The sequence below is a fragment of the Ruegeria sp. AF8 genome (assembly GCF_056541825.1).
In genome coordinates this window covers 170779-225151 of record NZ_JBQFYW010000003.1, presented here as the reverse complement: position 1 = coordinate 225151, position 54373 = coordinate 170779, and the positions used below count along the sequence as shown (strand labels likewise).

General features: G+C 60.2%; 56 protein-coding genes (2 of these 56 running past the window's edge). 35 read left to right on the top strand and 21 right to left on the bottom strand.

Features of this window, described 5'->3' with window-relative positions; all coding sequences use genetic code 11:
- Positions 1-796 carry the 5' portion of an aromatic ring-hydroxylating oxygenase subunit alpha gene (locus ACR0AO_RS08365; protein WP_480602364.1) on the bottom strand. Its footprint begins 311 nt before the window's first position, so the window shows 796 of its 1107 coding nt (coding positions 1-796); its start codon is at positions 794-796; its stop codon lies beyond the left edge, outside the window.
- Between the two features lie 798 nt (positions 797-1594).
- On the opposite strand from ACR0AO_RS08365, the gene ACR0AO_RS08360 reads away from it, so the two are divergent.
- The 3 genes from ACR0AO_RS08360 (at position 1595) to ACR0AO_RS08350 (ending at position 4497) form a co-directional block, all read left to right on the top strand.
- Entirely contained in the window at positions 1595-2464 is an 870-nt protein-coding gene (locus tag ACR0AO_RS08360) for an ABC transporter permease (RefSeq protein WP_480602362.1), read from the top strand.
- Positions 2465-2565: 101 nt separating this feature from the next.
- Positions 2566-3612, top strand: coding sequence for an ABC transporter substrate-binding protein (locus ACR0AO_RS08355; protein WP_480602360.1), 1047 nt, complete (start codon positions 2566-2568; stop codon positions 3610-3612).
- A gap of 81 nt (positions 3613-3693) precedes the next feature.
- Positions 3694-4497: an ABC transporter ATP-binding protein gene (locus ACR0AO_RS08350; protein ID WP_480602358.1), complete on the top strand. Its 804-nt coding sequence runs from the start codon at positions 3694-3696 to the stop codon at positions 4495-4497.
- Positions 4498-4578: 81 nt separating this feature from the next.
- On the opposite strand, the gene ACR0AO_RS08345 is transcribed toward ACR0AO_RS08350, so the two are convergent.
- Positions 4579-5109 carry an Lrp/AsnC family transcriptional regulator gene (locus ACR0AO_RS08345; RefSeq protein WP_480602356.1) on the bottom strand — a complete coding sequence of 177 codons (531 nt, stop codon included), beginning with the start codon at positions 5107-5109 and terminating at the stop codon, positions 4579-4581.
- Between the two features lie 484 nt (positions 5110-5593).
- Here ACR0AO_RS08345 and ACR0AO_RS08340 point away from each other — a divergent pair, with 484 nt between their 5' ends.
- Genes ACR0AO_RS08340 through ACR0AO_RS08330 form a run of 3 tightly spaced genes read left to right on the top strand, consistent with a single transcriptional unit; the run spans position 5594 to position 6976 of the window.
- Entirely contained in the window at positions 5594-5917 is a 324-nt protein-coding gene (locus ACR0AO_RS08340; RefSeq protein WP_480602353.1) for a 2Fe-2S iron-sulfur cluster-binding protein, read from the top strand.
- Between the two features lie 28 nt (positions 5918-5945).
- Positions 5946-6764 (top strand): nitronate monooxygenase, encoded by an 819-nt coding sequence (locus ACR0AO_RS08335; RefSeq protein WP_480602351.1) that lies wholly within the window; start codon positions 5946-5948, stop codon positions 6762-6764.
- A complete protein-coding gene (locus ACR0AO_RS08330; protein WP_480602348.1) occupies positions 6761-6976 on the top strand; it encodes a hypothetical protein in 216 nt (71 codons plus the stop codon). The genes ACR0AO_RS08335 and ACR0AO_RS08330 overlap by 4 nt, the downstream gene beginning before the upstream one ends.
- On the opposite strand, the gene ACR0AO_RS08325 is transcribed toward ACR0AO_RS08330, so the two are convergent.
- Genes ACR0AO_RS08325 through ACR0AO_RS08315 form a run of 3 tightly spaced genes read right to left on the bottom strand, consistent with a single transcriptional unit; the run spans position 6960 to position 10486 of the window.
- Positions 6960-8459: a heme biosynthesis HemY N-terminal domain-containing protein gene (locus tag ACR0AO_RS08325; protein WP_480602345.1), complete on the bottom strand. Its 1500-nt coding sequence runs from the start codon at positions 8457-8459 to the stop codon at positions 6960-6962. The genes ACR0AO_RS08330 and ACR0AO_RS08325 overlap by 17 nt on opposite strands.
- A gap of 10 nt (positions 8460-8469) precedes the next feature.
- On the bottom strand, positions 8470-9720 hold the full coding sequence (locus ACR0AO_RS08320) for a COG4223 family protein (RefSeq protein ID WP_480602342.1): 1251 nt from the start codon (positions 9718-9720) through the stop codon (positions 8470-8472).
- A gap of 52 nt (positions 9721-9772) precedes the next feature.
- Positions 9773-10486, bottom strand: coding sequence for a uroporphyrinogen-III synthase (locus ACR0AO_RS08315; RefSeq protein ID WP_480602339.1), 714 nt, complete (start codon positions 10484-10486; stop codon positions 9773-9775).
- Positions 10487-10582: 96 nt separating this feature from the next.
- Here ACR0AO_RS08315 and tsaD point away from each other — a divergent pair, with 96 nt between their 5' ends.
- From tsaD to ACR0AO_RS08290, 5 genes are all read left to right on the top strand, one after another.
- Positions 10583-11680: a tRNA (adenosine(37)-N6)-threonylcarbamoyltransferase complex transferase subunit TsaD gene (gene tsaD / locus ACR0AO_RS08310; RefSeq protein WP_480602628.1), complete on the top strand. Its 1098-nt coding sequence runs from the start codon at positions 10583-10585 to the stop codon at positions 11678-11680.
- Positions 11677-12639, top strand: a complete 963-nt coding sequence (locus tag ACR0AO_RS08305; protein ID WP_480602337.1) for an NAD(P)H-dependent glycerol-3-phosphate dehydrogenase — start codon at positions 11677-11679, stop codon at positions 12637-12639. The genes tsaD and ACR0AO_RS08305 overlap by 4 nt, the downstream gene beginning before the upstream one ends.
- Before the next feature lies 1 nt (position 12640).
- Positions 12641-12910 (top strand): YciI family protein, encoded by a 270-nt coding sequence (locus ACR0AO_RS08300; RefSeq protein ID WP_480602335.1) that lies wholly within the window; start codon positions 12641-12643, stop codon positions 12908-12910.
- Complete coding sequence (locus ACR0AO_RS08295) at positions 12910-13332, top strand: EVE domain-containing protein (protein ID WP_480602331.1); 423 nt, start codon at positions 12910-12912, stop codon at positions 13330-13332. The genes ACR0AO_RS08300 and ACR0AO_RS08295 overlap by 1 nt, the downstream gene beginning before the upstream one ends.
- A gap of 355 nt (positions 13333-13687) precedes the next feature.
- On the top strand, positions 13688-14335 hold the full coding sequence (locus tag ACR0AO_RS08290) for a DUF899 family protein (protein ID WP_480602329.1): 648 nt from the start codon (positions 13688-13690) through the stop codon (positions 14333-14335).
- Between the two features lie 83 nt (positions 14336-14418).
- Here the strand turns inward: ACR0AO_RS08290 and ahcY are convergent, their stop codons facing one another.
- Together ahcY and ACR0AO_RS08280 are read right to left on the bottom strand one after the other, a co-directional pair.
- Entirely contained in the window at positions 14419-15813 is a 1395-nt protein-coding gene (gene ahcY / locus ACR0AO_RS08285) for an adenosylhomocysteinase (RefSeq protein ID WP_480602326.1), read from the bottom strand.
- Positions 15814-15925: 112 nt separating this feature from the next.
- The gene (locus ACR0AO_RS08280) at positions 15926-16240 is read right to left on the bottom strand and encodes a hypothetical protein (RefSeq protein WP_480602324.1); all 315 of its coding nucleotides are present in this window, start codon (positions 16238-16240) and stop codon (positions 15926-15928) included.
- Between the two features lie 208 nt (positions 16241-16448).
- Here ACR0AO_RS08280 and ACR0AO_RS08275 point away from each other — a divergent pair, with 208 nt between their 5' ends.
- Positions 16449-17042: an HD domain-containing protein gene (locus tag ACR0AO_RS08275; protein WP_480602321.1), complete on the top strand. Its 594-nt coding sequence runs from the start codon at positions 16449-16451 to the stop codon at positions 17040-17042.
- Between the two features lie 87 nt (positions 17043-17129).
- Here ACR0AO_RS08275 and ACR0AO_RS08270 read toward each other — a convergent pair whose 3' ends face one another.
- The 3 genes from ACR0AO_RS08270 to ACR0AO_RS08260 form a co-directional block, all read right to left on the bottom strand.
- On the bottom strand, positions 17130-17627 hold the full coding sequence (locus ACR0AO_RS08270; protein WP_480602317.1) for a GNAT family N-acetyltransferase: 498 nt from the start codon (positions 17625-17627) through the stop codon (positions 17130-17132).
- Positions 17628-17754: 127 nt separating this feature from the next.
- Entirely contained in the window at positions 17755-18309 is a 555-nt protein-coding gene (locus tag ACR0AO_RS08265) for an ActR/PrrA/RegA family redox response regulator transcription factor (RefSeq protein WP_480602315.1), read from the bottom strand.
- A gap of 85 nt (positions 18310-18394) precedes the next feature.
- Entirely contained in the window at positions 18395-19015 is a 621-nt protein-coding gene (locus ACR0AO_RS08260) for an SCO family protein (RefSeq protein WP_480602312.1), read from the bottom strand.
- Between the two features lie 89 nt (positions 19016-19104).
- On the opposite strand from ACR0AO_RS08260, the gene regB reads away from it, so the two are divergent.
- The 12 genes from regB (at position 19105) to ACR0AO_RS08200 (ending at position 34222) form a co-directional block, all read left to right on the top strand.
- Entirely contained in the window at positions 19105-20502 is a 1398-nt protein-coding gene (gene regB, locus ACR0AO_RS08255; protein ID WP_480602310.1) for a sensor histidine kinase RegB, read from the top strand.
- A gap of 71 nt (positions 20503-20573) precedes the next feature.
- Positions 20574-22082, top strand: a complete 1509-nt coding sequence (locus tag ACR0AO_RS08250) for a PAS-domain containing protein (protein WP_480602307.1) — start codon at positions 20574-20576, stop codon at positions 22080-22082.
- Positions 22083-22129: 47 nt separating this feature from the next.
- Entirely contained in the window at positions 22130-22603 is a 474-nt protein-coding gene (gene tsaE / locus ACR0AO_RS08245; RefSeq protein ID WP_480602304.1) for a tRNA (adenosine(37)-N6)-threonylcarbamoyltransferase complex ATPase subunit type 1 TsaE, read from the top strand.
- Positions 22600-23604 (top strand): aminoglycoside phosphotransferase family protein, encoded by a 1005-nt coding sequence (locus ACR0AO_RS08240; protein WP_480602301.1) that lies wholly within the window; start codon positions 22600-22602, stop codon positions 23602-23604. The genes tsaE and ACR0AO_RS08240 overlap by 4 nt, the downstream gene beginning before the upstream one ends.
- Positions 23601-24287 (top strand): nucleotidyltransferase family protein, encoded by a 687-nt coding sequence (locus ACR0AO_RS08235; protein WP_480602298.1) that lies wholly within the window; start codon positions 23601-23603, stop codon positions 24285-24287. The genes ACR0AO_RS08240 and ACR0AO_RS08235 overlap by 4 nt, the downstream gene beginning before the upstream one ends.
- On the top strand, positions 24280-27207 hold the full coding sequence (addB, locus tag ACR0AO_RS08230; RefSeq protein ID WP_480602296.1) for a double-strand break repair protein AddB: 2928 nt from the start codon (positions 24280-24282) through the stop codon (positions 27205-27207). Before ACR0AO_RS08235 ends, addB begins: the two co-directional genes overlap by 8 nt.
- The gene (addA, locus tag ACR0AO_RS08225) at positions 27204-30569 is read left to right on the top strand and encodes a double-strand break repair helicase AddA (protein WP_480602293.1); all 3366 of its coding nucleotides are present in this window, start codon (positions 27204-27206) and stop codon (positions 30567-30569) included. Before addB ends, addA begins: the two co-directional genes overlap by 4 nt.
- Before the next feature lie 60 nt (positions 30570-30629).
- Positions 30630-30950 carry a thioredoxin gene (gene trxA / locus ACR0AO_RS08220; RefSeq protein WP_480602291.1) on the top strand — a complete coding sequence of 107 codons (321 nt, stop codon included), beginning with the start codon at positions 30630-30632 and terminating at the stop codon, positions 30948-30950.
- A gap of 163 nt (positions 30951-31113) precedes the next feature.
- A complete protein-coding gene (locus tag ACR0AO_RS08215) occupies positions 31114-32481 on the top strand; it encodes an MFS transporter (protein ID WP_480602289.1) in 1368 nt (455 codons plus the stop codon).
- Positions 32482-32578: 97 nt separating this feature from the next.
- Positions 32579-32929 carry a Lin0512 family protein gene (locus ACR0AO_RS08210; RefSeq protein ID WP_480602287.1) on the top strand — a complete coding sequence of 117 codons (351 nt, stop codon included), beginning with the start codon at positions 32579-32581 and terminating at the stop codon, positions 32927-32929.
- Entirely contained in the window at positions 32926-33288 is a 363-nt protein-coding gene (locus ACR0AO_RS08205; protein WP_480602282.1) for a Lin0512 family protein, read from the top strand. Before ACR0AO_RS08210 ends, ACR0AO_RS08205 begins: the two co-directional genes overlap by 4 nt.
- A 112-nt stretch (positions 33289-33400) precedes the next feature.
- Complete coding sequence (locus ACR0AO_RS08200) at positions 33401-34222, top strand: class I SAM-dependent methyltransferase (RefSeq protein WP_480602279.1); 822 nt, start codon at positions 33401-33403, stop codon at positions 34220-34222.
- A gap of 103 nt (positions 34223-34325) precedes the next feature.
- On the opposite strand, the gene ACR0AO_RS08195 is transcribed toward ACR0AO_RS08200, so the two are convergent.
- Positions 34326-34520: a DUF1127 domain-containing protein gene (locus ACR0AO_RS08195; protein WP_480602277.1), complete on the bottom strand. Its 195-nt coding sequence runs from the start codon at positions 34518-34520 to the stop codon at positions 34326-34328.
- A gap of 200 nt (positions 34521-34720) precedes the next feature.
- Between ACR0AO_RS08195 and hslV the strand changes: the two genes are divergently transcribed.
- Positions 34721-35278 carry an ATP-dependent protease subunit HslV gene (gene hslV, locus ACR0AO_RS08190; protein WP_480602274.1) on the top strand — a complete coding sequence of 186 codons (558 nt, stop codon included), beginning with the start codon at positions 34721-34723 and terminating at the stop codon, positions 35276-35278.
- A 4-nt stretch (positions 35279-35282) separates the two neighbouring features.
- On the opposite strand, the gene ACR0AO_RS08185 is transcribed toward hslV, so the two are convergent.
- From ACR0AO_RS08185 to ACR0AO_RS08175, 3 genes are all read right to left on the bottom strand, one after another.
- Entirely contained in the window at positions 35283-36524 is a 1242-nt protein-coding gene (locus ACR0AO_RS08185) for an MFS transporter (RefSeq protein ID WP_480602272.1), read from the bottom strand.
- A gap of 190 nt (positions 36525-36714) precedes the next feature.
- Entirely contained in the window at positions 36715-37560 is an 846-nt protein-coding gene (locus ACR0AO_RS08180; RefSeq protein WP_480602270.1) for a fumarylacetoacetate hydrolase family protein, read from the bottom strand.
- Positions 37561-37946: 386 nt separating this feature from the next.
- On the bottom strand, positions 37947-38342 hold the full coding sequence (locus tag ACR0AO_RS08175) for a DM13 domain-containing protein (protein WP_480602268.1): 396 nt from the start codon (positions 38340-38342) through the stop codon (positions 37947-37949).
- A 189-nt stretch (positions 38343-38531) separates the two neighbouring features.
- Here ACR0AO_RS08175 and hslU point away from each other — a divergent pair, with 189 nt between their 5' ends.
- The 3 genes from hslU (at position 38532) to ACR0AO_RS08160 (ending at position 42303) form a co-directional block, all read left to right on the top strand.
- A complete protein-coding gene (gene hslU, locus ACR0AO_RS08170; RefSeq protein WP_480602266.1) occupies positions 38532-39839 on the top strand; it encodes an ATP-dependent protease ATPase subunit HslU in 1308 nt (435 codons plus the stop codon).
- Between the two features lie 149 nt (positions 39840-39988).
- A complete protein-coding gene (locus ACR0AO_RS08165) occupies positions 39989-41086 on the top strand; it encodes an alpha/beta hydrolase (protein WP_480602264.1) in 1098 nt (365 codons plus the stop codon).
- Complete coding sequence (locus tag ACR0AO_RS08160; protein WP_480602261.1) at positions 41083-42303, top strand: MFS transporter; 1221 nt, start codon at positions 41083-41085, stop codon at positions 42301-42303. Before ACR0AO_RS08165 ends, ACR0AO_RS08160 begins: the two co-directional genes overlap by 4 nt.
- Here the strand turns inward: ACR0AO_RS08160 and ACR0AO_RS08155 are convergent.
- The 3 genes from ACR0AO_RS08155 to ACR0AO_RS08145 are packed head-to-tail and all read right to left on the bottom strand — an operon-like array spanning position 42300 to position 44583.
- A complete protein-coding gene (locus ACR0AO_RS08155; RefSeq protein ID WP_480602258.1) occupies positions 42300-42887 on the bottom strand; it encodes a Smr/MutS family protein in 588 nt (195 codons plus the stop codon). The genes ACR0AO_RS08160 and ACR0AO_RS08155 overlap by 4 nt on opposite strands.
- A complete protein-coding gene (gene mltA, locus ACR0AO_RS08150) occupies positions 42887-43930 on the bottom strand; it encodes a murein transglycosylase A (RefSeq protein ID WP_480602256.1) in 1044 nt (347 codons plus the stop codon). The genes ACR0AO_RS08155 and mltA overlap by 1 nt, the downstream gene beginning before the upstream one ends.
- On the bottom strand, positions 43927-44583 hold the full coding sequence (locus ACR0AO_RS08145; RefSeq protein ID WP_480602254.1) for a Tim44/TimA family putative adaptor protein: 657 nt from the start codon (positions 44581-44583) through the stop codon (positions 43927-43929). The genes mltA and ACR0AO_RS08145 overlap by 4 nt, the downstream gene beginning before the upstream one ends.
- Positions 44584-44691: 108 nt before the next feature.
- On the opposite strand from ACR0AO_RS08145, the gene ACR0AO_RS08140 reads away from it, so the two are divergent.
- Positions 44692-45192 carry an FxsA family protein gene (locus ACR0AO_RS08140; RefSeq protein WP_480602252.1) on the top strand — a complete coding sequence of 167 codons (501 nt, stop codon included), beginning with the start codon at positions 44692-44694 and terminating at the stop codon, positions 45190-45192.
- A 54-nt stretch (positions 45193-45246) separates the two neighbouring features.
- On the top strand, positions 45247-45744 hold the full coding sequence (secB, locus tag ACR0AO_RS08135) for a protein-export chaperone SecB (protein ID WP_480602249.1): 498 nt from the start codon (positions 45247-45249) through the stop codon (positions 45742-45744).
- A 27-nt stretch (positions 45745-45771) separates the two neighbouring features.
- Here secB and dnaQ read toward each other — a convergent pair whose 3' ends face one another.
- The 4 genes from dnaQ to ACR0AO_RS08115 are packed head-to-tail and all read right to left on the bottom strand — an operon-like array spanning position 45772 to position 48509.
- On the bottom strand, positions 45772-46497 hold the full coding sequence (gene dnaQ, locus ACR0AO_RS08130; RefSeq protein WP_480602247.1) for a DNA polymerase III subunit epsilon: 726 nt from the start codon (positions 46495-46497) through the stop codon (positions 45772-45774).
- Positions 46490-47083, bottom strand: coding sequence for a dephospho-CoA kinase (coaE, locus tag ACR0AO_RS08125; RefSeq protein WP_480602243.1), 594 nt, complete (start codon positions 47081-47083; stop codon positions 46490-46492). The genes dnaQ and coaE overlap by 8 nt, the downstream gene beginning before the upstream one ends.
- Positions 47080-47913 (bottom strand): shikimate dehydrogenase, encoded by an 834-nt coding sequence (locus ACR0AO_RS08120; protein WP_480602240.1) that lies wholly within the window; start codon positions 47911-47913, stop codon positions 47080-47082. The genes coaE and ACR0AO_RS08120 overlap by 4 nt, the downstream gene beginning before the upstream one ends.
- Positions 47910-48509, bottom strand: coding sequence for a Maf family protein (locus tag ACR0AO_RS08115; protein ID WP_480602238.1), 600 nt, complete (start codon positions 48507-48509; stop codon positions 47910-47912). The genes ACR0AO_RS08120 and ACR0AO_RS08115 overlap by 4 nt, the downstream gene beginning before the upstream one ends.
- A gap of 407 nt (positions 48510-48916) precedes the next feature.
- On the opposite strand from ACR0AO_RS08115, the gene hemJ reads away from it, so the two are divergent.
- The 5 genes from hemJ to rsmG form a co-directional block, all read left to right on the top strand.
- The gene (gene hemJ, locus ACR0AO_RS08110) at positions 48917-49366 is read left to right on the top strand and encodes a protoporphyrinogen oxidase HemJ (protein WP_480602236.1); all 450 of its coding nucleotides are present in this window, start codon (positions 48917-48919) and stop codon (positions 49364-49366) included.
- A gap of 123 nt (positions 49367-49489) precedes the next feature.
- Complete coding sequence (rho, locus tag ACR0AO_RS08105) at positions 49490-50761, top strand: transcription termination factor Rho (RefSeq protein WP_480602233.1); 1272 nt, start codon at positions 49490-49492, stop codon at positions 50759-50761.
- A 31-nt stretch (positions 50762-50792) separates the two neighbouring features.
- Positions 50793-52079 carry a tRNA uridine-5-carboxymethylaminomethyl(34) synthesis GTPase MnmE gene (gene mnmE, locus ACR0AO_RS08100; protein ID WP_480602231.1) on the top strand — a complete coding sequence of 429 codons (1287 nt, stop codon included), beginning with the start codon at positions 50793-50795 and terminating at the stop codon, positions 52077-52079.
- Positions 52080-52091: 12 nt separating this feature from the next.
- Entirely contained in the window at positions 52092-53960 is a 1869-nt protein-coding gene (gene mnmG / locus ACR0AO_RS08095) for a tRNA uridine-5-carboxymethylaminomethyl(34) synthesis enzyme MnmG (protein WP_480602229.1), read from the top strand.
- Positions 53957-54373 carry the 5' portion of a 16S rRNA (guanine(527)-N(7))-methyltransferase RsmG gene (gene rsmG / locus ACR0AO_RS08090; RefSeq protein ID WP_480602227.1) on the top strand. 207 nt of this gene lie beyond the right edge of the window, so only the first 417 of its 624 coding nucleotides appear in the window; it begins with the start codon at positions 53957-53959; its stop codon lies beyond the right edge, outside the window. The genes mnmG and rsmG overlap by 4 nt, the downstream gene beginning before the upstream one ends.

Sequence of the window (54373 nt, the reverse complement as noted above, 5' to 3'; positions counted from 1 at the left end):
AGTTTGGATAAAGCGCCAGATAGCGCGAGCTGACGCCCAGGCTACCTGAGGTACCGATCTCTTCTTCCAGATCCACGGCGCTGCCCATGCAATTGCCATCGATGATCGTATAGTGGTCCTCAAGCGGCTGGTCGGTGGTGGTTGGGTGGACAAACTGAACGTGATAGGGTTCGATGAAGTTCTCCATGATGAACTTCCAGTTGCAGGCCACTTCGCCGAAATCCAGCTTTGCGACGCAGTCAACCTTGTCCCACTCCATCCCTTCTAGACGCGCCTGGAGCGTGGCGGAATAATCCTCGAAGGGTTCGGCCTTGCCGTCGAAATTCACGAAAATCCAATCGTTCCAGACATGGGTTCGAACCGGGATCAGACTATTGGCCTTCTTGTCGAAATCCTCGTGATCGTGCTGGTTTGGACCACCGAAATGAGGCGCGGCGCGCAGCTGGCCATCAAGATCATAGGCCCAGGCATGATAAGGGCAACGGATCAGCTTGCCGACATTTTTCGGTTCGTCCACCAGAGTCAGACAGCGGTGCCGACAGATATTGTGGAACGCCTTGATCTCGCCTCTGGTGTTGCGAACGATCAAAAGCGGCTTGTTCGCGATGGTGATCGGAACCGCATCACCGGTTTCCTTCAATTCGTGGGCAAACCCAACGCAGACCCAGTTGCGGCAAAACACGGTTTCGCATTCCGCTTCCCAGAAGTCCTGCCCTGTATAGGCCGCTGCGGGCAGTCCTCTTTTCAGAGCACGATCTTCGAAAAACGGAGACAGAATCTTCTGCATGTCACCCATAGTATTTCCTCCCCAAAAGCTGGACGACTGAGATTTCGATATGTGCTGGCACATGATTGCGCCGATCTGTCATAGCGACGCTGATGAAACTGCGCTTTCCGTATTTTGTCTAGCATTTTTTTGGGGTTTTCGTATTTTTTGATCTTCGCTACGCAGAGAAAGTAGAAATTGTTGAAAAAATCGCCTCATTCGGCACAAGCCCGGCTATGCAATATTGCGGGAATTCGTCGTATACGGGTCATCGTGGCACGAAAATTGTGGCAAATCCGTCGCCGGAATGAGGTTCGAGCCGAGTCGGGGCTCTACCAGAATTTTCTGGCCTCGAGGCGGGTTACGGCGCAGTCAGTTTTGGTTGCGCAGGTCAGGTTGAGAATTTCCGCACAAATTCCGCGCGCGTGATTCGCCCGTATCCGCAACACAACGACAAAACCCAAGCGTCACGGTCGCCAGGCCTTGACCCGGCTTGCCAGCCCTCAGGGTATGTTTCAAGCCATTATCCTTGCCCGGTTTTTCCAATCCCTGCCCGGAAATTGCCCCCAAAATTCGCGCGATAGGCACCGCGTTAGAAGCGCAGATCACTCAGTATCTGCCAAACTGCTGATTCAGCCCATTTCTTCACTCACAACAACGCCAAAAATCAGGTTTCCCTAGCTCATTTTACGTATACAGTAAGAAATTTGTTGCAATATTGCCGATCCATCATACGATGATTCCGTATTCGCAAGCTGACGCCTACAACCCGCAACTGCCCGTTTCCGGCGGAATCGCGGGGGGCGGCAGCCCAACTGGAGGGATTCTGTGACAGGAACCGTCAGCAATTCCACCGCCCCGGCCAATGCGCCGGACACGAACCGGCAGGAGACAAGCCCCGCGCCCCGGCGGCGGTTCTTCGAGTTCAAGAAAGATATTCCCGCCAGTTGGAGCATCTCTCTGGGATTCGCGGTCTGGATTCTGTTTTTCGGACTGTGGGAATTTGCGGTCTGGCAACAGTGGACCAACGAAATCCTGTTGCCCGGGCCGGTCAAGGTTCTGACCGCGCTTTACACCATGTTCGCCGAAAACGGCTTTCTGAACGATGTCCTGATCAGCGTCTGGCGTGTGATGTTCAGTTTTGGCCTGGCTTGCATCGTGGCCATTCCTCTGGGCATTCTGATGGGTACGTTTCGCACGGTCGAAGCGTTTTTCAGCCCTTTCGTTTCTGCCTGGCGCTATCTGCCCGCCCCCTCGTTCATCCCGCTTTTGCTGATGTGGTTCGGCGCGGGCGACACGCAAAAGCTCGCATTGCTGTTCATTGGCGTGATCTGGTTTCTGATCACGCTGATCACGGACCACGTCAAGGCGGTGCCAGCGGATCTGATCCGCACCTCGGTCACGCTTGGCGGCAATCGCTGGCAGGTGTTGCGGACCGTGGTCGTGCCCGCCTCGCTGCCCAATATCACCATCGCCATGCGCCAGATGCTGGCTGTCAGCTGGACCTATCTGGTTATCGCCGAGATCACCGCAGCAGATGCCGGAATAGGCGCCGTGATGATGCGCGCAAAACGGTTCCTTCATGTGGATGAGATCATGGCAGGAATTCTGGTCATCGGCATACTGGGTCTTCTGTTCGATTTCCTGCTGCGCCAGTTCTACCGCATTGCATTCCCCTATCTGGAGGGCCGGCACTGACCAGACCCTAATCCGACCGAATCCCGTCCCGGCACTCATGCGTAGACCCGCAAAAAATCAGAACAACCGGGACGCCCATCCAACAGGAAGAGGAGTAGACCATGAACTGGACATGTTTGCGCAACATGAGCGCGGCACTGCTGATTGCCAGCGCCCCGATGGCGGCGAGCGCCGCTGAAGAGGTCAGGATCTCGGGTTTCACCTGGCCGGGATACGGGTTCTGGCACATTGCAATCGCAAAGGGCCTGGCCCCGGATCTGGACCTGCAATACCAGACCATCGAAGACCCGTATGAAAGTTTCAATCTGGTTGCCGCAGGTCAGATGGATGTGGTCAGCTCTACCGCCGAGTTCACGCCTGTCGGTGTCGAAAGCGGGCTGCCGATCAAACTGGTTGCATTTGGCAACCTTTCCTATGGGACGGACAAGATCGTTGCTGCCCCCGGTATCAGTTCCGCGCAGGATCTGGTGGGTAAAGAAGTGGCCGTGCTCGAAGGCGGGCTGTCGCAGATCTTTGTCGCCATGTGGCTCGAGCAGAACGGTGTTTCCTACGATTCCGTGACCTATCGCAACATCATCGCCGACGATGCTTTTGCCGCCATGATCGGTGGCGGCGTCGCGGCGTCGGAATTCTGGGAGCCTTATGGCGCAAACACGCTGAAGGCGTTGGACGGGTCAAGCGTTCTGGCCCAGTCCCGTGAACCGTTCTGGCTGGAGCATGGGGTCATCGCGGACGGGCACTATATGTCCGACTCCTTTGTCACCGAACGCCGCGACACTGCCCGCAAGACGCTCAAGGCCATGTATGACGCCATCGCCTGGTGGCAGGAAAACCCGACCGAAGGCAATCAGATCATCGCCGACGGCATGAAAATGAGCGTGGAAGATGTCGAACTGGTGCTGGGCAAGGATGGCAGCCGTACCGATGGCGGACTGTATGTCTATGACTTTATGGAGGCCGCGCAGTTTTGCGGTTCAGCCCCCGGCAATCCGCCTTTCGATCAGAGCAACGGGCAAATTGGCGACCATTGGAACCTTGTCAGTGAATGGTGGGTCAAGTTCAATCTGATCAAAGCCATCCAGTCACCTGAAAAAGGCATCGAATGTGAACTGCACAAAGAGCTTTACGATGCAGGCTATCGCGGTTGATCCGACCTGATCCAATTGGCCGGGCGCGCCAGCCCCGCCCGGCCTCTTCCGTCATCCCCCCATCCTCGCAAAGGGACTGTCATGCCTTTGGACGACGCCATCCTGACCGCCACCAATGTCTCGAAAACCTTTGGCACCAAGACAAAGAGCGTGGAAGCCCTGCGCGAGGTTTCGTTTTCCGTCGCCCGCAATGAATTGTGCATTCTGCTGGGCCCCTCGGGATGCGGCAAATCCACATTGCTCAACATCGTGGCCGGCCTTGAGGACCCAACCAGCGGGTCGGTCAGCCTTGAAGGCAAACGCATCCACGGCCCGTCACGAGAGCGCGGCATGGTGTTTCAGAGCTACACCTCGTTTCCCTGGCTCACCGTGTTCGAAAATGTCGAATACGGGATGAAACTCAATGGTGTATCCAAGGCGGAACGCCGGGAACGCGCCGAGAAATTCATTGAGCTGGTGCACCTGACCCGGTTCCGCGACGCATATCCCAAGACCCTGTCGGGCGGAATGAAGCAGCGCGTCGCCATCGCCCGCACGCTCGCCAATGAGCCGGACATCCTGCTGATGGACGAACCATTCGGCGCGCTCGACGCGGAAACACGCTGGCACATGCAGGAGATGCTGCTGGAAATCGTCGAAACCACCCACACGACAATCTTGCTGGTGACCCATGACATTCAGGAGGCGATTTTCCTGGCGGATAAGATCGTGTTCCTGTCTGCCAATCCCGGACGGCTGAAAACCGTGCTGGATCTGGAGTTCAAGAAGGGAGCCGAGCTGAGAAGCAAGGAAGATCTGATCGCCCTGCCCGGCTATCTGGAATGTGAACGCGAAATCACCGCATTGATGCGTGCGGAGGCGGGGCATTCGGACGAGGAATACTGAACGCACTCACCTGATGCCCGTCCGACGATCCATTGTCCGCAACGAAATCCACGACCGGGAGTTGCGGAAGGAATCAGCCGGTCAATTGTCGGTCTGTTCCCAGTCGCGCTTCAGCAGGAACTGATTCTTGAAGTTTTTCAATCCAAGCATGACTTCGGCATCCACGATGTCCTTGCAGCTGTGAATATGATCCTCGAGAAAAGTCGCCATCTTGCCCGGCTCGTCACAAACGATCTCGATCAACAGATCGAACCGGCCGGTGACCCAGAGGATATAGACCACGCTCGATACTGAATTCAGCCGGTCCGCCACCTCTTTGGGCGTAACGCCCGGCGCCACCTTGACGCAGATCATCGCGTCGGCCTTGTATTCCGAGGCACGCGGATCGGCGATGGCAACGATGCGCAGCATGCCGCTTTCCTTCATGCCATTCACGCGGTTGCGGATTGTGCCTTCCGAGACCTTCAGGCGCTGAGCGATCTCGGAAAAAGCCATACGCCCGTCGATCTCCAGCATCTTGATGATCTCGCTGTTCAGGCGCTCCTCGACCGAATGGGTGCCACGCTGACGGGTTGGTTTATCCTGGCCATTATGTCGTGTTGTCGTATCCATATGATCGAGTCGTCTCACTTTCCGGCCTGAAATTGTCGTGCTGGGCTTATCGAGTTCAATATATGAAGACGTGCAAATGCAATGCAAACCCTTTCAACGTGCAAATTGGGCAATTGCGGCATCTGAGGCAGGGTTTCCTGCGAAACCTACACTGAAAACCCGGAGTTTTTATCGATTTCGGTAAAAATCTTCAGCTTTGCGCCAGTCAGGCCACCCGGAGCCCGCATCCGGCAACGGGGCAGAAGGCTTTTTTACAGAAATTGCGTATTACGTAGCAAACTCGACACTCTTATGTCGTTTCCGGATATTTTTTGCATTGTACATGACTATATCATCAACTTGACGCCAGCATGCCCAAGGTAATGCAAAAAATTCGACTGACCTTTTGTTTGCCGGATATGCGCCACATGCGCGACAGGGTCGGCACGAAGGGCACAACCGCAAACACGGGGAAACACCCGCCCACGCACAAGGACGGTTTCTGATGGTTCAGATCACCTATATCGAACATGACGGCACAAAACACGATGTTCAGGTCGCCAACGGTCAGACCGTCATGGAAGGCGCACGCAACAACAACCTGCCGGGAATCGAGGCCGATTGCGGTGGGGCCTGCGCCTGTTCGACCTGCCACGTATATGTGGACGCGACCTGGGTTGAAAAGCTTCCTTCGAAAGATGTGATGGAGGTGGACATGCTCGATTTCGCCTTTGAGCCCGATCCCGAGCGATCACGCCTGACCTGTCAGATCAAGGTCACCGATGCGCTTGACGGGCTGGTGGTGCACCTGCCCGAACGGCAGATCTGAGCGCCTCTGATCAAAAGGAGGCCCCGCAATGATCGACACGCATTTTACCCGCCAGTTCGGTCTGTTGCACCCATTTGCCCTTGCGCCCTCCAGCCCTTTGTCAGACGGGCGTCTGGCGGCGGCGGTCAGCCGGGCCGGCGGGCTGGGGTTGATCCACGTGGGTGCGCAAAGCGCCCCGGCGCTGGCCGACCAGTTCCGCGCCACTGGCGAGGATGCGGTGGGCTGGGGCATCGACATGGCGCGGCTGGATGCCGATCCCGCCGTGCTCGACCAGCTTCTGGGGTACAGACCGCGCGCGATCCTGCTATCGGGCGGCGGCGCCACGGCGGATTACGATCCCCGCCCTTATGCCGCACGCATCAAACAGGCCGGGGTGCGGATGATCACGGTGGTGCAATCGGCCGGAATGGCCCGCGCCGCGATTGCCGCCGGAACGGATGTGCTGGTGGCGCGGGGGACGGGCGCGACCGGGCCCGATCACAGCACCCGCAGCACCATTGCCCTGTTGCCCGAAGTGGCCGATGCGATTTATGCCGCCCGTGCCGAGACGCTGCTTCTGGCTGCAGGCGGCATCGCCGACCCGCGCGGTATCGCGGCCAGCCTGATCATGGGCGCGGACGGGGTGATGCTGGGCACACGTTTCTGGGCCAGCCAGGACAGCGCGCTGGACGCAGATCAGATTGCCGAAATTCTGGACCTTTCCGGCGACTCACCCGCCTTACAGCCGGAATTGGGCGAAGCGGTGGGCCTGATTCATGACGCGCCCGGTATTGATTCGCTTCTGCCCGCCCTCACCACCAAGACGTCACGGCTGATGACCCATATCCGGCGCAAGGTTGTCGAATGATATCAGCAATGGCCGCCCGCAGCGGCTATAAGACGCCGGCTGACATCGACCGATCCATTGCCGGCAACTATGACGTCACTGGAAACATCGAAGCGCTGGCCGACCCGATCCGGCCGTCATTCGTACGGCTCGAGCCCGGCACGGCATCATGCCACCCTGTCGGCAGGCGGGCATCGCCCATGGCCGGTCTCGCCTTCACTTCTTGCCGTTGACATCCATAAGTTCGACATCCGCGTCGATAATCCGGGGCGGGGTCACTTCTTCCGCCCCGCTGTCCTCGATTTCCTCTTCCTCGACATCCGGCTCGGCCTTGTCCTCCAAGGCTCCGATGATCAGCGGCAGCATATGTACACCGGTCGCCGATGCGATTTCAGGCGTTTCGGGGGTTTGCCAGCTCAGCGTATCGAAGCTGTTGCAGTTCTTGCATACAGGTCCCCATTCCGCATGTATGTCATGGCAGTTCTCGCAAACCCATTGCGGACCGCGCGGTGCATTCAACGCCTTGGCCAGCCAGCCCTGAACCACCGCATCGGATGCGCCTTCGCCCCGTTCGATCGCCGCCATCAAAGTATAGGCGCGGGCATCGGCCTGTTTTTCCACGACATCGCCCAGCGCACGACGCGCTTCGGGGAAATCCTCGGCCACGATGTTGAGTTCGGCAAGGATCAGGCGGGTTTCGGGGTTTTCAGGATGAGTGCGGGTCAGGGCGGTGAAACGACTGACCCGATCCGCCGGCGATTCGTCCGGCTCGATTTCGGCAAAGGCATGCGCAAGATCGGGATGCGGTTGAGCCTCCCACGCCTTTTTCAGAATCTTGGTGGCATTTCTCGGCTTGCCTTTGGCGATATGCGCCCGCGCCGCCATCGCTGCGGCAGGCACCAGATCGGGGGACAGGCGATTTGCTTCAATGGCGCGTTCCTGTTGCTCGACCGTGGTGGAGTCATCCAGCACATCTTTGGCTTCGGACAAGGCCAGCACCGCATCGCGCCGTTTATAGACGTCGCGCGGCAAAGATCCCGATTTCAGCTTGGCCGTCAGGGTGGTACGCGCACCGGCCCAATCCTGCGCCTTGGTCTGAAGCGTCAACAGAACGTCCTGTGTTTCTTCGTGCCTCGGTTTCAGGGCCAGCGCCTTTTCCGCCAGCTTGCGCGCGGTCTCGTCATCCCCCTCGGCCAGTTTCTGTTTCATGATCCCGCGCACACCCACAAACCGCGTCGATGGCTCGGTCACCAGCTTTTTGTAGGTTTCGGAGGCTTTCCTGGTATCTCCGGTCATCTCGGCGGCCTGGGCCACCAGCAGATTGGTCAGTTCCGGTTTGTTCAACAGCTTTTCAGCCTTTGTCGCCCTGGACATCGCAATGCGGCCTTCGCCCGAGGCCAGCGCCATCAGCCCGTCGGACAGGGCCTGGTACCCGCGCCGTTCCCGGCCACGGTCGAAATAGCGGGACAAGGCGGTTTCATCCCCGTTGAGGAATTTGAGTGTCGCAATCAGCAAGCTCAACAGCTTGAAAAACAGCCACACCGCAAAGACCAGAACCCCGAACCCTATGACCGACTGCAGCGGTCCAAGCGTGTATTCGGTTCCGGCAATGGTGATCTGAACCCCGCCGCTCGCCTCCATGAGAAAGGCAGCGCCCAGCGCCAGAAGGCCGATGATCGCAACAAAAACCAGTATTTTAAGCAATGACCAAAACATGGCGAGCCCTTCAGTTCGAGTTCACACTTTGCACAAGCGCATCAGCGGCGGAAACGGCGTCTTGCCGGGCGCGCGCCTGTTCAACCCACGTCGTCATGGCGGATTGAGCGACATCCGGCAGCGTGCCGATCTCTTCCAGCGCCTTTGCCAGATTTCCGGCGGTCAGAGCGGCCTCGGCGCGCGACAGGACCGCATCCGGATCCGAGCCATCACGTGGAGCAACCGACCTAGCCCCGGTCTGACGTTCCAGGAACGCAAGGATGCCGGTACCTTTTTCAGTTTCGCGAGCATCGGCCAAAGCAGCCCGGGCGGCGGGTGGGAAACTGCTACGCAGGCTTGCCATTGTCGCGACCCCATCCGCTTCGACGGCGGTCAGTTCCGGTGGAACATCCACGCCACCGGCTTTGAGTTCCGCCATCTGTTCGGAAAACGCTGCGCCAATATCCAGTTGGCTGCGCAACGTCGATGCCGCAGCCCGGTTTGCCGCGGCCTGGGCATCGGCGGCGGCCTTGACCTCCAGCTTTTGCGCCTCGGTCACCATTTTCTCGATCTCGGCTCGCTGAGCGGCAAAAGACTCCTGAAGTTTCTTGAGTTCCGCCTCGTAGACGGGCGACGCAGAGGCCGACGCGCCGTCTCCGGGCGCGCGGTTTTCAAGATCGCTCAGACGGGTTTCAAGCGGCCCTAGTGACGAGGTCAGAGCCTGAATTTGCTGTTTCACCCCGTCCAGTTCGGATGTCACCGGCGCAAGCTGGCCGGTTAGAGCGGCAACCTGCTCGGACAATTCCGACGTCCCCGCCGCATCGCCGTTTTCATTCAGCCTGACCAAATCTCCAATCGATTTGGCATGGTCTTCGATTTTCCTTTCCAGCGAGGAAATCGCTGTCTCAACATCGCTTCCGGTGGAATTGAGAATCCCGCTTTGACCCAGGGCAAACCCGGCCGCAGCGGCAATCGCCCCGCCCAGCAATGCCGGAAAAAACCCGCCTCGCCTCCTGTCCGACGGTTCCGGAGCACTGTCGGAGGCAACCGGCAACGCTTCGGCTTCGGCTTCGGCTTCGGCTTCGGCTTCGGCTTCGGCTTCGGCTTCGGCTTCGGCTTCGGCTTCGGCTTCGGCTTCGGCTTCGGCTTCGGAAGTCAGATCCCTTGCATCCGCCACATCGTCAACGGGGCTTTCAACTTCGACGGCCTCGGATTGCTGATCCTGATCTTCGGTTACGGGAATCGCGTCAGGGTCTTGATCTGTCTTCTTTTTGCCAGCCACCGTCCGCTCCCCTTTGATTCCAAAATTCCTAAAACCCTAAGACTAACGCAAGTTAATCCGCGTCCCCGATGCTCTCAACCCGCATCCGATAGTTCACCAGATTTTTGATCGCGGCGCACATCCCGTCGGCATTGGGTTGGTCGCTGACAATCAATCTTTGGAAATTCAACGATTTCATGGGTTTCGCCGCCGCCTCGCTGATCGCGGCAATCCATAATGGGGCGGAACCTTCCCATTGGTCGGCAAATTGTCGCGCGGTTCGTGGGGAAAAAATCGGCGCCAAAACCGGGCGATCATCCGCCATTGCAGCGCGCGCGGCATCGGAAAAGCCAATCAACTCCTGTCGGTAAATCACCTGTTCGTCCGTCGGCAATCCCGATCTGGTGAGGTTTTCCGCTACATCACCGCGGCCATGCTCGCCCCTCAGATGCAACAACCGGACCTTCGGTCGGCGGGACAACAAAGCTGAAATCAGATCTTCCGCCGTCTCTCCGACCATGACCGCCGACCATCCGTCCCGACGCGCAGCTTCGGTGGTCGCCGGACCGACACAAAAGGCGGGGCATGTCCGCTCGGTGGTCAGCCCTGCGACGACGCCAACCCCGTTGGAAGACGTAAAGATGACACCGCCAAATCCCTTCAGGTCGAGCGTGCCACCCAGGGGCCGGATCTCAAGAAGCGGGGAAACGATGGCCTCCACATCGACGGGCAGATGTGGAAGCAGCTGCGCCAGGAACCTCTCCGAGGCGGCGGGGGGGCGGGTCATCAACAGGCGCAAGGTTATTGCTTTCGGCCACGGGATTGTTTGATTGTGCGCGGGGTGATACCCCGGCTTTCGATCATGATGCAACGGTTCGGGTCGATGGCGCAAACTCTTACGATACTTGGGCTGGAAAGCAGCTGCGACGATACCGCGGCGGCCGTCGTGCGCCAGACCGGGGACGAACCCGCGCAGGTGTTGTCGTCAATTGTCCATGGCCAGACCGAATTACACAGCGCCTATGGCGGCGTCGTGCCCGAAATCGCCGCCAGAGCGCATGCCGAAAAGCTGGATGTCTGCGTTCGGCAAGCCCTTAACGAGGCGGGTCTGCGCCTTGCGGGCATGGACGCCATCGCTGTGACTGCCGGGCCGGGACTGATCGGCGGGGTCATGTCCGGCGTGATGTGCGCCAAGGGTCTGAGTGCGGCCACCGGTCTGCCCCTGATCGGCGTGAATCACCTGGCCGGCCATGCCCTGACCCCGCGCCTAACCGACGGGATCGCATTTCCCTATCTGATGCTTTTGGTATCCGGCGGACATTGTCAATTCCTGATCACCCACGATCCGGATCGGTTCACGCGCCTGGGCGGCACGATCGATGACGCGCCGGGCGAAGCCTTTGACAAGACCGCGCGCCTGCTGGGACTACCGCAACCGGGCGGCCCCTCGGTCGAGGCCGAAGCCCGCAACGGCGACCCGAAACGATACCGTTTCCCCCGCCCCCTTCTTGATCGGCCGGACTGCAACCTGTCTTTCTCCGGCCTCAAAACCGCGCTGATGCGGATGCGCGATCAGATCGTTGCGGAAAAGGGTGGCTTGACGCGGCAGGACCGGGCCGACCTGTGTGCCGGATTTCAGGCCGCGATCACTGACACGCTGGCCGAGAAAACCCGCCGGGCGCTCAAGCTATATCTGGAAGAAAATCCGGCTGAGCCAGTCGTTGCCGTTGCGGGCGGTGTGGCCGCAAATGTGTCGATTCGGACCGTGTTAGAGACTGTTTGCGCCGACCGGGGCGCTCGGTTCATCGCTCCGCCTTTGCGGCTTTGCACGGATAACGCCGCCATGATCGCCTATGCAGGTATCGAACGCTTTCGAATGGGGGCACGAGACGACCTGAGCCTGATGGCCCGCCCGCGCTGGCCGCTGGACCGGTCCGGCCCCGCCTTGCTGGGCAGCGGCAAAAAGGGGGCAAAGGCATGAGCGTTGCGGTTCTGGGTTCGGGTGCTTTCGGTACAGCACTAGCCATTTCGCTGTCGGGCAAAGGACCGGTTACATTGTGGTCGCGCTCACCCGAGCAGGCCGAGTTGATGCGACATACACGCGTAAACGCTCTCCGGCTTCCCGGCATTGCGCTACCCGCAACGGTGAGCATAACCTCGGACCTGTCAGAAGCGGCCGCACACAGGACTCTGTTGCTGGCGATTCCCATGCAGAAACTGCGGCAGGCGCTGGCGGAACATTCCAGGCATCTTGAAAACCACCTGTTGGTGGCATGCTGCAAGGGGATTGAACTGAATACGGGCCTGGGTCCGCTCGCGGTCATTACCGAGACTCTGCCGCACGCGCGCCCTGCCCTGCTGACCGGTCCGAGCTTTGCGCATGACATTGCCAAGGGATTGCCGACGGCGCTGACGCTGGCCTGCGCCGATGCGGACCTAGGCGCGACGCTGCAATCCGAACTCACGACCTCGAATCTGCGGCTTTATCGCACGACGGATACGGTTGGGGCGGAACTTGGCGGGGCGCTGAAGAATGTCATGGCCATCGGGTGTGGCGCCTGTATCGGTGAAGGCATGGGAGACAGCGCCCGGGCGGCGCTGATGACACGCGGATTTGCCGAGATGCAACGGTTCGCAGCCCTGAAAAACGCCCGCCCAGAAACCCTGATTGGGCTGTCCGGGCTGGGCGATCTGGTGCTGACTTGTTCGTCGGAGCAGTCCCGCAACTATCGGTTCGGTCTGGCGCTGGGCCGGCATGAGCCATTCGATGGCGCCACCACCGTCGAAGGTGTCGCCACTGCCCGGGCGGTGGCGCAACTGGCCCGCGAACAAGGGCTGGACATGCCCATCAGCACGGCCGTGGCCGAACTGAGCGGTGGTGCGTACAGTGTCGCCGAAGCCATTCAAAACCTGCTCAACCGACCCCTCAAGGAGGAATAACATGCTGATCGCCCTGATTGCCCGCGACAAGGACGGCGCCTTGCAGACCCGCCTCGACAACCGCGCCGCACATCTTGCCTATATTGAAGAGACCGGAGTGGTTTCGCAGGCTGGCCCGTTGTTGAGCGGAGATCAGATGATCGGTTCGCTGGTCGTGCTGGATGTCGCGGATCTGGCCGCCGCGCAAAGCTGGGCCGACAATGATCCTTATGCAAAAGCCGGGTTGTTCCAGTCTGTCGAGCTGATTCCCTGGAAAAAGGTGATCGGCTGATGGCCTATTGGTTGTTCAAGTCCGAACCTTCGACCTGGAGCTGGGATCAGCAGGTCGCCAAGGGCGAGGCGGGCGAGGAATGGGACGGGGTCCGGAATTATCAGGCCCGCAACTTCATGCGTGAGATGAAACTGGGCGATCGCGGGTTTTTTTATCACTCCCAGACCGAAAAGGCGGTGGTCGGCATTGTCGAAGTCTGCGCCGAGGTTCACCCCGACAGCAAGGCCGGCGATCCCCGCTGGGAATGCGTGGACATCAAGGCCGTTCGCTCGTTCGAAACACCGGTCACGCTGGATCAGATCAAAGCGGACGAGCCGTTGGCGGACATGGTGCTGGTCCGGAACTCGCGCCTGTCGGTGCAGCCGGTGACCGAGGCGGAGTGGAGACGGGTTTGCGCGCTGGGACAGACAAATCCTGACTGACACCGCGCTTGATCCTCGCGTTTTGGCAGCGACATCGGCAAGGTTCGCGCATATCGAAACAAGTTGTGTGAGCCTGAGGGTCTCAAGGAACCTGTTCAAAAATTCGGGAAGGTCCTGACGCATCAGAACCTTCCCCACCCCGCGTGCTCCCATTTCACCACACGCGTTTTGAAATCTCTGGTCCTGACCGTCCTGGTCACAAGGTGACAATAGCAACATTCAGTGACGGTGCACAAACGTCAAATCCCGCAAATACTCGTAAAATCCGTTCAATCGGCTGGTCGCGAATCCGGCGGGCTTGAAAAATCTCAATTTTTTATTTAACATTCTTGTTAATTAAGAGGAGAGATTCACGATGCCCGCTAAATTGCCGAACGAAAGCAAGGAATACCGCGCGGCCCGTGCCAAACTGCTGACGGCCGAGGAAAATCTGCGGAGTACCACGGAAAAAGTCGCGGAAATGCGGCGGTCTTTGCCCAGGGGCGGACTTGTTCCGACGGATTACGCGTTCCTCCGCCCCGAAGGCGGGCCTGCACCGATGTCCACATTGTTCACGGATCACGACACGCTGATCATCTATTCATTGATGTACGGCCCCAGGGCCAACGCCGTCTGCCCCATGTGCGCGGCGTTTCTTGACGGGCTCAGCGGACAGGTCAAGCATATCACGCGCCGGGTCGGTCTTGCGATTGTCGCCGGCAACGTCCCGGAAAAGCTGGCGCGGCTACAATCCGAAATGGGGTGGGAACAACTGCCGCTCTATTCGGCGCAGGGCACCAGTTATCAGCGTGACTATCTGGCTGAAAACGCCAGCGGGGATCAGTTGCCAATTCTCAATGTCTTCCGGCGAGACGAGGACGGGATACGCCATTTCTGGAGTTCCGAGCTGTTTTTCGAACCCAGCCCCTGGCACCCGCGCCATATCGATCCGGCCTGGTCCCTGTGGAACTTTCTTGACCTGACCCCGCAAGGCCGCGGTGATTTCATGCCAGATCTTAGCTGAACCAGGTGTTTCCCGAAGCCTGACCGAAAAAGAAACGCCGCCGGGCGGAACCGACGGCGTTCTGCGTATTTTCGCGGTGACAATCAGTACCGATAGTGTTCCGGCTTGAACGGGCCTTCGGGATTGACACCGATATACTCTGCCTGATCCGCGCGCAATTCAGTCAGTTTCACGCCGATGCGGTCAAGATGCAGGCGCGCGACCTTTTCATCCAGATGCTTGGGCAGGATATAGACCTGGTTGTCGTAATCCTCGCCACGGGCCCACAGTTCGATCTGCGCCAGCACCTGGTTGGTGAACGAGGCCGACATCACGAAAGACGGATGCCCGGTGGCATTGCCGAGGTTCAGCAGACGACCTTCGGAGAGCAGGATAATGCGATTGCCCGAAGGCATCTCGATCATGTCCACCTGCTCCTTGATGTTGGTCCATTTGTGGTTTTTCAGGCTGGCCACCTGAATTTCATTGTCGAAATGGCCGATGTTGCCGACGATCGCCATGTCCTTCATCTCGCGCATATGCTCGATGCGGATCACGTCCTTGTTACCGGTGGTGGTGACAAATATGTCGGCGGACGAGACCTCATCCTCCAGCAGGGTCACCTCGAAACCGTCCATTGCAGCCTGCAGGGCGCAGATCGGGTCGACTTCGGTCACTTTCACGCGGGCACCAGCGCCGCGCAGCGACGCTGCCGAACCTTTGCCCACATCGCCATAGCCGCAGACCAGGGCCACCTTGCCTGCCATCATGGTATCGGTGGCGCGGCGGATGCCGTCGACCAGCGATTCCTTGCAACCGTATTTGTTGTCGAATTTCGACTTGGTGACGCTATCGTTCACATTGATCGCAGGGAACGGCAGGTGGCCCTTTTCCATCATCTTGTACAGACGGTGCACCCCGGTGGTGGTTTCCTCTGAGACGCCCTTGATCATATGACGCTGCTTGACGAACCAGCCCGGGCTTTCCGCAAGCCGTTTCCTGATCTGCGCGAACAGGGCAACCTCTTCTTCCGATTGCGGGTTCTCGATCAGGTCGGTTTCGCCTTCTTCGACCCGCGCGCCTATCAGGATGTACAGCGTCGCGTCGCCGCCGTCGTCCAAGATCATGTTCGCGCCGCCTTCGGGGAACTGGAAGATCTGGTCGGCATAGTCCCAGTATTCCTCAAGCGTTTCGCCCTTGATGGCAAAAACCGGGGTTCCGCCCGCAGCGATGGCGGCGGCGGCATGATCTTGCGTCGAGAAAATGTTGCACGATGCCCAACGCACATCGGCGCCCAGCGCAACCAGCGTTTCGATCAGGACGGCGGTCTGGATGGTCATGTGCAGCGACCCGGCGATGCGGGCGCCTTTCAATGGCTTGCTTTCACCATATTCATCACGCAGGGCCATCAGCCCCGGCATTTCCGTTTCGGCAATATCCAGTTCCTTGCGGCCATATTCGGCCAGCGAAATGTCCTTAACAATATAATCTGCGGGCATCCGTAGCTCCATTCCGACAAACTCGTACGGGCAGCCCATAGCATTCACTGTCAGACATGGCAACTTTGTTGACCTGCTATCCGTGATGCACCGCAGCTCTTCCGCTTTTTGGTCAGCTCGGTGTGCCCTGAGCTTGAATTTTCGGAATGGCCTCAAAGAAGTCCGTGCCCGCGGCGACAACGCAACTGATTCCGTTGGCCTGGGTCAAAATAACTGTGTATGTTCCCGTCTCTTTCGATGACCAGACTTCCATGACGGATTGTGAGCCGCTGGCCTTTTGTAATCCGCCAAAAGTTAGTTGTTCCGAGTATTTTTCCTTTAGGTTCGCGACAATTGTATCCCGCATCGCGCAACCGGCGGCAAAGGCAGGCGGCGCGGTGGCGGCCATGCCGAATGTGAGGGTAAGTCCCAACAAACGCTTGAACATGACGTTCTCCTTTCGATACATATTTCGATCTGAGGAGGGCGCACCGGGAGGAATGCACGCCCCCCCTCTGCATTTGATATCGTGATCCGCACGCGCCGGTTCAAAGCACGTCCCTTCAAGAAGGTGTTGGCAGCATGTGATCAGGATGGAATACAGGCTACGCTGCAAATGTGGCATCAAGGCGGCAGACCAAAAGGGGCATGGCAGAATGGCAACACAACCCAGAGCGTGGCAAAGGATGCTGTCGGGCCGCCGTCTGGATTTGTTGGACCCGACTCCCGTGGATATCGAGATCGAGGATATCGCCCACGGTCTGGCCTTTGTCGCGCGCTGGAACGGGCAGACAAACGGCGATTTCGCCTATTCGGTGGCCGAACACTCGCTGCTGGTCGAAGAGCTGTTTGGCCGCATCGCCCCCAGGGCACCAGTCAAATGGCGGCTGGCCGCGTTGTTGCATGATGCCCCGGAATATGTGATCGGCGATATGATTTCACCGGTGAAATCTGCCGTCGGACCCGATTATGGCGATCTCGACGACCGGCTGGCCGCGGCCATTCACATCCGGTTTGGCCTGCCTGCGAGTATCCCGGTTTCCATCAAGAAACAGATCAAACGCGCCGACAAGATCAGCGCCTGGATGGAGGCCACTCAGATCGCGGGATTTTCCGAGGCCGAGGCGACGAAGTTCTTTGGCCGCCCGGACAAGGCAGTGATGGAGGGGTTGCAGATCAGGCTACGGCCACCGATCGAGGTACGGCAGGCCTATACGGATCGGCATTTGGCGTTGATAAAGTTGCTATGAAGGTCCGATTTGCGCCAAATTCTAGTATCAGGCGGTCAGAGGGCGCTGTCGACACCGTTAGAACGAGCCGATGATCGGCCACGGTTTTTATGCAATTCTAAGTTCGAAGTAATCGTAACCTTCAGGTGGATCAGCATCCCAAGGAGTGACAATCTCAAATCCAAAGCTTTTATAGAGCCGTCGGGCTTGCAATTGACGCTCACCGGTCGTCAGTCTGACCGTGCGATAACCTTGGTCTTTCGCCAACTCAATCACCTTTTCACATAGAGCTCGCGCAATTCCAGCATTTCGATATTCGGCCGCAACGTACATCGACTTTAACTCACAGTGATCGCGATCCATACCGTAGATCGCCACCGTTCCGGCAGGTTCACCCTCAAGATAGGCGACAAGAATTTCACCTCTCGGGGGCTTGTACTCGTAAGGGATCGCGGGCTTACGTTCTAAAAACCAGGATCCGCGGTAATAATCCTCTATGGTTTTCAGATCATCCTGATAAAGCAACTTGTTTGCTTCGTATAACCCACGTGTAAGGCTTGCTGCATCATCAACTTCTTTTTGCTTTCTCGCGTTACGAATTTCCATGTCTTCGCTCCCTTCTCCAGAGCTTCATGGATCATCAATGCAAGTTCAAACGGTTTTCACGGGCGTGAGGTATTAGCTGCCGTACCCATCAGGCAGCCACAACGCATATATTCGATAGAGCTTGAGTTTACCGCGGACTGCGCTTGGCCAATATCCGCTGCAAGGTCCGGCGGTGCATGTTCAGCCGCCGCGCGGTTTCGGAGACGTTGCGGTCGCACAGCTCATAGACCCGTTGAATATGCTCCCAACGCACGCGGTCCGCGCTCATCGGGTTTTCAGGCGGCGGCGGCAACTCGTCATCCTTGGCCAGCAGCGCGTTGGTGATGTCCGTCGCATCGGCCGGTTTCGACAGGTAATCCGTGGCGCCGATCTTGACCGCCGCAACGGCAGTGGCAATTGCGCCGTATCCGGTCAGAACCACAACCCGGCAATCGGGGCGTTTTTCGCGCAGCACCTCGACCACGTCCAGTCCGTTGCCATCCTCAAGCCGCAGGTCCACCACCGCAAAGGCCGGCGGGCGGGCGGTTGCGATGGCGCGTCCCGCCGCGACCGAAGCGGCGGTTTCAATCTCGAACCCGCGCTTTTCCATGGCCTTGGCCAGACGCCGCAGAAACGGCTCGTCGTCATCCACCAGCAAAAGCGACTTGTCGGGTCCGATTTCAAGCTGGGAAGTGTCGGCCATGCTCATTCTTTCTGCGTTTCTGCGTTCTTTGCCCTGTCGGCGAGTATTACCAGCACCTCGGGAAAGGTCAAACGCCCTATCGCACCTACATGTTTTCTACGAAACAGCCGATCTTGTCGGCCATCTGTTCGGGCGTATCGTCACGCTTGAAAAACTCGACAAAACCATGTTCCGGCAAGACCAGATAGGAAAAGGTCGAATGATCGACCAGATAGTACTCATCGCTTTTGTCTTGTGCCTTGTAATAGGTCTTGTAGGCCTTGCTGGCCGCCTTGACCTGCTCGGGCGAGCCTGTCAGGCCAATCATCCGTTCATGCAGGTTAAAGGCAAAGTCGCCGACCACTTCGGGTGTATCCCGGTCGGGGTCGACCGAGATGAATACCGGCGTTACAATCTGACCACGCTGTTCAAGAATGTCCACGGCCTCGGCATTGCGCGATGTGTCAAGCGGGCAGACGTCCGGGCAAAACGTATAGCCGAAATAAAGAAGCGACGGTTCGGTCAGCACATCCTTGTCGGTCACGGTCTCACCCTTGGCATTGACCAGTTCGAACGGTCCGCCAATCGATCCTGCGCCACCTGCGATCTGACTTGAACGGCATTGCGCAAACTGATCGTCCGATCCGCGCCCAAGCGTCAAGACCCAGGTGGCGCCCAGAACGACAAGCAGAACGGCGGCGGCAACAATGGAATAAAATCGGGTCATAGGGCGGAACCTTGAACTTGGGTTGTTGATCGTCTTGCGGCGGACACCTATCAAGAAAGCCAGCCTTTGCAACAGGACATAATCGACGGATGCCGGATTCCAATATGAGCCTTTGGCGCGGGCAAGCGCGCAGCAGTTGGATTCGTCTGCGAACGCTGATCCTGCTGCGTTGGGTGGCCATCGTCGGACAGATCACCGCGATCACCGTCGCCCAGCGTTTCTATGACCTTCAGCTGGAACTCGGGCTTTGCTATTTCGCCATCGGAATTTCGGTGATGGGCAACCTGGTCGCGATCTTCCTGTTCCCCGAGAACAAGCGGGTGACCGAGTTCGAAAACTTCCTGATGGTTCTGTTCGACCTGCTGCAACTGGCGTTCCTGCTGTACCTGACCGGAGGCTTGCACAATCCGTTCGCGCTGTTGCTGCTGGGCCCGGTGACCATTTCCGCCAACGTGATGAGCCTGCGCTCGACCCTGATCATCGGTGCCGTGGCCGTCATTCTGGTAACTCTGCTGGCCGTCTATCACCTGCCGCTCAGAACCGACATGGGTTTCATTTTGCGAATCCCGGACATCTTCGTGTTCGGGAACTGGGTCGCCATCGTCATCGCCATCGTGTTTCTGGGGGGGTATTCCTATCGGATCAGTTCCGAGGTTCAGTCCATGTCCGAAGCGCTTGCCGCAACCCATCTGGCCCTGGCGCGCGAGCAAAAACTGACCGATCTCGGCGGCGTGGTCGCTGCCGCCGCGCATGAGCTGGGAACGCCGCTGGCAACAATAAAACTGGCCAGCTCGGAATTGATCGAGGAACTCGACGACCGGCCGGACCTGCGCGAAGACGCCGCCCTGATCCGCGAGCAGGCCGACAGATGCCGCGACATCCTGCGCGACATGGGGCGCGTCGGCAAGGATGACCTGCATTTGCGCCAGGCGCCGTTGTCGACCGTGATTCACGAATCTGCCGAACCCCATGTAAACCGTGGGAAACACGTGCATTTTCACGAAGGTCCCAGCCCCGGCGGCGATGTCCAGCAGCCCTCGATCCTGCGCAAGCCCGAAATCATTCACGGTTTGCGAAACCTGATCCAGAACGCGGTGGACTTTGCCCGCGCGAATGTCTGGGTCGAAGCGGAGTGGACCGACAACTGGATCATCATCAACATCATGGACGACGGGCGCGGATATCCGGCACACATGATCGGCCGTATCGGTGACCCGTTCGTTCGCAAGCGCCGCACGGAATCCGAACAAAAGACACGCCCCGAATACGAAGGCATGGGTCTGGGGCTTTTCATTGCAAAGACGTTGCTGGAACGCAGCGGTGCCGAACTGAAATTCGCCAATGGCGCGGATCCATACCAGACACTCACGGATTTGCCGGACCGGCGCGGCGCCATCGTCAAAGTGATCTGGCCACGAAATCTGATTGATGCGCAACTTGGGGACAACCCGGTTCCGTCAGGACAGAACCAACATATCCCGGTGTAAAATTAACGATCCATTAACCATTCCCGCCCAAGGATCGCTCATGGCCGTTCGGACAAACGCATTACTCAGCCATGATTGACTGGATCGCATTGGCAGGCCTCTGCCTTGTTTCCTCCGGCCTTGCGGTTTTGTGGCTGGCCCCCCGGCAACGGCGCCGCAACACCGCCTATGGGTTGTTGTCGCCCGCAACGTTGCACAATTCGGTCTTTCTGTTTGCCGGGCATGATCTGGTCACGCATTCCGATATTGCCCTGGCGGGGCATGAAAACATCCACGACTGGGCGGGCCTGAGGCGGTTGTTGCAGCGCAATTTTCCCGCATTTCCGGAAAGCCCCGAAGACGTCTGCGCTGCCGGAACCATCGTGGTCCCTGCCATCGACAGCGCGTGCAAGCAGGATGTCCTTTGTGAATGGATAGACGGTATTGTGCGCGTGCAGATTCGCGACCTGTCTGATCGGGACGACAGTCATCGGGGCCAGAGAAACTCAAATGATCCGCTGCGCCTGATGATGGACAAGGCTCCTTATCCGGTCTGGCTGGTCGATCACGACTCCTCGGTGCGCTGGTGCAACGCCACCTATGTGTCGCTGGCCCGCAAGATACGCGGCAAGGACACCGACCTGACGGCCCCCATGTTCCCAGATGTGGGCGAGGATATGCAGCCGGAAAAAAAATACCGGTTCTCGCTGACTGCCGACGACACCGGCCGGAAATTGTGGTTCGACCTGTCGATCGTGCGGCACGACGAGGGAATCCTTTGCTATGCCGTCGACATCAACGCCATCGTCGAGGCCGAGGTCGCCCAGCGCAAATTCGTTCAAACGCTGGCAAAAACCTTTGCTCAGCTGTCCATTGGCCTTGCGATCTTCGATCGCAACCGGCAACTGGCGCTGTTCAACCCCGCACTGATCGATTTAACCTCGCTGCCGGCGGATTTTCTAAGCTGCCGTCCCAAGATTTCCAGCTTTTTCGACCGCCTGAGAAATCAGAACATGATGCCGGAACCCAAGAATTATGGCGGGTGGAGAAAGCAGATGAACGACCTGCTCGAAGCGGCGGCGGATGGCAGTTTTCAGGAAACCTGGTCCTTGCCCTCCGGCTCGGTGTATTGCGTCAGCGGGCGGCCCCACCCGGATGGCGCTGTCGCGTTCCTGTTCGAAGACATCACCGCCGAGATCACCCTGACACGGCAATTCCGTGCCGAGCTTGAGCTGGTTCAGGCGATCTTTGACAAGCTTGCGGATGCAATTGCCGTGTTTTCGCCGGACGGGTCTTTGGCCTTTTCGAACAGCGCCTATCACCGTCTTTGGGATATTGAACAAGACGTCGGATTGACCCAGCCGGACGTTCTGGACGCAACCAGGATCTGGCAGGATCAGTGCCTGGCCACGCCGGTGTGGGGTGAGATCAGGGATTTTGCCCGCGAAAGCGACAACCGAGCGGAATGGTCGGCATGTGTCAGCCTGCGGAATGGAACCCCGGTGTCGTGCACGGTCAGCCCAATTCAGAACGGTGCGACCATAGTGCGGTTCGCAGTCACGGCTGAAAAGCCCAATATGCCCTTGCTGGAGCAGGCCTGAACCTGAACCCGCTTGCAGCCGAGTCCGACCGACGCCATTGTGGCGCCATGACGTCCGCCGTATCCCAAATCACGCTTGTGACCCCGCAAGACACTGCCGCGTTCGCCGCCCGTTTGGGAGCGATGCTGAGGCGCGGCGACTGTCTGTTGCTGGCGGGCAAGATCGGCAGCGGCAAGACCCATTTTGCCCGCAGCCTCATCCAATCGCTCCTAAGCGAGGCAGAAGATGTCCCGTCTCCGACTTTCACCCTTGTCCAAACCTATGACACGCCAAAGGGCGAAATCTGGCACTCGGATCTCTACCGGCTGACCGACGTGGACGAGTTGGAGGAATTGGGGTTGACTGACGCGTTCGACACCGCGATTTGCCTGATCGAATGGCCGGAAAAACTTGGCCCTCTCGAGCCCGCTGGCGCATTGAGTCTGCTGTTCGAAACGGACTTGGAACACGAAGATACCCGCCACCTTACGATCACCTGGTCTGATCCGAAATGGCGCCCGCTTTTGGAGACGCTCGAATGACAAACAGAACGGTTCTGGCCGAGGCACTGATCGCCCGGACTGAATGGGCCAACGCGACCCGTTCCCCGCTGGCCGGAGATGCCTCGAACCGCAGATACGAACGCCTGACCGACCCCGGCACCGGTCGCACCGCCGTTCTGATGGACGCTCCGCCCGACAAGGGCGAAGACGTCCGGCCCTTTGTCGCAATTGCCAACCACCTGTTATCCGTGGGGTTGAGCGCCCCGGAAATCCTGGCCGAGGATGCCGAACACGGCTTTCTTCTGCTTGAGGATCTGGGCGACGATCTGTTCGCCCGCGTTCTTGAACGGCAGCCGGACATGGAACCAATGCTGTACGAGGCGGCAACGGATGTTCTCATCCAACTGCACGAGGCCCCGCTGCCGCCGCTCGACAGCTATGACCCGACCATGATGACCGAACTTGCGGCGCTGGCTTTCACCAAATACGCCTTTGCCATCAATTTGGAGGCGGACCAGCACATCTTGCAACGGTTCGAAAACTGGTTCTCGGAAATCCTGCTGCGCGAGACGCAAGGCCCCAAAGTTCTGATCCAAAGGGACTACCACGCCGAAAACCTGATCTGGCTGCCGGATCGCGAGGGTATACGGCGCGTTGGACTGCTGGACTTTCAATGCGCCATGCTGGGCCACCCGGCGTATGATCTGGTGTCGCTGCTGCAGGATGTCCGCCGCAAGGTTTCGGCGGGTGTCGAGATGAAGATGATCAATCATTATGTCGAGGCCACGAGCTCGAACGATCACGATTTTCGAACCGCCTACGCGGTGCTGGGCGCGCAACGGAATCTCAGGATTCTGGGCGTTTTTGCCCGATTGGCCACCGAATACGGCAAGCCGAGATATGTTGATCTCATTCCCGCCACATGGGCCCTGCTGATGCGTGATCTGGAAACCCCCGCGCTGGCGTCGGTTGCCGGTTTCCTGCGCGAGGCGCTGCCGCCTCCAACACCGGAAAACCTTGAAAAGCTGAGGGGCAAATGACTCGCATCCCGGATGCAGCCATGCTTTTTGCAGCCGGTTTCGGCACGCGGATGGGTGCGTTGACAAAGGACACGCCAAAGCCGCTAATCGAGGTGGCCGGCCGTCCGCTGGTGGATCATGCGCTCGATCTGACCCGGGCGGCAGGTCCGGCCCGTATCGTGGCCAACCTGCACTACCTGCCGGACCGGCTGGCCGCGCATCTGGAACCCAAGGGGGTCCTGCTGTCGCGAGAAGAGCCGGATATTCTGGATACCGGCGGCGGTCTACGGGCCGCATTGCCGTTGCTGGGGTCCGATCCGGTGTTCACGCTCAACACCGACGCGATCTGGTCCGGCCCGAACCCGCTTGAAATGCTGCGCTCTGCCTGGAATCCCGGCACCATGGACGCCCTTTTGATGTGCATTCCCGCGTCTCAGGCGCTTGGCCATTCAGGTGACGGAGATTTCACAGCCGACGAAGAGGGCCGCATCCGGCGTGGCCCCGGCCTGATCTATGGCGGCGCCCAGATCATCAAGACTGCTGATCTGATGCAGTTCAGGGAATCATCCTTTTCGCTCAACCTGTTATGGGACATGATGCAGCGCCAAGGCCGTCTTTACGCGCTACATTATCCGGGCCGATGGTGCGACGTCGGTCACCCGGCGGGCATTACTTTGGCCGAAGGGCTGCTGGCTGATGTTTGACGCCTGCCCGCGCCCGCGCGTTTTTGCCATCCCTCCCGGCGTGGACTTTCCAAGGGCGCTGGTTACCGGCCTGCTGGCCCGCACCGAACACCTGACCCCCGAGGCGCTGGCGCGGACGCAGGTGATCGTCAACACCCGCCGCATGGCCCGCCGCGTACGAGATCTGTTCGATGCGGGACCGGCCAGCCTGCTGCCACGCCTGTCGTTGGTCACCGATCTGGGCGAAAGCGCCGATCTGGCCCGCCTGCCACCGGCCATCCCGCCATTGCGCCGGCGGCTGGAGCTGACGCAGCTGATCGGAAAGCTGCTGGACCGGCAACCGGATCTGGCCGCCCGGGCCACGCTCTATGATCTGGCCGACAGCCTTGCCACTCTGGTCGACGAGATGCAGGGCGAAGGCGTTTCCCCCAAGGCGATCCGGCAGCTTGATGTCAGCGACATGTCCGGCCACTGGGCACGGGCACAGGCCTTTATCGGCATCGCGGACCGGTTCATCTCAACCGGTGACGAGGCGCTGGACGTTCAGGCGCGGCAACGCCGGGTCGTCGAAAACCTGATCGAACATTGGCAGACCGACCCGCCGCATCACCCGGTGATCCTGGCGGGTTCGACCGGCTCGCGCGGGACCACGCTGTTGCTGATGGAAGCGGTGGCCCGCCTGCCCCAAGGTGCGCTGATCCTGCCGGGTTTCGATTTCGATCAGCCCGATTACGTCTGGTTCGGCCTCGACGACGCATTGCTGTCCGAAGACCACCCGCAATTCCGGTTCCGCAAACTGATGCTCGGGCTTGGGGTCGAGCCGCACCAGATCGTCCGTTGGACAGATGACGCACCTCCGTCGCCCGCCCGCAACCGGCTGGTGTCCCTGGCCCTGCGTCCGGCCCCGGTGACGGATGCCTGGATGACCGAAGGCCCCGCACTTGCCGATCTGGCCCCCGCAACCGAAGATGTGACGCTAGTCGAGGCGCAATCGCCCCGCGCCGAAGCGCTCGCCATCGCCATGCGCCTGCGGCAGGCGGCGGAAACCGGCCAGACCGCCGCGCTGATCACCCCTGATCGGATGCTGACCCGGCAGGTCAGCGCCGCGCTGGACCGCTGGAATATCCTGCCAGATGACAGCGCCGGTCTGCCGCTGCAACTCTCGCCGCCGGGCCGGTTCCTGCGCCATGTGGCGGGCCTGTTCGTCAAACGGCTGGATGGCGAGGCGCTGCTGACGCTGCTGAAACATCCGCTGTGTCACGATGGCGGTGAGCGCGGCACGCATCTGCTGCACACTCGCGATCTGGAACTGGACCTGCGCCGCAACGGCCCGCCCTTTCCCGACAGCGCAAGCCTGACTGGCTTTGCCATCCGAAAGGAGGCACCCGAGAACTGGATGCGCTGGCTGACCACGCATTTCTGCGGCCAGCAGGTGGCAGGCGAACTGCCTCTCGCCGGTTGGGTCCGGCGTTTGCGCGATCTGGCGCAGGCGATCTCGGCGGGCAGCGCGGGCGAAACCGGCACCCTCTGGGACAAGAACGCAGGCCAAAAGGCGCTGGCGGTGATCACCGCGCTTGAGGATGAGGCCGCGCATGGCGGCGCCATGACCGCCCGCGACTTTGCCGATCTGCTGGGCGCGTTATTGGCGGGCGAAGAGGTGCGCGACCGCGACGCACCGCATCCCCGCATCATGATATGGGGCACGCTCGAGGCGCGGGTACAGGGCGCGGACCTGCTGATCCTGGGTGGTTTGAACGAAGGCAGCTGGCCCGAGGCCGCCGCGCCCGATCCCTGGCTGAACCGGCAGATGCGCGACAAGGCCGGGCTGTTGCTGCCTGAACGTCGTATCGGCCTGTCGGCGCATGATTTCCAGCAGGCCATCGGGGCTCCGCAGGTCTGGCTGACCCGCGCCACCCGCTCGGATGATTCCGAAACCGTACCGTCACGCTGGCTGAACCGCCTGACCAATCTGTTGCAGGGCCTGCCTGGTGCAGGTGGACCCGAGGTTCTGGCGCAGATGCGGGCGCGAGGGCGGCAATGGCTCGATTGGGCCGAAACGCTGGAAGACGCACCCCGACTTAAACCGGCTCAGCGTCCCTCGCCCCGGCCACCGGTCCCGGCGCGGCCCCGGCAATTGTCGGTGACCGAGATCAAGAAGCTGATCCGCGATCCCTATGCGATCTATGCCAGGCACGTGCTGGGCCTGCGGCCGCTCGACCCGCTGGTGCAGGCCCCGGATGCGTTGCTGCGAGGGATCGTGATCCATGAAATCCTCGAGAAATTCGTCGAGGACAGCGTACTGGACGGCGCGCTTCTGACCCGCGAGGCATTCCTGAAACGCGCCTCTGCGCTGCTTGACAAACACGTCGCCTGGCCCACCGCGCGCAAGCTGTGGCTGGCGCGGCTGGAACGGATCACCGATGCCTTTCTGGCCGCCGAAGCCGCGCGTCGCAACGATGGCGGGCCGATTGCCTTTGAGGCCAGGATGAAAATGCGTCTGGACCCGCTGGATTTCACGCTTGTCGGCCGCGCCGACCGGATCGACCAGACAACACGGGGATCACTGCGGCTTTATGACTACAAAACCGGCGCGCCGCCCTCTGCGGCGCAGCAGGCCAAGTTCGACAAGCAGCTTCTGATCGAGGCCGCGCTCGCCGAGGAAGGCGGGTTCGAGGGGCTGGACCCGATGCCGGTGGCACAGGCGGTGTTTATCGGCATGGGCGGGACGTATAAAGAGGTTCCCGCACCCCTGGACAAGGAGCCTGCCGACAAGGTCTTGTCTGAGCTGAAACAACTTATTTCCGCCTATTCAGAGCCTGATCAGGGCTATTCCTCGCGCCGGATGCTGCATAAGGACACCGATATTGGCGATTACGATCACCTCGCACGCTTCGGTGAATGGGACCGCACCACAGCTCCCACCCCGGAGGAGCTGAAATGACCCCCCGCGATGAGGCCACCGAGCGTCAGGTCCAGGCGGCGCGGCCCGATGCCTCGACCTGGCTGGCAGCCAATGCGGGCTCGGGCAAGACGCGGGTATTGACCGATCGGGTGGCGCGGCTGTTGCTGAACGATGTGCAGCCGCAGCATATCCTGTGCCTGACCTACACCAAGGCAGCGGCCAGCGAGATGCAGAACCGGCTGTTCAGGCGGCTGGGCGAGTGGGCAATGCTGGACGATGCCCGGCTGCTGTCGCAGCTTACCGATCTGGGCGTCGAACGCGCGATCGATCCCGCCCGGCTGGCCCATGCGCGCACGTTGTTCGCGCGCGCCATCGAGACGCCCGGTGGTCTGAAGATCCAGACCATCCACTCGTTCTGCGCCTCTCTGCTGCGCCGCTTTCCGCTGGAGGCCGGGGTCAGCCCGCAATTTTCGGAAATGGAGGACCGGGCGGCAGCCCTGCTGCGCGCAGAAATCATCGAAGAGTTTGCCGACGGCCCCCAATCGCATTTGGTTGATGCGGTGGCGCGGTTCGTCACCGATACCGGGTTCGACAGGCTGTTGCAGGCAGTCGCACGGAACCGCGCCGGGTTTGCAGGGCCTTGCGACTGGGGCGACCTCCTGCGCCTGTTCGGCCTTCCGCAGGGCTGCAACGAGGAGAAGTTGCTAACCGAGGTTTTTAGCGGCGGCGAAGTCGGTCTCATGAAAGTCGCATGCCCAATTCTCAAGTCTCAGTCGAAAACTATGATTGAGCTAGCGGCAGATCTGGAAGGAATCAATTGGGAGGAACCAGAGCGGCACGACCTGGAAACGCTCTATTCTCTGTTTCTGTACAGAAAGGAAAACAACTTCCGTCCCGAGGCCAAAACTGGGTCCGTGCCGACTAAAAAAGCTCAGGAAGCACTTGGCGTCCATCTTGCTCAATTTCATGAACTCATGGAACGCGTTGCGGCAGCGCGCGAGATGGAATTGGCACTGGTGGCAGCGCAGAAATCACTGGCCCTGCACCGCTTTGCCGCCGTCTTTCTGCCCGAATACGAGCGGCGCAAACAGTTGCGTGGCTGGCTCGATTTCGACGACCTGATCCTGAAGGCACGGCAGCTTTTGAACGACCCGGCGGTGGCAACCTGGGTACTCTATCGCCTTGATGGCGGTATCGACCATATCCTTGTGGACGAGGCGCAGGATACCAGCCCGGAACAATGGGACGTGGTCGAGAAACTGGCGCAGGAATTCACCAGCGGAGAGGGCGCGCGCTCGGGTGTGGAGCGCACGATTTTCGTGGTCGGGGACAAGAAGCAGTCGATCTATTCCTTTCAGGGCGCCGACCCCGAAGCCTTCGACCGGATGCAGCGCGAGTTTGGGCGGAAACTGACGGAATCAGGCTCTAACCTTGAAGACTTGACGCTTGAATTCTCGTTCCGTTCGTCAACTGCGATCCTGCAACTGGTGGATCTGGTGTTCGAAAATCGGTCTGACGCCGGGTTCCAGAAAGACGCGCTGCACCGGGCTTTCAAAGCGGATTTGCCGGGGCGGGTCGACCTATGGCCGGTGGTCGAGAAGGTCGAGGATGAAGAGGATGGCGACTGGACCGATCCGGTCGACAGGACCGGCGCGCGGCATCACACTGTCATACTGGCGGAACGGATTGCCAGGTCGATCAAGGAAATGATCGACGACGGCGCAATGATCCCCGACGACGGCGGGACCCCCGGTACTATTGCCCGTCGCAAGGTGCGACCGGGTGACTTCCTGATCCTGGTGCAGCGCCGCTCCGATCTTTTTGCCGAAATCATCCGGGCCTGCAAATCTGCCGACCTGCCGATTGCCGGGGCGGACCGGCTGAAAGTGGGCGCAGAACTGGCGGTCAAGGACCTTGCCGCGCTTCTGAGCTTTCTCGCCACGCCAGAAGACAGCCTGTCGTTGGCCACCGTGCTGAAATCGCCACTGTTGGACTGGAGCGAACAGCAACTCTTCGATCTGGCGCACCGACGGGAGGAACAATACCTGTGGGCCGCGCTGCGCAGGCGCGAGGTTGAATTCCCCGAAACACTGGCCATCCTGAACGATTTACGCGGCCAGACCGATTTTCTGCGCCCCTATGACCTGATCGAACGCATCCTGACGCGCCATGGCGGGCGGCGGAAGCTGTTGGGAAGACTGGGACCCGAGGCCGAGGACGGCATCAATGCGCTGTTGTCGCAGGCTCTGGCTTATGAACGGACCGATATTCCAAGCCTGACGGGTTTCCTCGTCTGGATGCAGACCGACGATCTGGAGATCAAGCGTCAGATGAGCGGGGTAGGTGACATGATCCGGGTGATGACGGTGCATGGCTCGAAAGGGCTGGAGGCGCCGATCGTGATCCTGCCGGACACCGGCGCGCGCCGGGCACCCACGGATGACGAGGTGATGCAGGCCGAGGGCGTACCGGTCTGGCGCGTGCCGCGTGACACCTCGCCAAAGATCATTTCACAGGCACGTGAACAGGCGCAGACCAGGCAGATGGCCGAGCGGATGCGGCTGTTGTATGTGGCTCTAACAAGGGCCGAAAAGTGGTTGATCGTCGCTGCGGCGGGCGAGGTCGGCAAGGATGGAACAAGCTGGTATCACTTGGTCGAGGCGGCGATGGAACGGGCCGGGGCCACGGCGCTTGCCGGTTCGGGAATCCGTCGGCTGTCGCATGGTGACTGGGACGGGTTGCCGGTCGCGGAGCGTGCGGGCGCGGCGGTGGGCACTGGAATGCCGCTGCCGGATCTGTTCCGGCGCCCGGCGCCGCCGTTTGAGACCGCTCGAGAAACTCTCAGCCCGTCGGATCTGGGAGGGGCCAAGGCGCTGCCGGGTGATCTGGGGCTGGACGAAGAGGCAGCAAAGCTACGGGGGACACGGATTCACCTGCTGTTGGAGCATTTGCCGGGAATCGATTCCGGCCTGCGGGCCGGGCTATGCGCCCGTTTGCTTCCGGATATGCAGGCGGCGGAGCGCGATGAGCTCAGGGCTGAGGCCGAGGCGGTGCTGGACGCACCGCATCTGGCACAGGTTTTCGCGCCGGATGCGCTGACCGAAATTCCGGTGAGCGCACAGCTATTTTCCCGCCGTGTTCACGGCGTGATCGACCGGCTGATCGTGGCCGGCACCGAAGTGCAGGCCATTGATTTCAAAACGAATGCGACGGTTCCCGACACCGCCGAAACCTGCCCAGAGGGCCTGTTGCGGCAGATGGGGGCCTATGCCCGGGCACTGGCGCAGATCTATCCTGATCGCGAAATCCGCACCGCAATCCTGTGGACCCGTACCGCGCATCTGATGTGGCTGCCCCACGATCTTGTGACTGATGCACTTGAGCGCACCCAGATATCTTGACCTCCCATAGTGGCGGACCTACTTTCATCCCCCAAGCGCATTCCATTCAGGAGACAGAATATGTCCACCGTAGCCGTCACTGACGAAACCTTCGACGCCGAGGTCAAGAACTCGGACATCCCCGTTGTGGTGGATTTCTGGGCCGAGTGGTGTGGTCCGTGCAAACAGATCGGCCCCGCCCTGGAAGAGCTGGCCGCCGAATATGGCGGCAAGATCAAAATCGCCAAGGTCGACGTCGACAGCAACCCGAATTCGGCTGCCGCCTTGGGTGTTCGGGGCATTCCGGCGCTGTTCATTTTCAAGGACGGTCAGGTCGTGTCGAACCGGGCTGGTGCTGCGCCGAAAGCGGCGCTGCAAAGCTGGATCAACGATTCGATCTGAGGCGGGCCAAAACCCGGAATTCAGGAAGCGCCCGGACGGGCGCTTCTTTTTTTGTGCGAATTGTACCGGGGTTTCAGGGGGCATTGTCCGAATTGTACAATCCATTTGCGGGTTTTCGCACCGCGCCAACCATCCGAAATCTCGTGCTATACTCGGTTTCATCATGGCAACGCATGACAACAGACGTTGGTGGATTCTGGGCGCGATGGGTGCCATCCTCGGGGTGGTGCTGCTGGATGAAACCGTCATCGGCGTGGCGCTGCCAACCATCCAGGGCGACCTTGGGTTGTCAGCGCTGCATGCGCATTGGGTGGTCAATGTCTATCTGCTGATGCTTGCCGGACTGGCCGCCGCCGCCGGGAAAATCGGAGACATCATCGGGGCGCGGTTTCTGCTCAACGCGGGATTGCTGTTTTTCGGGGCGACTTCGATCCTTGCCGGGTTTGCCGAAAGCGGCAGCGCGCTGATCTTCGCGCGGGCAGCGCAGGGCGTTGCGGCAGCGATGATCTTTCCACTCTCGCTTGTTCTGGTCACGCATTCCTTTCCAAAAGAGGAACGTGGTGTTGCGTTGGGCCTGTATGGCACCATCGGTACCTGCTTCATGGCGCTGGGGCCGATGGTCGGCGGCCTGCTGACCGAGTATTTGTCGTGGCGTTGGATTTTCTGGATCAACCCGCCGATCGTATTGGCCGTGTTCGCAATCGTTTGGGCGTTCTGGCATGAACCGCCGCAAACGAAAGACACTCGCTTTGACCTGGTCGGGTCCCTGTTTTTGATTGCCGGGCTGGTCCTGCTGATCTTCGGAATCATGGAGGGGCCCGATCGCGGCTGGTCGCAGCCGGATACCCTGATCCCGCTTTGCCTTGGGGCGGTTCTGCTGATCCAGTTCGTGCGCCACGAAAGACGAGTGGCGTCCCCTCTGATTGCTGTTGAGCTGTTCGCAGACGCGAATTTTCTTGCCTCAAATCTGGTCATCTTCACGGCCCAGTTTGTGAAGATCGTAATGCTTGTCTTTGGGGCCATGTATTTCCAAACGGTTATGGGATTTTCACCATTCAAGGCCGGGATCGCCTTGTTGCCCGCAGTGGTGCCTCAGATCATCATTGCGACGGTTACGGGCAAAGTGGCGGACAAATACGGGTCCCGAATGCCGTCACTGGTTGGTGCGTCAGGCGCATCCATCGCCATGTCGGTTCTTGCCATCGGCCTTGCCCTGCAGGATTTCATCCTGATCATGTTTGGTTTGTTTTTCTGGGGCCTCGTCGTGACCTTTCTGTTCGTGCCGCCCCGGCGCGCGGTCCTGCTTTCGGTGCCGGAACACATGCATGGGCAGGTGAGCGGCATTACCATGACCTGCCAGCTGATGGGCGGAACAATTGGCATCGCGGCGTGCAGCACCGTCTATACATCTACAGGTTCGATAACGTCGGTGTTCATGGTGTCCGCCATGCTGGCCGCCGGCGTGTTCCTGTACGGGTTGATTGCGCTGGATCGCACGGCTCCGGCGACGGACGGGCCGGAACCCGGGTGAGAATGTGAATCTGGACCGATCAAGGCAAGAGTTCTGGACCCTTGTGGACGGCTGACGAACATGCATTGTGACCCGGAAACAGATGGCAGGAGCAGGCATGGCCAAGACACGGGTGCTGGTGGAATTCGGGATGGGCACATCGCTGAGGCGCGAGGATTATACCGAGGCGGCGAAACGGGCGCTGAAGGATGCGCTGTGGCGCAACTCGGTGAACATGGCCGAGTTGTTCGGCTTTCCGAAAGAGGCGATGATCATCGACGCCGAAATCGGCGTGCAGCAACCCGAGCAAGTGGATGTGGCGGTGCTGAAGGAGGTGTTTCCCTATGGCCAGCCCGGCATCACCGTGACAAAGGGCGGTCTGGACATCGACAAGCCACATGCGGACGGACGCACCGTGATCGCCAATGCCGCCATCGTCGTTTCCTTTGACATGGAGCCTGCGGCATGACCGAGAAACGCATCATTCTGGAAATGGGCACCGGCAACGATCTGTATGGGCAGGACTATACCAAGGCCGCACGCCGGGCGGTGCAGGACGCGCTGCACCATTCCTCGATCACGCTGTTTTCGAAACTGGGCGTCGGGCATTCCGAGATGCGGGTGCAGGTCACCATTGCGGTGCAGGAGCCGGACAAGGTGGATTGCGCACAGGTCGCAGCCGACCTGCCACGTGGCCAGGCCGAGGTGCGGGCCGTCAGGGGCGGGCTGAATGTCGAAGATGCCGAGACCGGGACATTCCATGTTGTCGCCACTGCAGCGATCGAGGCGTTCCTGCCGGACATGGCAGGGAAATATCGTCTGAGCTGATCGGCGCCACCTGGTCGCGGTGCTGCAAACAAGACCAAGATGTGCTGAAATAGGAAAGCTGCCCATGTCGGCGGGTTCGCCTTTGGGCTGGCATTTCAGGGAGGCACAGCGCATGGCGAACAGAATATCAGCGCACTACAGCGGTGGCGGTGGTCTGACCGACAGGATTGCCGACGGCTTGCGGCGGAACGGGCTGCAGCCGAATGAGTTGCAGCCGTCGGACCTCGAGTCCGTCGATGAGTTTCATTTTCGCGGCAGGGCGGCGACGCTGGAACTGATTGACCGCATGAACCTGACCGAAAACTCGAAGGTTCTGGATATCGGCTCGGGCCTTGGGGGCGTGTCGCGCACGATTGCCGAGGTGGTCGGCTGCCCGGTGGTCGGCGTTGATCTGACCCCGGAATTTTGCGAAGCGGCAACGGAAATGTCACGCTGGGTTGGCCTGTCGCACAAGACCGAGTTTCAGCAAGGAGACGCGTTGAACCTTGCGTTTGGTGATCACGAATTCGATGCGGCCGTCACCGTGCATGTCGCGATGAACATCGAAAACAAGATGCGGATGTACGAGGAAGCCCGCCGGGTTCTGTCCGCGGGCGGGACATTCGCGGTCTATGACATTCTGCAGGGCGAGGGTGGGGAAATGCTGTATCCGGCACCCTGGGCGCGAGAACCCTCGAGCAGCCATCCGGCGTCCCCGGACGAGATGGAGGCCCTGCTTACAGGCGCCGGGTTTGAAATAGTGCGGGTCATCGATTCAACTGAGGAAAGCCTTGAATGGCTCGAGGCCAGAACCGCGCGATCCGGCGTGGCAAAACCCATTCCGGTCACGACAGAGCTTTTGTTCGGGCCGGAATTTCGGGACATGACGCGCAATCAGTTGCGCGGGCTGAAGGAGCGGCGGATGCTGACCGTCAGCTATATCTGCAAGGCGTGATCTGCACCGGAGGCATGCAGGTTTTGATCTGACGGATTGCCGAAATGAAAAAGCCGCCCGAAACCGAGCGGCCATTCTGCTTGTTCCGATCCTGGAATACGGGTCAGATCTGAGCGATCTGGCCGCGGGTCAGCCCGATGTCGTTCAACTGCGCGTCGGTCAGTTTGGACAAAGCCTTGCGGGTCAGGCGGGCCTGATTCCATTCGACGAACGAAGTTTTGACGTTGGCGATTGCGTCCACTGCGTGAAGTATGGTGACTGCTCCGAGCGGCGCATGAATGTTGGCGGTGGTAGCCATTTTACGCGATCCTTTGTGTTGAAACAGCCGACACCCCGTCGGTTGTGAGCCTCATCTAGGAGGTTGGCCGGCGATTCACAAATGCCCGCTCGACAGCCCCGGAATGCAATTTGTGCATATCTTGCGAACCTCGCGCCATGACGGTTGCGCCCGATCTTTGCCCGGCCCATATACTGCGGTCAAAGGATACGGAGGCTTTCATGGCAGACAGTGACTTTCCCGGCTGGCACGGCACCACGATCATCGGCGTCAAGAAGGGCGGCGAAATCGTCGTTGCGGGGGATGGTCAGGTCAGCCTGGGGCAGACCGTGATCAAGGGCACCGCGCGCAAGGTGCGGCGGCTGAGCCCCGGCGGGTTCGAGATTGTCGCGGGCTTTGCCGGATCGACGGCGGATGCGTTCACGCTGCTGGAGCGGCTGGAGGCCAAGCTGGAGGCGACGCCGGGACAGCTGGCGCGGGCCTCGGTCGAGCTGGCCAAGGACTGGCGTACCGACAAGTACCTGCAAAAGCTCGAAGCGATGCTGATCGTCACCGATGGCAGTGATCTGTTGGTGATCACCGGGGCGGGGGACGTTCTGGAACCCGAGCATGACGTGGCCGCAATAGGGTCTGGGGGCAATTTCGCACTGGCGGCGGCGCGCGCGATGATGGACGGCGACAAGAGCGCCGAGCAGGTCGCGCGACAGGCAATGGCGATTGCCGCCGATATCTGCGTCTATACCAATGGAAATCTGACGGTCGAGACGATCTCGAAATAGGCGTTCAGACCAGCAGCGCCTTAACTTCCTTGCTGTTCCATCGCCGGTACATGCCAATCAGGCCCAGCATCGCGGCGATGACGACGATGTAGTAGGGCAGGCGGATGTCGACGCTCATCAATCCGCCGCCGATCAGCGACATGACACCACCGGCCAGACAGAACACAGCCGTTGTTACCCCCATGACCCAGCCCTGATCCGCCTCGCTGACGCTGGACGAAAAAATGCCCAGCACCGTGGGATAGGCGACGCCGAACAGGAAATAGAAGGCAAAGACCGGAACATAGGCCAGCGGCCCCGTTGGGCTGAAGGCAAATCCCAGACCTGAAAGCACCATGACGACCATGGATGTCCGCAAAATGGCGTGCTTGCTGAACCTCTGCTGCGCCGGTTTCACCAGGAACGTCGAGGAAAACGCCAGCGCCACGCCGATGACGACCATGGCAACGCTGCCGCCGATCACCCCATATCCAAAGGCGCTGGTCAGGAAATTGTCGACGAAAACGTAGAAGGTCACGTTGGCGATCATGAACAGCGAATAGACCGGCAGGATTTTCAGAACCGTCGGATGTTGCCGGACCGCAATCAGGCTGTCGGTGATGTCGCGGGGGCGGAACACAAACGGGGCGCGTTCCGTGCGGGTGTCCTTGAAGAACAACAAGACCAGAAAGATGGCGATCAGCACCAGTACGAATGCGCCGTAGAAAGGGGTCTTGAAGGTGGCGACGCTGCCCAGCAGCGCCTTGTCGGACAGGATGGCGCCGATGATCGGGCCGCCGACAAGGCCAAAGCTGACCCCGGTCACGATATAGCCCATGTTGCGATCGCGGTCGGCGGCGTCGGTGCTGCCGTCGATCATGGCCGCCTGCGCGATTGGCTGGTTTCCGGCAGTGAAACCGGTGACGCTGCGGCCGATGATCAGGAGCAGCAGGCTGTTGAGATAGAGCGACAGGATCGTCAGCACATAGCCCAACAGCGCGCCGCCGAGGCAGATCAGCAGCGCATTCTTGCGCCCGATGGAATCGGACACCTTGGAGACGTAGACCACCCCCAGAAACCACGCGAGAAAGAAGCACCCGATGACAAGGCCGTAATAGAAATGGCGGCGGCCGGTGCCGGTTGCGTCAGGCAAAAAACCCGATGCAGGTTCCATGATCAGCGAGTTGATGATCGGGAAGACAAGCCCCTGTCCGATGAGATCGACAAATACAACAAACAGTAAAGTAATCTTGGCAATGGTGGACATGCTGCCCCTCCGGCTTCAAAATCTGGCCGCCAGTTTAGCAGCACGGGTTCGTTTCACCTAGCGGCGGGGCCAGCGGGCGCCGGTGGCGGTGGATGGCGGGCTTGCCTGAGGTGTTTAAATGAATCCGGATATATGATTGATGTCCTGCGTTGGCCCACGCCGCAGTGCCGTTTCTTCGGCAGGGACCGTCCTAGCCGAAAGCGACGACGTTCTGTCTCTGTGCGCCCAGCCCTTCAATGCCGAGTTCGATGACGTCACCGGGTTGCAGGTAGACCTGCGGTTTCTGTCCCATGCCCACGCCCGGTGGAGTCCCCGTGCTAATGACGTCACCGGGCTGCAGGCTCATGAATTGCGAGACGTGCGAGATCAGTTCCGCCACACCGAAGATCATGGTGGCGCTGGAACCCTTCTGGTATTGATGCCCATTGACCTTGAGCCACATCGGCAATGCCTGCGGGTTCGGAACCTCATCGCCTGTCACAAGCCAGGGGCCAATCGGTCCGAACGTGTCGGCGCTTTTGCCTTTGGCCCACTGACCGCCGCGCTCAAACTGGAACTCACGTTCGGATAAATCGTTCACGATGCAGTAGCCGGCAACGAAGTGCAGCGCATCGTCAATGTCGACGTAACGCGCCTCGCGTCCGATCACCACGCCCAGTTCGACCTCCCAATCCGATTTTTTCGATCCTTTCGGGAGGATCACATCGTCATCGGGGCCGCAAATCGCAGAGGTCGCTTTCATGAACAGGATCGGCTCTTTGGGCAGCTCCATCCCGGCCTCTGCCGCGTGATCCGAATAGTTCAGGCCAATGCAGATGAACTTGCCGACCCCATCGACACACGGCCCGACGCGCTGATCCTGCGCGATTTCAGGCAGAGACGTCAGGTCGGTTTCGGTCAGACCGGACAGAAATGCAGGGTCCAGCGCGGCACCCCGCCAATCGCCGACCAGCGTGGATGCGTCCCGCCACCGGCCTTGCGCATCGACAAGTGCGGGCTTTTCCTGACCTGGTGCACCCACTCTGAGAAGTTTCATGATGTGTCTCCTGGATCGTCCATCCGTTTTCGAACATGTGTTCGGCGCCGATGGTGAATGCCTCGTAGTTCACTACGAACCTAGCCGCAAACCCCTGTCGCCTCCAGTTGCTGGCGCAACCACAGGCCGCCCAATGTGCAGGGTCAGATCGCATTGCAACGGATTTCGCGGGTAACACACTCAGTTACGACCGGCTTTGTCAGCCCGATCACAGCGGGCTTGGTCGTGCCCCAGGCAAACCGGTTGAGAGCCGCAATCATGGACGAGCCCACGGATGCGATGGTGATGATCGGCCCCTTTTTCCATCGCAAGGGCGAGAGCGCAAAAAACGAGGCCGGACCATGGCCCGGCCCCGCTGGGGCGTCGTAATGTGAGTGGTGGCGCCCTTAGTTGATCCTGGCCACGCCCAGCGGAACGCTGGCGACTTCGCACCAGATATAGACCTCGTTGAATTTCGACACGTCCCAGGTAGCTGGAACTGCATAGCGCTGTTTACCCTTGAGCTTGAGAAGCGCGCCCAGCTTGGTGTCGGGATCATATTTGCCGTCCTTGCCGAAGGCCACGCGCGGGTCGGGGCCGCCATCGAGCGAGAAGTCGCTGCCAAGCTCGACGAAATAGCGATCATCTTCCTTGATCAGCTTCACTGATCCGGATGTTTCGTGGTTCGAGCGGCCTTCGAATGTGCCTTTGGCTTCGGCGGCCAGTGTGGTGGTCGGGGCGGCGACTGTCAGTGCCACGCCGGATGCGGCAACGGCCATAAGCAGTGAGCGGCGATTCATCATTGGATACTGTCTCCCTTGGTTTTTACAGGCTGGTATTGCCTTGAGCGCAAATGGAGGTTCCGGCGGCGGATGTAAGAGGGGGTCACCAGCCGGTGAAAACCGGTGTTTTTCCGTGATCGGTTCGTGATCGCCTTGTGTTTTCCCGCCTCATGCTTAGGTTCCGGGACGCAACAACCGGATAGAGAGCAGATGACCGACCTGACCCCGCGCGAGATTGTCTCGGAGCTTGACCGTTTCATCATCGGACAGAAGGACGCCAAGCGCGCCGTGGCGGTGGCGCTGCGCAACCGCTGGCGGCGCAAGCAGTTGCCGGATGACCTGCGCGAGGAGGTCTATCCCAAAAACATTCTGATGATCGGTCCCACCGGCGTGGGCAAGACCGAGATCAGCCGCCGTCTGGCGAAACTGGCGCGTGCGCCGTTCATCAAGGTCGAAGCCACCAAGTTCACCGAAGTGGGGTATGTAGGCCGCGATGTGGAGCAGATCGTGCGCGATCTGGCCGACGCCGCCATCCTGCAGACCCGCGAATACATGCGCGAAGAGGTCAAGGCCAATGCGCACAACGCCGCCGAAGAGCGGGTGATCACCGCTATCGCGGGCGAGGACGCGCGCGAGGGCACCCGCGAGGTGTTCCGCAGGAAGCTGAAGTCCGGGGAGCTGGACGACACGGTGATCGAACTGGAAGTGGCCGACCATTCCAACCCGATGCCGATGTTCGACATCCCCGGCCAGCCGGGCGGCCAGATGGGGATGATGAATCTGGGCGATATCTTCGGCAAGGCGTTCGGCGGGCGCACGGTCAAGCGGCGGATGACGGTTGCCGAAAGCTATGAGGTGCTGATCGGGGAAGAGGCCGACAAGCTGCTGGATGACGAGGCGGTGACCCGCGCCGCGCTGGATGCGGTCGAGCAGAACGGCATCGTGTTCCTGGACGAGATCGACAAGGTCTGCGCCCGCGCCGAGGCGCGCGGTGGCGATGTCAGCCGCGAGGGCGTGCAGCGGGATCTGCTGCCGCTGATCGAAGGTACCACGGTTTCGACCAAGCACGGCCCGGTCAAGACCGACCATATCCTGTTCATCGCCTCCGGTGCGTTCCACATCGCCAAGCCCTCGGACCTGCTGCCGGAATTGCAGGGGCGCTTGCCGATCCGGGTCGAGCTGCGGGCGCTGACCGAAGAGGATTTCGTGCGCATCCTGACCGAGACCGATAACGCGCTGACCCTGCAATACGCCGCACTGATGGACACGGAGGAGGTGGAGGTGACCTTTACCCCCGACGGCATCGCGGCGCTGGCGCGGATCGCGGCGGAGGTCAACCAGAGCATCGAGAATATCGGCGCGCGGCGGCTTTACACGGTGATGGAGCGGGTGTTCGAGGAACTGTCCTTTACCGCGCCCGACAAGGCCGGTTCGCAGGTCACGGTGGATGCCGGGTTTGTTCAGCAGAACCTCGGCGAGCTGACGAAATCGGCCGATCTGAGCCGCTACGTTCTTTGATGCCGCGAAGAGGGGCGCTGCCCCTCTTGCCCTGCGTGCAATTCAACCCGGAGTATTCTGAAGCAGAAAGATGCGCGACCCGAGGCGGGGGCTGGACGCCGGATATTAATCGGGTAGCGTGGCGCGCGAGATTTCGGAGACTGAGTCCTGTGCGGTGGCTGGCGATTCTTCTGGTAGTTCTGACCCTGCCGGCCTGTTCGGACCGGACCGTGTCGGTCATAGCGCCGGATGCGGTGGAGATCGGGACGCCGCGCACTGTTTTCGCGGCCTCGACCCGAGCACGCGAAAGAAACGGAACCTATGGGTTTCGCAGAGCCGAGCGGCTGCAATATCTGGAAATGACGGTGACGGTCCCGCCGTCGCACAAGCCCGGGCAGTTAATTTATTCCTATGACGCGCCGGATGCGAGCACGCAATTCGTACTGGCGGGCCTTGAAGAGCTGAATTCGCCCGCCGAGTTGGGGCGGCGCATCCTTCAAAAGCAGAATGGACCCGGCAGGGATGTGACCATATTCGTGCACGGCTATAACGCCACCCAGACCGAAACCGCGTTTCGGGCGGCGCAACTGGCGGAAGATATCGGGATGCCCGGATCGCTGTTGATTTATTCCTGGCCCAGCCGGGCAAGCGCCTTTGGATATGCCTATGACATCGACAGCATGCTGTTTGCGCGCGACGGGCTGGAGGAGACCATTCGCCAGCTCGACGCGCAAGGCATCGACAAGATCGGGATCGTTGCGCATTCGATGGGGTCGGCATTGACGATGGAAATGATGCGGCAGGCGGAGCTGAAGGAGCCGGGATGGGCGGCGCGCACGCTTGACGGTGTTGTCCTGATCTCTCCGGATCTGGATGTGGACGTGTTCAAATCGCAGATGGACCGGATATCCAAGCCGCCCAAGCCATTTGTGGTGATGGTGTCCAAGAAGGACAAGGCCCTGAACATTTCGGCGCGTCTGCGCGGGACCAATGACAGCAAGCGGCTGGGCAATCTGGCTTCGGTCGATCAACTGGCGGACTATCCGGTCGACATCATCGACACGACCGCCTTTAGCGACGATGCCGAGTCGTCGCATTTCGTGGCGGCGACCTCTCCGGCGTTGATTTCGATCCTGAGTTCTGCGCGCAAGTTGAGCGATACGTTCCGGCCCGAGGAGGCCGCTATCGGGTTCCTGACCCCGGCAGGAAAACGGCGGAGGGGACAGGCGACCGAGATTGTCCTGGCCCCGGTGGATGAAGGCGGATGAAACGGTCGTCGCTGTCTGGCTATCTTGCCGACAATGCGCGGTGGCTGGCGGCGGGGGCCCTGCTGACCTTCCTGTCGAGTTTCGGCCAGACATTTTTCATTTCGATCTTCGCCGGCGAGATCCGGGCCGAATTCGGACTGAGCCACGGGCAATGGGGCGGGATCTATTCGCTGGGCACGATGGCGTCGGCAGCGGTTATGGTCTGGGCCGGGGCCCTGACGGATGTCCTCCGGGTGCGCGTTCTGGGCCCGGCGGTTCTGGCCGGGCTGGCGTTGGCGGCCGTGACGATGGCGCTGAACCCGGCGGCGGCCCTGTTGCCGGTGGTGATTTTCCTGCTGCGGTTTTTTGGGCAGGGAATGAGTATGCATATTTCGATGGTGGCCATGGCGCGCTGGTTCACCGCGACGCGGGGGCGGGCGCTGGCCGTCGCCACCTCGGGTTATGCGGTTGGCGAGGCGCTGCTGCCGCTGGTGTTCGTGGCACTGATGGCTTTGGTCGACTGGCGGCTTCTGTGGTTGGGCGCGGCAGCGGTGGCCCTGACGGGGGCGCCGCTGCTGGTGCGGCTGTTGAAACAGGAACGCACGCCGCAAAGCATGGCGGACACCTATTCCGCCACAGGGATGGAAGACCGCCACTGGACCCGGCGCGAGGCGCTGTTTCACCCGCTGTTCTGGTTTATGGTCCCGACGCTTTTGGCGCCTGGCGCCTTCGTCACCGCATTCTTTTTTCATCAGGTGCATCTGGCCGAGATCAAAGGGTGGTTGCATATCGAGCTGGTGGCGCTGTTTCCGTTCTTTACCGGCATGTCGCTGCTTGCGATGTTCGCGGCGGGCTGGGCGCTGGACAATTGGGGTACCGCCCGAATGATGCCGCTTTATCAGCTGCCGATGGCGCTGGCATTTCTGGTTCTGTCCTCGGCGCAGGGCATTGGCGGGGCTTTGCTGGGCCTGTTCTTTCTGGCGCTGACGGCGGGGGCAAACAGCAATCTGCCCAGCGCGTTCTGGGCCGAGTTCTATGGCACCCGCCATATCGGAGCGATCAAGGCGGTGGCGGCGGGCGTGATGGTGCTGGGTTCGGCCATCGGGCCGGGATTGACCGGGGCGCTGATCGATATCGGCGTCGGGCTTGAGACCCAGTTCGTTGGAATCGCCGCCTTTGTCGTCTTCGTCTGTGTCATGGCGTGGATCGGTATCCGCGACGCGGTGCGCGCGTTTTAGCGGGGGCGGCGCAGATAGACGTAATAGGCCCCGTCGCCGCCATGGCTGATATGCGCCGGTGTCACCTGCATGACCGCCTGCGCCAGCGGCGGCAGGTGCAGCCATTGGGGCACTTGATTGCGCAAAACGCCGCGCGGAGTGGGAATGGGGCCGGGTTCGTCACGGTCCTTGCCCTTGCCGGTGATCACCAGCACCAGCCGCTTGCCCGAAGCCTGCGCGCCAAGGATGAAGCGGATCAGCACCGGATGCGCGGTATCGACCCGCATGCCGTGAAGGTCGATGCGCCCCTCGGGCCGCAGCTTGCCGCGCTTCATCCGGGTGAATGCCTTGCGGTCCATCTGCAACGGCGTGGCGGCCAGATCCTCGGTGATCAGGGGTTTGAGGTTGTTCCGGTGCGGTTTCGGCTTGGCGAACTGTCCCAGATCAAATGGTTCCACCCGCGCCGGGAAAGGTTTCGAGGGCTTGGGCTTGGGCAAGGTCCGGGGGTGGACCGATTGCGGCAATTCGGGGTGCAGGCGCTCGGTCTGTTTGGCGACCTTGCGCCACAGCTCGATCTCTTCTGTCGTCAGTTTACGCCGGGTCATCAGAATTCGTCCGGCAACAGGGCATAGGCGCGCTGGATCGGCAACAGCACGACCATCCGGCCCGGGTCTTTCAGCGCACCGGCGGCCCTGCCGGCATCGTCACCGGTGCCAAAGAAGATATCCGCCCGCTGTGCACCCTTGATGGCCGAGCCGGTATCCTGCGCGATCATCAGGCGGCGCATCGGTTCCGTGCCGTCCTTTTCCAGCCAGACCGGAGAGCCCAGCGGCGTGAAGGCGGGATCGGCGGCAATCGTACGCAAGGCGGTCACCGACCGGTTCATCGCACCCAGCGGCCCGTGCTGCGGCGCGACACGGCTCAGCTTGCGGAAGAAGACATAAGAGGGGTTGTGATACAGCAGTTCGGCGCCTTCGACGGGGTTTTTTCTGACCCAGTTGCGGATCACCTGCGCGCTGACCTGATGAGCGGCAAATACGCCTCGGCGGACAAGCTCCATCCCGACCGAGCGGTATTCGTGCCCGTTGGCGCCGCCATAGCCAATCCGCAGCGAACCGCCGTCGGGCAGGCGGATACGGCCGGAACCCTGGATCTGCAGAAAGAACAGCTCGACCGGGTCATCGACCCAGGCAATTTCCAGCCCGCGCCCTTCAAGTACGCCGCCGGTCAAAAGCTCTCGCCGGCTGAGCCACGGAGAGGTTTCGCGCGCCTCGGGCGGCATTCGGTACACCGGATAGCGGAACCTGTCGGTTCGTTGCAGCGAGCCATCGAGTTCGGGTTCGAAATATCCCGTGAACAGCGCGTCCTTTCCATCCTCGATCAGGACCGGGCGGAAGAATAGCTCGAAGAACGAGCGCGCCGCGCTACCGTGATGAACCTGAGCCATCGCGCACAGGGTTTGCCAGTCGGGCGCGCCGAGATCGGCGCAAGTGTTCAGAAACACGGACAGGGCGGCGGCGTGGTCATCGCGAGCCCAGCCATCCAGTTCATCGAAGGACAGGACGGAATACGTCGCCTCGGCCCCGGCGCTGCCGGCGGCGGTCACGACGGCACCCGCAAGAGCAAGCGACCGCAGCCTGGCAATCATGCGCCCGTGGCGACCAGCATCCAGTTCGGATCGTCGCTGCCCATCACGCGGGCAAAGGTCCAGCTGTCTTTTTGCCGTTTGACGGTGTTCGGGCTGCCTTCGACGATATCGCCGCCGCGATCCCGTACGACCGAGGTCAGCTCACCCACGAAACGCATGGTGATCTCGGCGCGGTTGCTGTCCTTGTCGAAGCGCACTTCGGTGAGCGCGGTTTCGCGGACACCGATGAATTCGGCCTCGATGGTCAGGCCCTTGTCTTCGCGGTCGGCCACCACGGCGACGAAGGTGTCGAACACCTCTTCCGACAGGAACGGCTGAATCTCGTTGAGATTGCCGCGCTCGAATCCCATGACGATCAGTTCATAGGCGCCGCGCGCGCCCTGCACGAACTCGCTGACCGAGAATGACGGCTCCACCCGTTTCATTGCCGCCAGCGACTCGGCCTCGGGGCTGTCTTCGGGGACGTGATCAATGATGTCCTGATCCGGCCCGCCCTCGATCACTTCGAAGTCGCGGCGCGATTTGCCCGCAGGCTGGCGCGGCACGGGCGGTTTTTCAAACCCTTCCCGCGTGCCCAGAACACTCCGCAGGCGCAAGATCAGGAAAACGGCGATGCCGGCCAGCACCAAAAGCTGGATCAGGGGTGAGTTCATTTTGTCCTCTTTTCGGAACAGAGACTTTGTGCACAGGGCTTTGAACCACTATGTAGGTGACACTAGGCGGCAAGTCCACCACCCGCCAAGAGGGAAAGGACGTGACAAATGTATCTGTTTTTGGCCTTTTTGCTGGTGCCGATCATCGAAATTGCCTTGTTCATTCAGGTCGGTGGCCTGATCGGTCTGTGGCCGACCCTGGCGATCGTCGTGCTGACGGCGGTTCTGGGCACCTGGCTGGTGCGGACACAGGGCCTTATGGCGTTGGGCCAGGTGCAGCGCGCCTTTTCCGAGCTTGACGACCCGACCGAGCCTTTGGCCCATGGCGCGATGATCCTTTTTTCCGGCATGTTGCTGCTGACACCGGGATTCTTTACCGACGCGATAGGCTTTGCGCTGCTGATCCCGGCGGTGCGGGTGGCGGTGTTCCGTTATCTGCGATCCAAGGTCACGGTCACGCAGTTTTCCATGGGCCGCGACGCACAGTTTCACGCACGGCGCGGTCCGGCCGGTCAGGGCGACATCATCGATGGCGACTATCACGAAGTGAACCCGCGCCGCGAGCCGGAGAAGCCCTCGGGCTGGGTCGAAGGGCCAAACCGCCATTGAGGAACCGGGTCATAGTTGTTAAGCAGTGGCGAATTTCATTTCCGGAGTAGTTCCATGACCGAAAACACAGCCGCAGGTGATCAGGCGGCCCCGAAAACGCCGCAAGTCCAGATGCGCGTTCTGGGACAGTTCATTCGCGACATGTCGTTTGAAAACGTGATGGCGCAAAAAGGCATATCCGGCGACGTGCAACCCGAGATCCAGGTGCAGGTCAATCTGGATGCCAAGAAGCGTCAGGCAGACCATCAGTTCGAAGTGTCGATCAAGCTGAAGCTGACGTCCAAGGCCAAGGGCATGGATGACATCATGTTCCTGTTCGAGATCGACTATTGCGGGTTGTTCCACGTGGAAGGCGTGCCGGAAGACCAGATGCATCCGTTCCTGCTGATCGAATGCCCGCGTATGCTGTTCCCGTTCCTGCGCCGGATCGTCAGCGACGTGACCCGCGACGGCGGCTATCCGCCGGTAAACCTCGACAATATCGACTTTGTTCAGCTCTATCGCAACGAGCTGATGCGCCGTCAGGCCGAAGCGCAAAAGGCGAACGCCTGAATTAGGATTGCGCGCCTGGCCTGCCGGTCAGGCGCGTTTCCACAGGGCGTCGTCCAGTTTCTCGACAAAAGCGTCATGCGCCTGCCGTTCTGCATCGGTGATCCGGGTGGGCAGTGGGGTGGGCCGTGCGACGGGTCGCCAGACCTCGGCCGCGCCGCCGTCCACGCCGCTTGCGGCGATGGTGGACAGGCCGAAATCGGGTTGCCGCCCGCCGATCAGTTCCAGATAGACCTCGGCCAGGATTTCCGAGTCCAGAAGCGCGCCGTGCAGAACACGGTTCGAGTTGTCGATGCCAAACCGGCGGCAGAGCGCATCCAACGAAGCGGGCGAGCCGGGAAAACGTTTGCGCGCAATGGCGAGCGTGTCGATGGCCTGTTCCCAGGGAATTGTCGGCAGGCCCATCCAGCCCAGTTCGGCATTGAGGAATTTCATGTCGAAGGCGGCGTTGTGAATCACCAGCTTGGCATCCCCCACAAAATCGCGAAATCCCTGACCGACCTTTGCGAAAACCGGTTTGTCGCGCAGCGTGATCTGGCCCTTTTCCGGGTTTTGCGGCGGTTCCAGCAGGTCGGGGCCGATGCCATGAACGCCAAACGCCTCGGTGGGCATGGACCGTTCGGGGTTGATGTAGACGTGATAGGTCTCGCCCGTGGCCACATGGTTCCACAGCTCAACCGCGCCGATCTCGACGATCCGGTCGCCGCTTTCGGGATCAAACCCGGTGGTTTCGGTATCGAGAACGATCTCACGCATCTTTCAGCCCCGCCCGTATCTGCCTGACGATATCCTGCACCTGCGCGCGCGCATGGTCCAGTGTGTCGGTGACAATGACGAAATCCGACCGCGCGCATTTCTCGTCATTGGGCATCTGTTTCGTCCGGATCTGTTCAAACTGCGCTTCGGTCATGGTGCCGCGTTCCATCACGCGCTGTTTCTGCACCTCTGGCGAGACCGAAACGCAGGCGACCGCATCCATCGCCGCCTCGCCGCCGGTTTCGAACAGCAGCGGAATGTCGAACACCACGATATCCGCCTGCGCGGCGGCGCGAAATTCCGCCCGGTCCGCCGCGACCAGCGGATGGACGATCCGTTCGATGGCGGTCAGCGCATCGGGCCGGTCGCCAATGATCCGCTTCAGCGCCGCGCGGCTGACCGCGCCGCCTTCGATGGCGTCAGGAAAGGTGTCGCGAATCGGGTCGAGGGCAGCGCCGCCGGGGGCGTAAAGACGGTGCACCGCCGCGTCCGCGTCCCAAAGCGCGCAGCCTTCGTCCACGAACATCTGCGCCGTGGTGCTCTTGCCCATGCCGATGGAGCCGGTGAGGCCAAGCGCGAAACTCATGCCAGCGCCGCCGCGCGGGTGGCCGCGTCGACCTCGGGGCGCTTGCCGAACCATTGCTCAAAGCCGGGAACGGCCTGATGCAGCAACATGCCAAGCCCGTCGACGGTGGCGCATCCGACCTGTTCCGCCGTCTCAAGCAACCGGGTCTTGAGCGGCGCATAAACGAGATCGGTCACCAGCGTGCCCGATTGCAGGTTTTCCAGCGGCACCGGCAATTCCGGCTGCCCAACCATGCCAAGCGACGTGGTATTCACCACCAGCCCGGCACCGCCGATCACGTCGCCCGCCCGATCCCAGTCGGCGACCGAAACGCGGTCGCCGAAATCGTCCTGCAACTGCTCGGCGCGAGTACGGGTGCGATTGGTGAGGATGAGCTTTGGTACTCCGGCCTCCAGCAGTGCGGAAATCACCGCCCGGGCCGCCCCGCCTGCGCCCAGGATCACCGCCGGGCCGCTGGCCGGGTTCCATCCTGGCGCGCCGGCGCGCAGGTTTTCCATAAAGCCATAACCATCGGTATTGTCGGCGTGAATGGAACCGTCCGGGTGAAACACAAGCGTATTGGCTGCACCGATCTGTCTGGCGCGGTCGGTGACGTGATCGGCGATCCGCAAGGCAGCCTCTTTATGCGGGACGGTCACATTCGCGCCGACAAACCCCGCCCTGGGCAGGGTGCGCAACACCTGTTCCAGATCCTCCGGCGCTACATCCATCGGGATGTAGTGGCCTGGCAATCCGTAGGTTTTCAGCCAATGCCCGTGCAGTTTCGGCGACCGGGAATGCGCTATGGGATGCCCGATCACACCGGCCAGAGGTATTGATGTCTTGGTCATCGGTCGATCACCCCCCGCAAGGTCAGAAAATTGAGCAGCTCCAGCAGGGGCATACCCAAAACGTTAAAATATTCGCCGTCAATGGCGGTGAAGAGGCGCACGCCTTCTTCCTCGAGCTTGTACGCCCCCACCGCGTGCCGGATGCTGTCCCAGTTGCGCGCAACATAGCTTTCAAGATAGGCGTCGGAACTGTCACGCATACGCAGACGTACCTGTCCGACGTGACGCCAGACCGGTTCTCGGTTCTGATAGATCACCGCCGCCGACAACAGCATGTGCCGCTGACCGCGCATTTCCCGAAGCTGCGCCAGCGCCGCCTCGGGGCTTTCGGGTTTCGACAACAGCCGCCCCTGAAAATCCAGCACCTGATCGCAGCCCAGAACCATTGCGCCGGGGGTCTTGTCGCTGATCCTGCGCGCCTTCATCTCGGCCAGCGCATCGGCGATGTCGCGGGGCGGGGCCTTTTCGGCCAAAAAGGCGCGTTTCATGGAGTCTTCATCCACGCGCGGTATTTCGACGGTAAATGGAATACCCGCGTTCCTGAGCATCTGCGCCCGGATTTCCGAGCCGGAGGCAAGGACGATCGGGATAGTCATGTGGAAATCCCCGTGGAAAAAGCGATGAGTTCGTTGGCAAGGTTTGTATGGTTTTCCGGTTGACACGCAACCCCGGGATTTCAGTCTGAATGATCCGGGATTCGCGCATTTTCTATCCAGCCGGGACAAGGATAACTCCTTTTGTCTGGACAACAGGGATATTCTGACTTTCTACGCCATTTATCCCCATCCAGTGCAAAAGAAGATTTATCTCATCTTATTGATTTTACATGATTTAATATCAAAAACATCGTCGCTGTGGGCAACCGGGACATATCGGATCCACCTGGGGAAAACCGTATGGGAAAAAAAGTAATCCACGGATTTCCCAGCCCCATCAAAACCATCATCCTTTTTCTTTTCTATCTTTTTTATTAGGGAGGACCGAGCGAGCGGCGAGGACCCCGATGACCGATCTTCTTTATGCGCTGTACCCTTGGGCCAAGTCCCTGCACATCATGGCGGTGATTTCATGGATGGCAGGACTGTTCTATTTGCCCAGACTGTTCGTCTATCACGTGGAACAGGCGCAGGATGTCGAAGGTGCGCCCCGAATTTTCCTGGAAATGGAAGACAAGCTTTTGCGGGTGATCATGCGCCCGGCAATGGTCGTGACCTGGGTGGCGGGACTGATCATGGTATTCACGCCCGGCGTTGTCGCCTGGGACTGGGCCTGGCCCTGGGCGAAAGGGGCGGCCGTTATCGCGATGACCTGGTTTCATCACTGGCTGATGGGGCGGCGCAGGGATTTCGCAGAAGGGCGAAACAGGCTCACGGGGCGGCAATACCGCATGATGAACGAAGTTCCGACCGTTCTGATGGTGGTGATCGTTCTGGCCGTGATCCTGAAGTTCTGAAGCCGGTTTGACTCCGGCCCGCAACTCACTTATCTAGGGCGCAACACGCCCGTCCGGGCGGAGTGCTTTCCTGTTTGAAATTCTCATCTGTGCCGCGCCGATGCGGCCAAGGGTCGTATCACCATGTCAACCGAATCCCTGAACCTGGCCGATCTCAAGGCCAAAAGCCCCAAAGACCTTCTGGCCATGGCCGAAGAGCTGGAGATCGAAAACGCCTCGACCATGCGCAAGGGCGAGATGATGTTCCAGATCCTGCGCGAACGCGCCGACGAGGGCTGGACCGTAGGCGGCGACGGCGTGCTTGAGGTGCTGCAGGACGGGTTCGGCTTTCTTCGCTCGCCTGAGGCGAACTATCTGCCCGGCCCGGACGATATCTATGTGTCGCCCGACATGATCCGTCAGTATTCGCTGCGCACCGGCGATACGGTCGAGGGAGACATCAAGGCGCCTGACGACAACGAACGCTATTTCGCGCTGACCAAGGTCACCAAGATCAACTTTGAAAATCCCGAACGGGCGAAACACAAAATCGCCTTTGACAACCTGACGCCGCTTTACCCCGACGAACGGCTGAAGATGGAGATCGAGGATCCCACCATCAAGGACAAATCGGCCCGTGTCATTGACCTGGTGTCGCCCATCGGCAAGGGTCAGCGGTCGCTGATCGTGGCGCCGCCGCGGACCGGTAAGACGGTAATCCTGCAGAACATCGCGCATTCGATCGAAAAGAACCATCCTGAGTGTTATCTGATCGTGTTGCTGATCGACGAACGGCCCGAAGAAGTAACCGACATGCAGCGATCGGTGAAGGGCGAGGTGGTGTCCTCGACCTTCGACGAACCGGCAACCCGCCACGTCGCGGTGTCCGAGATGGTGATCGAAAAAGCCAAGCGTTTGGTCGAGCATAAACGAGATGTTGTTATCCTTCTCGATTCGATCACAAGACTTGGTAGGGCGTTCAACACCGTGGTGCCGTCTTCGGGCAAGGTTCTGACCGGTGGTGTGGACGCCAACGCGCTACAACGGCCCAAGCGATTCTTCGGTGCCGCGCGGAATATCGAAGAGGGCGGTTCGCTGACCATCATCGCCACCGCGCTGATCGATACCGGAAGCCGGATGGACGAGGTGATCTTTGAGGAATTCAAGGGCACCGGTAACTCGGAGATCGTGCTGGACCGCAAGATCGCAGACAAGCGTGTGTTCCCGGCCATCGACATCCTCAAGTCGGGCACCAGGAAAGAGGACCTGCTGGTGGACAAGGCCGATCTGGCCAAGACATTCGTTCTGCGACGCATCCTCAACCCGATGGGGACCACCGACGCGATCGAATTCCTGTTGTCAAAGCTGAAACAGACCAAGACCAACTCGGATTTCTTCGATTCCATGAACACCTGATCCGGTCTCAGGTCAGACGCGAGGCCTTCGAATGGACACGATATTCGCCTTGGCCAGCGCGCAGGGCAAAGCCGGAGTGGCGGTCATTCGCCTGTCCGGCCCCATGGCGCTTGTTGCCGCCCGGTTGCTGACGCGGACTGACCTGCCGCCGCGTGGAATGCGAATGCGTGTGCTTCACGCGCCGGATGGCGAGCGGCTTGACGAGGGGCTGGTGCTGACCTTTCAGGGCCCGGCCAGCTTTACCGGCGAGAATGTCGTCGAATTTCAGATCCACGGTAGTACGGCTGCGGTGAATGCGGTGCTGCGCTGCCTGTCGGATATGGAGGGGTTGCGTCTGGCGGAACCCGGCGAATTCACCCGGCGGGCACTGGAGAATGGAAAGCTGGATCTGCCGCAGGTCGAAGGGCTTGCCGACCTCATCGACGCTGAAACCGAGGCACAACGCAAACAGGCGCAGTCGGTTTTGGCCGGAGAGCTGGGCCGATTGGCCGAGCGCTGGCGGCGCGACCTGATCCGGGCAGCATCGCTTTTGGAAGCCGTCATCGATTTTGCGGACGAGGAAGTGCCGACCGATGTCACCCCCGAGGTGCGTGCGCTGGCATCGGCGGTGATCGCTGATCTGGAAAAGGAAGTTGCCGGCGTCAGGATCGCCGAGCGCATTCGCGCCGGGTTCGAAGTTGCCATCGTTGGCCCTCCGAATGCGGGAAAATCCACGCTGCTGAACGCGTTGGCGGGGCGGGAGGCGGCAATCACCTCGGAATATGCCGGCACGACGCGGGATGTAATCGAGGTTCGGATGGATTTGTCGGGCTTGCCGGTGACGCTTTTGGACACGGCCGGGTTGCGCGAAACCAGCGATCATGTGGAAGGGCTGGGTATTGCTTTGGCGCGTCAGCGTGCAGAATCGGCGGATCTGCGGGTGTTTCTGGCCGAAACGGTCAGTGGCCTGGGTATCCCGTTCCAAACCGGTGATATTCATGTTTTGCCGAAAGCGGATGTTCGGGAGGATGAAACAGATGGCATTTCGGGGAAAACAGGGCAGGGTATTGACCGGCTGATTTCCCAGATTTCGTGTATTTTGGCTGAAAGAACCACCAGTTCTGGTATAGCAACACGCGAACGGCACCGCGTCGCTATGAAAAAGGCAGCGACAGCGTTGACCGAGGCTCTGGCAATTCTGGACTCTGGCCCCGACCTTTATGATATAGCGGCAGAGGAATTGCGCACAGCAATCCGGGCCTTGGAATCACTTGTTGGCAGAATAGATATCGAAAACTTGCTGGACGAGATTTTCGCGAGTTTCTGCCTCGGAAAGTAAGGAGTGTTTCACGTGAAACATTCGCAATTCGACGTCGCCGTTATCGGTGCGGGTCATGCCGGGACCGAGGCCGCTCATGCTGCGGCCCGAATGGGAGTGCGCACCGCCTTGGTAACGCTGTCTGAGGCGGATATCGGCGTGATGTCGTGCAACCCGGCGATTGGCGGTCTTGGCAAGGGCCATCTGGTTCGGGAAATCGATGCGCTGGATGGTGTGATGGGGCGCGTCTCTGATCAGGCGGGCATTCAGTTCCGGTTGTTGAACCGTCGCAAGGGTCCTGCCGTGCAAGGCCCAAGGGCGCAGGCAGATCGGGCGCTATACCGGGCCGCGATGCAAAAAGAGACATCGGCGAGGGAAAATCTGTCGGTCATACTCGGAGAGGTGGTCGATTTTCTGATGGCCGACGGGCAGGTCCGAGGTGTGGTTCTGGCCGATGGTTCAGAGGTGCCGGCCCGTTGTGTCATTCTGACCTCGGGCACTTTCCTGCGCGGCGTTATCCATATAGGCGACGTTTCGCGCCCGGGTGGCAGAATGGGGGATCGTCCATCGGTTAAACTGGCGGAACGGCTGGACAGTTTCGATCTGCCGCTTGCGCGTCTGAAAACCGGAACACCGCCACGTCTGGATGGTCGCACGATTAACTGGTCCGGCCTGGAACGTCAGGACGGCGACGTCGTACCAACGCTTTTCTCGTTTCTTTCGAAAACAGTGACAGCGCCGCAGATTGCGTGCGGGATTACGCATACGAATGCGCGAACCCATGAGATTATCGAGAAAAACCTGTCCCGCTCGGCCATGTATGGTGGCCATATCGAAGGCGTCGGGCCCAGATATTGTCCGTCGATCGAGGATAAGATCGTTCGTTTCGCGGATAAGGATTCGCATCAGATCTTTCTTGAGCCCGAAGGCGTGAACGACCACACCGTTTATCCCAATGGCATTTCAACTTCGCTGCCCGAAGAAGTGCAGGTGGACTATGTGCGGTCGATCAAGGGGCTGGAAAACGCGGACATCCTGCAACCGGGCTATGCCATTGAATATGATTATGTCGATCCTCGCGTTTTGAGTCAGCGGTTGTCCCTGCCACATGTGCCGGGGCTGTATCTGGCCGGGCAGATCAATGGCACGACCGGCTATGAAGAGGCGGCGGCACAGGGTATAGTAGCCGGCCTGAACGCTGCGCTGGAGGTTCGCGGCGAAAAACCACTGCATTTCACGAGATCCACCAGCTATATTGGCGTGATGATCGACGACCTTACCACCCGTGGTGTGGTCGAGCCATACCGAATGTTCACGTCGCGGGCGGAATTCCGTCTATCCCTGCGCGCGGACAACGCGGACCAGAGGCTGACTCCGATTGGGCTCGCGATAGGATGCGTGGGAGAAACACGCAAACGGGCCTTTGAGGACAAGCGGGAAAAGCTGGAATGTGCCAAGACGCGGTTGACCGGGGCCACCTATACTCCCCGGGAAATTCGGGCTGTCGGCATTGACGTCAATCAGGATGGCAATCGTCGGGATGGAATGGCGATCCTGGCGTTTCCGAATGTGGGCTTTGATGATCTTTTACCGCTGATTGAAGGGTTGGACGATGTGCCGGCTGAAATTCGCCGGCAGGTCGAGCGGGATGCGCTTTATGCAAACTATATCGCCCGCCAGCAACGGGATGTCGAAGCGATGAAAAGGGACGAAGCGCACGAAATCCCACAGGACTTCGATTATTCTGCGCTTGAGGGGTTGTCGAATGAGATGAAACAAAAGCTTTCGGCGGCGCGTCCTGTGAACGTAGCTCAGGCCAGCCGGGTCGAGGGTGTGACGCCTGCGGCGCTGACGCTGATCCTGGCGCGTCTGCGACGTGATCTGAAAGTTCGCGGCGCATGACCGAGTTCAAGCCGGATCTGGCGGACAAGCTGAATGTTTCACGTGAAACATTGACGCGACTGGAGGTCTTTGCGGATTTGTTGGAACGCTGGAACCCAAAGATCAATCTGGTGTCCAAGAACAGCCTTCGTGATCTTTGGAACAGGCACATCCTTGATTCCGTTCAGGTGTTTCGGTGCGTCGATGCAAAAGGTCATTGGGTCGATCTTGGCAGCGGCGGCGGTTTTCCCGGCATGATCTGCGCAATCCTGGCATGCGAAACGTCGCCAGGAACGAAGTTTACGCTTGTTGAGAGCGATCAGCGAAAATCGGCCTTTCTGCGTAATGCGGCGCGGGAATGCGGCGCGAATTGCGCCGTGATCAGCCGAAGGATTGAAGCGGTCGAACCCTTGCAGGCGGATATCCTGTCGGCC

What these genes read in the sequence shown, in the direction of transcription:
- ACR0AO_RS08180 (WP_480602270.1), bottom strand. Translation starts at nt 37,560, where the DNA reads ATGAAACTTCTCAGAGTGGGTGCACCAGGTCAGGAAAAGCCCGCACTT.
- ACR0AO_RS08115 (WP_480602238.1), bottom strand. Translation starts at nt 48,509, where the DNA reads ATGACTATCCCGATCGTCCTTGCCTCCGGCTCGGAAATCCGGGCGCAG.
- ACR0AO_RS08235 (WP_480602298.1), top strand. Translation starts at nt 23,601, where the DNA reads ATGACTCGCATCCCGGATGCAGCCATGCTTTTTGCAGCCGGTTTCGGC.
- hslU (WP_480602266.1), top strand. Translation starts at nt 38,532, where the DNA reads ATGACCGACCTGACCCCGCGCGAGATTGTCTCGGAGCTTGACCGTTTC.
- hemJ (WP_480602236.1), top strand. Translation starts at nt 48,917, where the DNA reads ATGACCGATCTTCTTTATGCGCTGTACCCTTGGGCCAAGTCCCTGCAC.
- ahcY (WP_480602326.1), bottom strand. Translation starts at nt 15,813, where the DNA reads ATGCCCGCAGATTATATTGTTAAGGACATTTCGCTGGCCGAATATGGC.
- ACR0AO_RS08260 (WP_480602312.1), bottom strand. Translation starts at nt 19,015, where the DNA reads ATGACCCGATTTTATTCCATTGTTGCCGCCGCCGTTCTGCTTGTCGTT.
- ACR0AO_RS08275 (WP_480602321.1), top strand. Translation starts at nt 16,449, where the DNA reads ATGGCAACACAACCCAGAGCGTGGCAAAGGATGCTGTCGGGCCGCCGT.
- ACR0AO_RS08350 (WP_480602358.1), top strand. Translation starts at nt 3,694, where the DNA reads ATGCCTTTGGACGACGCCATCCTGACCGCCACCAATGTCTCGAAAACC.
- ACR0AO_RS08280 (WP_480602324.1), bottom strand. Translation starts at nt 16,240, where the DNA reads ATGTTCAAGCGTTTGTTGGGACTTACCCTCACATTCGGCATGGCCGCC.
- ACR0AO_RS08345 (WP_480602356.1), bottom strand. Translation starts at nt 5,109, where the DNA reads ATGGATACGACAACACGACATAATGGCCAGGATAAACCAACCCGTCAG.
- ACR0AO_RS08215 (WP_480602289.1), top strand. Translation starts at nt 31,114, where the DNA reads ATGGCAACGCATGACAACAGACGTTGGTGGATTCTGGGCGCGATGGGT.
- ACR0AO_RS08290 (WP_480602329.1), top strand. Translation starts at nt 13,688, where the DNA reads ATGCCCGCTAAATTGCCGAACGAAAGCAAGGAATACCGCGCGGCCCGT.
- mltA (WP_480602256.1), bottom strand. Translation starts at nt 43,930, where the DNA reads ATGATTGCCAGGCTGCGGTCGCTTGCTCTTGCGGGTGCCGTCGTGACC.
- ACR0AO_RS08205 (WP_480602282.1), top strand. Translation starts at nt 32,926, where the DNA reads ATGACCGAGAAACGCATCATTCTGGAAATGGGCACCGGCAACGATCTG.
- ACR0AO_RS08295 (WP_480602331.1), top strand. Translation starts at nt 12,910, where the DNA reads ATGGCCTATTGGTTGTTCAAGTCCGAACCTTCGACCTGGAGCTGGGAT.
- ACR0AO_RS08265 (WP_480602315.1), bottom strand. Translation starts at nt 18,309, where the DNA reads ATGGCCGACACTTCCCAGCTTGAAATCGGACCCGACAAGTCGCTTTTG.
- ACR0AO_RS08185 (WP_480602272.1), bottom strand. Translation starts at nt 36,524, where the DNA reads ATGTCCACCATTGCCAAGATTACTTTACTGTTTGTTGTATTTGTCGAT.
- ACR0AO_RS08250 (WP_480602307.1), top strand. Translation starts at nt 20,574, where the DNA reads ATGATTGACTGGATCGCATTGGCAGGCCTCTGCCTTGTTTCCTCCGGC.
- tsaE (WP_480602304.1), top strand. Translation starts at nt 22,130, where the DNA reads ATGACGTCCGCCGTATCCCAAATCACGCTTGTGACCCCGCAAGACACT.
- ACR0AO_RS08140 (WP_480602252.1), top strand. Translation starts at nt 44,692, where the DNA reads ATGTATCTGTTTTTGGCCTTTTTGCTGGTGCCGATCATCGAAATTGCC.
- addB (WP_480602296.1), top strand. Translation starts at nt 24,280, where the DNA reads ATGTTTGACGCCTGCCCGCGCCCGCGCGTTTTTGCCATCCCTCCCGGC.
- ACR0AO_RS08240 (WP_480602301.1), top strand. Translation starts at nt 22,600, where the DNA reads ATGACAAACAGAACGGTTCTGGCCGAGGCACTGATCGCCCGGACTGAA.
- ACR0AO_RS08195 (WP_480602277.1), bottom strand. Translation starts at nt 34,520, where the DNA reads ATGGCTACCACCGCCAACATTCATGCGCCGCTCGGAGCAGTCACCATA.
- ACR0AO_RS08155 (WP_480602258.1), bottom strand. Translation starts at nt 42,887, where the DNA reads ATGACCCGGCGTAAACTGACGACAGAAGAGATCGAGCTGTGGCGCAAG.
- ACR0AO_RS08270 (WP_480602317.1), bottom strand. Translation starts at nt 17,627, where the DNA reads ATGGAAATTCGTAACGCGAGAAAGCAAAAAGAAGTTGATGATGCAGCA.
- ACR0AO_RS08355 (WP_480602360.1), top strand. Translation starts at nt 2,566, where the DNA reads ATGAACTGGACATGTTTGCGCAACATGAGCGCGGCACTGCTGATTGCC.
- hslV (WP_480602274.1), top strand. Translation starts at nt 34,721, where the DNA reads ATGGCAGACAGTGACTTTCCCGGCTGGCACGGCACCACGATCATCGGC.
- ACR0AO_RS08160 (WP_480602261.1), top strand. Translation starts at nt 41,083, where the DNA reads ATGAAACGGTCGTCGCTGTCTGGCTATCTTGCCGACAATGCGCGGTGG.
- coaE (WP_480602243.1), bottom strand. Translation starts at nt 47,083, where the DNA reads ATGAGTTTCGCGCTTGGCCTCACCGGCTCCATCGGCATGGGCAAGAGC.
- ACR0AO_RS08330 (WP_480602348.1), top strand. Translation starts at nt 6,761, where the DNA reads ATGATATCAGCAATGGCCGCCCGCAGCGGCTATAAGACGCCGGCTGAC.
- ACR0AO_RS08315 (WP_480602339.1), bottom strand. Translation starts at nt 10,486, where the DNA reads ATGACCCGCCCCCCCGCCGCCTCGGAGAGGTTCCTGGCGCAGCTGCTT.
- ACR0AO_RS08300 (WP_480602335.1), top strand. Translation starts at nt 12,641, where the DNA reads ATGCTGATCGCCCTGATTGCCCGCGACAAGGACGGCGCCTTGCAGACC.
- mnmE (WP_480602231.1), top strand. Translation starts at nt 50,793, where the DNA reads ATGGACACGATATTCGCCTTGGCCAGCGCGCAGGGCAAAGCCGGAGTG.
- ACR0AO_RS08335 (WP_480602351.1), top strand. Translation starts at nt 5,946, where the DNA reads ATGATCGACACGCATTTTACCCGCCAGTTCGGTCTGTTGCACCCATTT.
- ACR0AO_RS08210 (WP_480602287.1), top strand. Translation starts at nt 32,579, where the DNA reads ATGGCCAAGACACGGGTGCTGGTGGAATTCGGGATGGGCACATCGCTG.
- ACR0AO_RS08305 (WP_480602337.1), top strand. Translation starts at nt 11,677, where the DNA reads ATGAGCGTTGCGGTTCTGGGTTCGGGTGCTTTCGGTACAGCACTAGCC.
- dnaQ (WP_480602247.1), bottom strand. Translation starts at nt 46,497, where the DNA reads ATGCGTGAGATCGTTCTCGATACCGAAACCACCGGGTTTGATCCCGAA.
- ACR0AO_RS08175 (WP_480602268.1), bottom strand. Translation starts at nt 38,342, where the DNA reads ATGATGAATCGCCGCTCACTGCTTATGGCCGTTGCCGCATCCGGCGTG.
- secB (WP_480602249.1), top strand. Translation starts at nt 45,247, where the DNA reads ATGACCGAAAACACAGCCGCAGGTGATCAGGCGGCCCCGAAAACGCCG.
- tsaD (WP_480602628.1), top strand. Translation starts at nt 10,583, where the DNA reads ATGGCGCAAACTCTTACGATACTTGGGCTGGAAAGCAGCTGCGACGAT.
- trxA (WP_480602291.1), top strand. Translation starts at nt 30,630, where the DNA reads ATGTCCACCGTAGCCGTCACTGACGAAACCTTCGACGCCGAGGTCAAG.
- ACR0AO_RS08325 (WP_480602345.1), bottom strand. Translation starts at nt 8,459, where the DNA reads ATGTTTTGGTCATTGCTTAAAATACTGGTTTTTGTTGCGATCATCGGC.
- rho (WP_480602233.1), top strand. Translation starts at nt 49,490, where the DNA reads ATGTCAACCGAATCCCTGAACCTGGCCGATCTCAAGGCCAAAAGCCCC.
- ACR0AO_RS08200 (WP_480602279.1), top strand. Translation starts at nt 33,401, where the DNA reads ATGGCGAACAGAATATCAGCGCACTACAGCGGTGGCGGTGGTCTGACC.
- ACR0AO_RS08145 (WP_480602254.1), bottom strand. Translation starts at nt 44,583, where the DNA reads ATGAACTCACCCCTGATCCAGCTTTTGGTGCTGGCCGGCATCGCCGTT.
- regB (WP_480602310.1), top strand. Translation starts at nt 19,105, where the DNA reads ATGCCGGATTCCAATATGAGCCTTTGGCGCGGGCAAGCGCGCAGCAGT.
- addA (WP_480602293.1), top strand. Translation starts at nt 27,204, where the DNA reads ATGACCCCCCGCGATGAGGCCACCGAGCGTCAGGTCCAGGCGGCGCGG.
- ACR0AO_RS08340 (WP_480602353.1), top strand. Translation starts at nt 5,594, where the DNA reads ATGGTTCAGATCACCTATATCGAACATGACGGCACAAAACACGATGTT.
- ACR0AO_RS08120 (WP_480602240.1), bottom strand. Translation starts at nt 47,913, where the DNA reads ATGACCAAGACATCAATACCTCTGGCCGGTGTGATCGGGCATCCCATA.